The sequence below is a fragment of the Extibacter sp. GGCC_0201 genome (assembly GCF_017566055.1).
Lineage (GTDB): Bacteria > Bacillota > Clostridia > Lachnospirales > Lachnospiraceae > Extibacter.
Map to the genome: position 1 here is coordinate 1 of NZ_JABFCH010000019.1, position 57671 is coordinate 57671.

General features: G+C 49.3%; 54 protein-coding genes (1 of these 54 running past the window's edge). 51 read left to right on the top strand and 3 right to left on the bottom strand.

Annotation, left to right across the window (positions count from 1 at the left end):
• Positions 1-90: 90 nt before the first annotated feature.
• A complete protein-coding gene (locus HJV72_RS12850; RefSeq protein ID WP_208071457.1) occupies positions 91-2010 on the bottom strand; it encodes an ABC-F family ATP-binding cassette domain-containing protein in 1920 nt (639 codons plus the stop codon).
• Between the two features lie 154 nt (positions 2011-2164).
• On the opposite strand from HJV72_RS12850, the gene HJV72_RS12855 reads away from it, so the two are divergent.
• The 19 genes from HJV72_RS12855 to HJV72_RS12945 all read left to right on the top strand — a co-directional run bounded on the left by HJV72_RS12855 (position 2165) and on the right by HJV72_RS12945 (position 23001).
• Positions 2165-2815: a redox-sensing transcriptional repressor Rex gene (locus HJV72_RS12855; protein ID WP_208071459.1), complete on the top strand. Its 651-nt coding sequence runs from the start codon at positions 2165-2167 to the stop codon at positions 2813-2815.
• Positions 2816-2937: 122 nt separating this feature from the next.
• Complete coding sequence (locus tag HJV72_RS12860; protein ID WP_208071461.1) at positions 2938-4437, top strand: NAD(P)H-hydrate dehydratase; 1500 nt, start codon at positions 2938-2940, stop codon at positions 4435-4437.
• Positions 4438-5604 carry an alanine racemase gene (gene alr / locus HJV72_RS12865; RefSeq protein ID WP_208071463.1) on the top strand — a complete coding sequence of 389 codons (1167 nt, stop codon included), beginning with the start codon at positions 4438-4440 and terminating at the stop codon, positions 5602-5604. It abuts the gene before it with no gap.
• 87 nt (positions 5605-5691) lie between these two features.
• Positions 5692-6039, top strand: coding sequence for a type II toxin-antitoxin system PemK/MazF family toxin (locus HJV72_RS12870; RefSeq protein WP_049728041.1), 348 nt, complete (start codon positions 5692-5694; stop codon positions 6037-6039).
• A gap of 24 nt (positions 6040-6063) precedes the next feature.
• Positions 6064-6864, top strand: a complete 801-nt coding sequence (locus HJV72_RS12875; protein WP_208071465.1) for a hemolysin family protein — start codon at positions 6064-6066, stop codon at positions 6862-6864.
• Between the two features lie 56 nt (positions 6865-6920).
• Entirely contained in the window at positions 6921-7652 is a 732-nt protein-coding gene (locus HJV72_RS12880; RefSeq protein WP_208071467.1) for a YebC/PmpR family DNA-binding transcriptional regulator, read from the top strand.
• Between the two features lie 57 nt (positions 7653-7709).
• Entirely contained in the window at positions 7710-8474 is a 765-nt protein-coding gene (locus HJV72_RS12885) for a CFI-box-CTERM domain-containing protein (RefSeq protein WP_243765629.1), read from the top strand.
• A 10-nt stretch (positions 8475-8484) separates the two neighbouring features.
• Positions 8485-9765: an O-acetylhomoserine aminocarboxypropyltransferase/cysteine synthase family protein gene (locus tag HJV72_RS12890; RefSeq protein ID WP_208071472.1), complete on the top strand. Its 1281-nt coding sequence runs from the start codon at positions 8485-8487 to the stop codon at positions 9763-9765.
• 52 nt (positions 9766-9817) lie between these two features.
• Complete coding sequence (locus HJV72_RS12895; protein ID WP_208071474.1) at positions 9818-10516, top strand: ClpP family protease; 699 nt, start codon at positions 9818-9820, stop codon at positions 10514-10516.
• A gap of 65 nt (positions 10517-10581) precedes the next feature.
• A complete protein-coding gene (locus tag HJV72_RS12900; protein WP_208071476.1) occupies positions 10582-12963 on the top strand; it encodes an FtsK/SpoIIIE family DNA translocase in 2382 nt (793 codons plus the stop codon).
• Between the two features lie 36 nt (positions 12964-12999).
• On the top strand, positions 13000-14670 hold the full coding sequence (locus tag HJV72_RS12905) for a formate--tetrahydrofolate ligase (protein ID WP_208071478.1): 1671 nt from the start codon (positions 13000-13002) through the stop codon (positions 14668-14670).
• Between the two features lie 14 nt (positions 14671-14684).
• Positions 14685-15524 (top strand): bifunctional methylenetetrahydrofolate dehydrogenase/methenyltetrahydrofolate cyclohydrolase FolD, encoded by an 840-nt coding sequence (gene folD / locus HJV72_RS12910; protein ID WP_208071479.1) that lies wholly within the window; start codon positions 14685-14687, stop codon positions 15522-15524.
• A gap of 15 nt (positions 15525-15539) precedes the next feature.
• On the top strand, positions 15540-16829 hold the full coding sequence (locus HJV72_RS12915) for a chitobiase/beta-hexosaminidase C-terminal domain-containing protein (protein ID WP_208071480.1): 1290 nt from the start codon (positions 15540-15542) through the stop codon (positions 16827-16829).
• A gap of 200 nt (positions 16830-17029) precedes the next feature.
• Entirely contained in the window at positions 17030-18211 is a 1182-nt protein-coding gene (locus HJV72_RS12920) for an iron-containing alcohol dehydrogenase (RefSeq protein WP_208071481.1), read from the top strand.
• Positions 18212-18350: 139 nt separating this feature from the next.
• On the top strand, positions 18351-19238 hold the full coding sequence (locus tag HJV72_RS12925) for a sulfide/dihydroorotate dehydrogenase-like FAD/NAD-binding protein (RefSeq protein WP_208071482.1): 888 nt from the start codon (positions 18351-18353) through the stop codon (positions 19236-19238).
• Positions 19238-20626, top strand: coding sequence for an NADPH-dependent glutamate synthase (gene gltA / locus HJV72_RS12930; RefSeq protein WP_208071483.1), 1389 nt, complete (start codon positions 19238-19240; stop codon positions 20624-20626). The genes HJV72_RS12925 and gltA overlap by 1 nt, the downstream gene beginning before the upstream one ends.
• Positions 20627-20764: 138 nt before the next feature.
• Entirely contained in the window at positions 20765-21541 is a 777-nt protein-coding gene (locus tag HJV72_RS12935) for a ZIP family metal transporter (RefSeq protein WP_208071484.1), read from the top strand.
• Positions 21542-21600: 59 nt separating this feature from the next.
• Positions 21601-22080, top strand: a complete 480-nt coding sequence (rlmH, locus tag HJV72_RS12940) for a 23S rRNA (pseudouridine(1915)-N(3))-methyltransferase RlmH (protein ID WP_208071486.1) — start codon at positions 21601-21603, stop codon at positions 22078-22080.
• A 156-nt stretch (positions 22081-22236) separates the two neighbouring features.
• A complete protein-coding gene (locus tag HJV72_RS12945; RefSeq protein WP_208071488.1) occupies positions 22237-23001 on the top strand; it encodes an SDR family NAD(P)-dependent oxidoreductase in 765 nt (254 codons plus the stop codon).
• Positions 23002-23076: 75 nt separating this feature from the next.
• Here HJV72_RS12945 and HJV72_RS12950 read toward each other — a convergent pair whose 3' ends face one another.
• On the bottom strand, positions 23077-25149 hold the full coding sequence (locus tag HJV72_RS12950) for a sensor domain-containing diguanylate cyclase (RefSeq protein WP_208071491.1): 2073 nt from the start codon (positions 25147-25149) through the stop codon (positions 23077-23079).
• A gap of 263 nt (positions 25150-25412) precedes the next feature.
• On the opposite strand from HJV72_RS12950, the gene HJV72_RS12955 reads away from it, so the two are divergent.
• The 7 genes from HJV72_RS12955 (at position 25413) to HJV72_RS19845 (ending at position 32698) form a co-directional block, all read left to right on the top strand.
• The gene (locus HJV72_RS12955; protein WP_208071493.1) at positions 25413-26525 is read left to right on the top strand and encodes a GGDEF domain-containing protein; all 1113 of its coding nucleotides are present in this window, start codon (positions 25413-25415) and stop codon (positions 26523-26525) included.
• A gap of 189 nt (positions 26526-26714) precedes the next feature.
• Positions 26715-29093: an ABC transporter permease gene (locus HJV72_RS12960; RefSeq protein WP_208071494.1), complete on the top strand. Its 2379-nt coding sequence runs from the start codon at positions 26715-26717 to the stop codon at positions 29091-29093.
• A 13-nt stretch (positions 29094-29106) separates the two neighbouring features.
• Positions 29107-29877, top strand: coding sequence for an ABC transporter ATP-binding protein (locus tag HJV72_RS12965; RefSeq protein ID WP_208071496.1), 771 nt, complete (start codon positions 29107-29109; stop codon positions 29875-29877).
• Positions 29878-29884: 7 nt separating this feature from the next.
• The gene (locus HJV72_RS12970) at positions 29885-30562 is read left to right on the top strand and encodes a response regulator transcription factor (protein WP_208071499.1); all 678 of its coding nucleotides are present in this window, start codon (positions 29885-29887) and stop codon (positions 30560-30562) included.
• On the top strand, positions 30549-31823 hold the full coding sequence (locus HJV72_RS12975; RefSeq protein WP_208071501.1) for a sensor histidine kinase: 1275 nt from the start codon (positions 30549-30551) through the stop codon (positions 31821-31823). The genes HJV72_RS12970 and HJV72_RS12975 overlap by 14 nt, the downstream gene beginning before the upstream one ends.
• A 128-nt stretch (positions 31824-31951) precedes the next feature.
• The gene (locus HJV72_RS19840) at positions 31952-32290 is read left to right on the top strand and encodes a hypothetical protein (protein ID WP_243765630.1); all 339 of its coding nucleotides are present in this window, start codon (positions 31952-31954) and stop codon (positions 32288-32290) included.
• 54 nt (positions 32291-32344) lie between these two features.
• Entirely contained in the window at positions 32345-32698 is a 354-nt protein-coding gene (locus HJV72_RS19845; RefSeq protein WP_330618986.1) for a CAP domain-containing protein, read from the top strand.
• Positions 32699-32792: 94 nt separating this feature from the next.
• On the opposite strand, the gene HJV72_RS12985 is transcribed toward HJV72_RS19845, so the two are convergent.
• On the bottom strand, positions 32793-33359 hold the full coding sequence (locus tag HJV72_RS12985; RefSeq protein ID WP_208071503.1) for a ferritin-like domain-containing protein: 567 nt from the start codon (positions 33357-33359) through the stop codon (positions 32793-32795).
• Positions 33360-33534: 175 nt separating this feature from the next.
• Between HJV72_RS12985 and HJV72_RS12990 the strand changes: the two genes are divergently transcribed.
• The 25 genes from HJV72_RS12990 to mreC form a co-directional block, all read left to right on the top strand.
• A complete protein-coding gene (locus tag HJV72_RS12990) occupies positions 33535-34980 on the top strand; it encodes a phospholipase D family protein (RefSeq protein ID WP_208071506.1) in 1446 nt (481 codons plus the stop codon).
• A 196-nt stretch (positions 34981-35176) separates the two neighbouring features.
• Positions 35177-35722: a DUF6323 family protein gene (locus HJV72_RS12995; protein ID WP_208071508.1), complete on the top strand. Its 546-nt coding sequence runs from the start codon at positions 35177-35179 to the stop codon at positions 35720-35722.
• An 18-nt stretch (positions 35723-35740) separates the two neighbouring features.
• Positions 35741-36574: a DUF6179 domain-containing protein gene (locus HJV72_RS13000; RefSeq protein WP_208071509.1), complete on the top strand. Its 834-nt coding sequence runs from the start codon at positions 35741-35743 to the stop codon at positions 36572-36574.
• A gap of 89 nt (positions 36575-36663) precedes the next feature.
• Positions 36664-36969 carry a sporulation protein YqfC gene (gene yqfC / locus HJV72_RS13005; protein WP_208071510.1) on the top strand — a complete coding sequence of 102 codons (306 nt, stop codon included), beginning with the start codon at positions 36664-36666 and terminating at the stop codon, positions 36967-36969.
• A gap of 13 nt (positions 36970-36982) precedes the next feature.
• Positions 36983-38299, top strand: coding sequence for a sporulation protein YqfD (locus HJV72_RS13010; protein WP_243765631.1), 1317 nt, complete (start codon positions 36983-36985; stop codon positions 38297-38299).
• Positions 38274-39263: a PhoH family protein gene (locus HJV72_RS13015; RefSeq protein WP_208071511.1), complete on the top strand. Its 990-nt coding sequence runs from the start codon at positions 38274-38276 to the stop codon at positions 39261-39263. Before HJV72_RS13010 ends, HJV72_RS13015 begins: the two co-directional genes overlap by 26 nt.
• Positions 39264-39267: 4 nt before the next feature.
• Positions 39268-39762 (top strand): rRNA maturation RNase YbeY, encoded by a 495-nt coding sequence (ybeY, locus tag HJV72_RS13020; protein WP_208071512.1) that lies wholly within the window; start codon positions 39268-39270, stop codon positions 39760-39762.
• A 14-nt stretch (positions 39763-39776) separates the two neighbouring features.
• On the top strand, positions 39777-41447 hold the full coding sequence (locus HJV72_RS13025) for a putative polysaccharide biosynthesis protein (RefSeq protein WP_208071513.1): 1671 nt from the start codon (positions 39777-39779) through the stop codon (positions 41445-41447).
• Positions 41448-41517: 70 nt separating this feature from the next.
• Entirely contained in the window at positions 41518-41901 is a 384-nt protein-coding gene (locus tag HJV72_RS13030) for a hypothetical protein (protein ID WP_208071514.1), read from the top strand.
• A gap of 112 nt (positions 41902-42013) precedes the next feature.
• The gene (locus tag HJV72_RS13035; protein WP_208071517.1) at positions 42014-42235 is read left to right on the top strand and encodes a DUF896 domain-containing protein; all 222 of its coding nucleotides are present in this window, start codon (positions 42014-42016) and stop codon (positions 42233-42235) included.
• Positions 42204-42758, top strand: coding sequence for a 5-formyltetrahydrofolate cyclo-ligase (locus HJV72_RS13040; RefSeq protein ID WP_334299341.1), 555 nt, complete (start codon positions 42204-42206; stop codon positions 42756-42758). Before HJV72_RS13035 ends, HJV72_RS13040 begins: the two co-directional genes overlap by 32 nt.
• A 21-nt stretch (positions 42759-42779) precedes the next feature.
• Positions 42780-42962 (top strand): DUF4250 domain-containing protein, encoded by a 183-nt coding sequence (locus HJV72_RS13045; RefSeq protein ID WP_208071523.1) that lies wholly within the window; start codon positions 42780-42782, stop codon positions 42960-42962.
• A complete protein-coding gene (gene miaB, locus HJV72_RS13050) occupies positions 42928-44376 on the top strand; it encodes a tRNA (N6-isopentenyl adenosine(37)-C2)-methylthiotransferase MiaB (protein ID WP_208071525.1) in 1449 nt (482 codons plus the stop codon). Before HJV72_RS13045 ends, miaB begins: the two co-directional genes overlap by 35 nt.
• Positions 44377-44466: 90 nt before the next feature.
• Positions 44467-44883, top strand: a complete 417-nt coding sequence (locus tag HJV72_RS13055; RefSeq protein WP_208071528.1) for a putative ABC transporter permease — start codon at positions 44467-44469, stop codon at positions 44881-44883.
• 79 nt (positions 44884-44962) lie between these two features.
• Entirely contained in the window at positions 44963-47608 is a 2646-nt protein-coding gene (mutS, locus tag HJV72_RS13060) for a DNA mismatch repair protein MutS (protein ID WP_330618987.1), read from the top strand.
• Position 47609: 1 nt separating this feature from the next.
• Positions 47610-49637, top strand: a complete 2028-nt coding sequence (gene mutL / locus HJV72_RS13065; protein WP_208071530.1) for a DNA mismatch repair endonuclease MutL — start codon at positions 47610-47612, stop codon at positions 49635-49637.
• A 3-nt stretch (positions 49638-49640) separates the two neighbouring features.
• The gene (gene miaA, locus HJV72_RS13070; protein ID WP_208071532.1) at positions 49641-50612 is read left to right on the top strand and encodes a tRNA (adenosine(37)-N6)-dimethylallyltransferase MiaA; all 972 of its coding nucleotides are present in this window, start codon (positions 49641-49643) and stop codon (positions 50610-50612) included.
• A complete protein-coding gene (locus HJV72_RS13075; RefSeq protein WP_208071534.1) occupies positions 50576-50887 on the top strand; it encodes a hypothetical protein in 312 nt (103 codons plus the stop codon). Before miaA ends, HJV72_RS13075 begins: the two co-directional genes overlap by 37 nt.
• Position 50888: 1 nt before the next feature.
• Positions 50889-52172 (top strand): methionine gamma-lyase family protein, encoded by a 1284-nt coding sequence (locus tag HJV72_RS13080; protein WP_208071536.1) that lies wholly within the window; start codon positions 50889-50891, stop codon positions 52170-52172.
• 23 nt (positions 52173-52195) lie between these two features.
• Positions 52196-53425: an aminoacetone oxidase family FAD-binding enzyme gene (locus tag HJV72_RS13085; RefSeq protein ID WP_208071538.1), complete on the top strand. Its 1230-nt coding sequence runs from the start codon at positions 52196-52198 to the stop codon at positions 53423-53425.
• Between the two features lie 99 nt (positions 53426-53524).
• The gene (locus HJV72_RS13090) at positions 53525-55174 is read left to right on the top strand and encodes an NAD(P)/FAD-dependent oxidoreductase (RefSeq protein WP_208071540.1); all 1650 of its coding nucleotides are present in this window, start codon (positions 53525-53527) and stop codon (positions 55172-55174) included.
• 80 nt (positions 55175-55254) lie between these two features.
• The gene (locus HJV72_RS13095) at positions 55255-55515 is read left to right on the top strand and encodes a DUF4321 domain-containing protein (protein ID WP_049728004.1); all 261 of its coding nucleotides are present in this window, start codon (positions 55255-55257) and stop codon (positions 55513-55515) included.
• Between the two features lie 37 nt (positions 55516-55552).
• Entirely contained in the window at positions 55553-56245 is a 693-nt protein-coding gene (gene radC, locus HJV72_RS13100) for a RadC family protein (protein WP_049728003.1), read from the top strand.
• 16 nt (positions 56246-56261) lie between these two features.
• Positions 56262-57284 (top strand): rod shape-determining protein, encoded by a 1023-nt coding sequence (locus HJV72_RS13105; protein WP_208071542.1) that lies wholly within the window; start codon positions 56262-56264, stop codon positions 57282-57284.
• Between the two features lies 1 nt (position 57285).
• Positions 57286-57671 carry the beginning of a rod shape-determining protein MreC gene (mreC, locus tag HJV72_RS13110; protein ID WP_208071544.1) on the top strand. Its footprint extends 496 nt past the window's final position, so 386 of the gene's 882 nt are visible here — the first part of the coding sequence; its start codon is at positions 57286-57288; its stop codon lies beyond the right edge, outside the window.

Below are 57671 nucleotides of genomic sequence, written 5' to 3' on the forward strand. Positions count from 1 at the left end.
AGATTCAGCTGCCAAAATAAAATATAAAATTTACACACTTAACTTGACAAAGTCGACCCCTGTGTTAACAGGGGTCTGACCCCTATGAAATTAATCGGCCAATTCTTCCCATTTTATATACAATTCTTCGAGTTCTGTCTGAATGGAAGCTTTTTCTGCTGCCAGTTCCTGGCAGCGTACCGAATTGGTGTATACCTCTTCTTGTGTCATGAGCGTGTCTATCTCGGCGTCCCGTCCTTCCAGACTGCTGATGCGTTCCTCGGTCTTCTTGAGGTCATTCTGGCGTTTGCGCTCTTTTGCCTGGGCTTCTTTCTGCTCCTGCCAGCTCAGTTTAGATTCGGACACCTCTTCCGGTGCTGCCGATGGATCATCCGACTGCCCGGTTCTTGCATATACCGCGGTCAGTTCCTCTTTCTTCTCCAGATAATAATCATAATTGCCTATATAGTTGACGAAAGTCTGGTTGACCAGATCCAGAATCCTGGTGGCAGTCTCGTTGATGAAGTAACGGTCGTGTGACACATACAGCACAGTGCCGGTGTAATCGTTCAGAGCCTTTTCCAGGATTTCCTTGGAAGTGATGTCCAGATGGTTGGTCGGCTCGTCAAGGATGAGGAAATTCGCTTCCGAGAGCATGAGCTTGGCAAGCGATACGCGCCCCCTCTCACCGCCGCTCAGGTCGCCGATCAGCTTGAACACGTCGTCACCTGTGAACAGGAATGCTGCCAGCATATTGCGTATCTGCGTATTGGTGAGTTTCGGATAATCGTCGGAGATCTCAGCAAAAATGGTCTTCTCCATATGAAGCACATGGTGCTCCTGGTCATAATAGCCAATCTGTACATTCGTTCCAAGCGTAAAGGTTCCGCTGTCCGCGCCAATTACGTTGTTAAGTATCTTAAGCAGCGTCGTCTTGCCTGTACCATTATCACCTATGACAGCGACATGCTCCCCGCGCTTGATATCAAAGCTTATGTCGGAAAAAAGGTGCTGGGGAGGGAAAGATTTGCTCAGATGCTCAACGCTCAGCACGTCATTTCCGCTCACGCAGGAAGGCTCGAGGGAAAGATGTATCTCTGTGACGGCCTCCTGAGGCTTTTCCGCCGGCTGCATCTTGGCAAGCATCTTTTCCCTGCTTTCTGCCCGTTTGATGGATTTTTCCCGGTTGAAAGAGCGCAGCTTCTCGATGACCGCCTCCTGGTGCTTGATTTCCTGCTGCTGGTTCAGGTACTCTTTCAGCTTCGCGTCACGAATCATCTTCTTCTTTTCGGCATACTGGCTGTAATTGCCAAGGAAGACGGACAACGTCCCCAGTTCAATCTCAAGGACCTTCGTGACGACCCTGTTCAGGAAATACCGGTCATGGGAGACGATGAGTACCGCACCCTGGTAGTTTAAAAGATATGTTTCCAGCCACGCGATGGAATTGAGGTCAAGATGATTGGTAGGCTCATCCAGAAGAAGGATGTCGGGCTTCGTCAGCAGGAGCTTGCCAAGAGAAACCCTCGTTTTCTGCCCTCCGGATAGTGTGTCGACCTTTTTTGCAAAATCCGTCTCGTCAAATCCAAGCCCTTTGAGGACCCCGGTTATCTCGCTTTCGTAGGCATAGCCGTTGGCGCGCTCGAAGACGGCGGTGAGACGGTTATATGTATCCAGGCGCGCTTTTAAAGCATCTCCTTCGAGATGCTTCAATTCCAGCTCTATCGCGCGTATCTGGCGTTCCGTCTCTATGACGTCCGCCTTGGCTGTCTTTACTTCTTCGTAGATAGTGCTGCCGCCCGACATATCCTGATGCTGCGCGAGATAGCCGATCGTCCTGCCTTTCGTGAGGATGACGTCCCCGGAATCCGCCGGAAGTTCCCCCACTATCATCTTCAGTATGGTGGATTTCCCTGCGCCGTTCGGTCCCACGAGGGCGGCTTTTTCATAGTCCTCTATATGAAAAGAAGCGTCTTTTACGATGACATCTTCTCCAAATGCTTTATTCATTCCATGGCATGCTAGTATCATAACGTCCTCCTGCATCGTCCTGCATTGCTTTAAAAGCAGGCTCTGCTAACATTCATTATATCGAAAATAGGACAAAATACAACTAAAAGTTTGACTTTGAAGTGACAATTCTATATAATATTTTTTAGAACGTAACAGGAAGGTGAGTGGGCTAGTGGAAGAAAGAGAAATCTCTCAGGCAGTGATTCGGAGGCTGCCAAGATATTACAGATATTTGGGGGAACTGCTGGAAAACGGAGTTGAAAGAATATCATCCAATGATTTGAGCAAGAGAATGAAAGTTACAGCATCCCAGATTCGTCAGGACCTCAACAATTTTGGCGGGTTCGGACAACAGGGATATGGCTATAATGTAAAGTATCTATATACAGAAATCGGCAAGATTCTCGGCCTGGAAGAAAATCACAATATCGTCATCATCGGAGCCGGTAATCTGGGACAGGCGCTTGCGAATTACGCTGCATTCGAAAAACGGGGCTTTATCTTAAAAGGAATCTTTGATGTGAATCCCAGGTTAAACGGAGTATCAATCAGAGGCGTGCCGATTCGTATGATGGATGAGCTGAAAGATTTTGTCCAGAATAACAATGTCGAGATTGCCGTATTGACCATCCCGAAAGACAAGGCGATTGAAGTCGCGAATCTCCTGGTAGATAATGGGGTAAGGGCAATCTGGAATTTTGCACATACGGATCTGAACCTGCCGGACCATATTATCGTCGAAAATGTTCACCTTATCGAGAGTCTTATGAGGCTCTCCTATAACATAGGCCGTTATAACGAAGAACATAGCGATAAAAAATAAAGAAGTATAAAAACGTGTAATGATGGGCATGTGCAGAACAGGCTTGTCTTTACACGTTCTTTTATATACCGGAACTTTTCGCAGGCTAGAAAAGACCGGCAAAATAACAGGAGGTGAGAGGTATGAAATATCTGCTGAATGCATCCCAGATGAAGCGCGCAGATCAATATACGATTGAGCAGCTTCAGATTCCTCCATCAGATCTGATGGAACGTGCCGCGGCGGCATGCGTGGCCTACATGGAAGACAGCAGGTTGGACCTGTCGGAGGCATGTGTCGTATGCGGAACCGGCAATAACGGAGGAGACGGCTTTGCTATCGCAAGGATGCTTACGGAAAAAGGGCATACGGTCACAGCTGTCCTCGCAGGGGACGAAGGACAGTGTTCCCGGGAGACGAAGGAACAGATAAAGCGTCTGCGGCAGACGGGAACTGAGATTGCCACAGATTATGCAGAAGGCCGGTACAGCATCATCGTGGACGCATTGTTTGGCGTCGGACTAAACCGTACTCTCGAAGGGAGGTACAGGGAACTTGTTGAAGCCATGAACCGCTCAGAGGGATACCGGCTGGCGGTAGACATTCCGTCCGGCGTGTGTGCGGACAACGGCTCTGTCATGGGGACGGCTTTTAGGGCCGACGCTACAGTGACGTTCCAGGAGAGGAAGCTTGGACTTGAATTATATCCGGGAAAGGAATACGCGGGGCAAGTAGTGACTGCAGATATCGGTATAGATGCATCAGAGGTCAAAAAAGAGAGCGGTACGGCCTTTACATATGAAGAAAGCGATTACAAGCGCCTCCTTCCTAAGCGCAGGGCCGATTCCAACAAGGGGACATATGGGAAGGTGCTGATCATCGCAGGGAGCAAGGGCATGTCCGGGGCCGCTTTCCTGAACGCCAAGGCGGCCTATACAGTGGGAGCCGGACTGGTACAGATATATACGTCGGAGGATAACCGCGTCATACTGCAGACGCTTCTGCCGGAAGCGGTTATCAAGACATATGACTTTTACGATGAAGTCGAACTGCTCAAGCTGCTGAACCGGGCAGATGTAGTGAGCGTAGGTTCTGGAATCGGGACGAGTGACAAGTCGAGGAAGATACTCAGGACAGTGATGGAAAATGTAGAAGTGCCATGCGTGATAGATGCAGACGGGCTGAATCTGATTGCAGACCACAAGAAATATCTTGACCGGCTGCGCCATGAGAACTTTATCTTTACGCCGCATATGAAAGAAATGTCCCGTATGACAGGGAAGGACATCCCGGAGCTCAGATCACAGAGAATGCAGATTCTGCGGGACTTTGCAGAAGAGTACAGCGTCACCTGCGTGCTGAAAGACGCACGGACAGTCACCATGTCGGCGGGCAGGCAGCCGTACGTGAACCTGTCAGGCAATGCATCCATGGCGAAGGCAGGCTCCGGCGATGTGCTCGCAGGTGTGATAGCAGGCCTGCTGTCACAGGGGCTGGGACTCAGAGAAGCAGCGGAGCTTGGAACGTATCTGCACGGCCGGGCAGGGGAACTTGCATGTCTGGATAAAGGATGCTACAGCGTCATGGCATCTGATCTGATCGAGTATGCCGGCCGGGCAATGAAAGAACAGGAGGACAGATAGATGAAAGCATATAACAGAGTGTGTGCCAGGATAGACCTGGATGCGGTGGAATATAATATAGAGATGATGAGACGAAATGTCAGAGAAGGGGTTAAGATGCTCGGTGTCGTGAAGACGGACGGCTATGGACACGGAGCGGTGCAGATAGCAAAAATGCTCTCTCCGAAAGAGTATATGTGGGGATTCGCGGTCGCGACGCTTGACGAAGCTTTAGTACTGCGCCGCGCAGGAATTGAAAAGCCATTGCTCGTACTGGGCTGCATCTTTCCGGATCAACGGGAGGAAATGATAAAACACGACATCCGCATGACATTGTATACGGAAGAAATGGCCCGTGAGGTATCTGAACTTGCGGTCAAAATGGGAAAACAGGCATATATTCATATTAAGCTGGATACAGGGATGTCAAGACTTGGATTTATGATTGAAGAAGAGACGGCGGAAATAATCGAGCGTATAAGCAAGATGCCGAACCTGGCTTTGGAAGGAATGTACACACATTTTGCGAAAGCAGATGAGATAGATAAGTCTTTTACCGAAAAACAGATTAAAAACTACGTATGGATGAAAGAGACCCTTGCACAAAGAGGGGTAACATTCCAGTATTACCACTGTTCGAACAGTGCGGGAATCATCGATGTGCCGGAGGCGAACATGGATCTGGTCCGTGCCGGCATCTCTACCTATGGCCTGTATCCGTCTGAGGAAGTACACAAGGAAAATGTCCCGCTGAAACCGGCCATGGAGCTTATCAGCCATGTGGCACACGTGAAGTGGGTAGAGGCAGGTACCCCGGTGAGCTACGGCGGCACATATATTACAGACAGGAAGACTAGGATAGCAACGATACCGGTAGGGTATGGAGACGGATATCCAAGAAGCCTCTCCAATAAGGGATATGTCCTGATTCATGGGAAGAAGGCACCTATTCTCGGCCGCATATGCATGGACCAGTTCATGGTTGATGTGACGGAGATAGATGATGTGAAGTATGCAGACAAAGTGACACTGGTAGGAAATGACGGTGATGAGAAGCTTCCGGTAGAAGCCTTGAGCAGGCTTTCCGGAAGATTCAACTATGAATTCGTATGTGACCTTGGAAAGAGGATTCCAAGAGAATTCATCCGTCATGGCGATATCGTAGAACAGATGGATTATTTCGCATAATTCCCGGTATTACTGCAGCTCTATAGAATACATTTGAAAAAGATGGAAATACTAATCTTATCTTAAGAAAATGGAGTGTGAAATAGAGTGCAGGTTAGACGAGGAGATATATATTATGCGGACCTTAGCCCGGTGGTCGGTTCAGAGCAGGGTGGCATCAGGCCGGTATTGATCATACAGAACGACGTAGGGAACAAACACAGCCCGACCGTCATCTGTGCCGCTATAACATCTAAGATGAACAAGGCGAAGTTGCCTACGCACGTAGAGATTGATGCAAAGAAATACCAGATTGTGAAGAATTCGGTCATATTGCTGGAACAGGTGAGAACCATCGACAAGCAGAGGCTCAAGGATCTGGTATGCCACCTTGACAAACAGATAATGAACAAAGTAGATGAGGCGCTGAAGATCAGCTTCGAGCTTCATACATAGTAGAAGGAGTATAGAAAAGCAGTTATGGAAGAAGGCAGTTTGTTTCAGAGGATGAAACAGATATTTCAGATCAAAGAGGACGTCGAGGATGAAGGAGTCTGGAAGGAAGCGGCGGAATTGATCCGCAATATATTCCGCTATATGGATAAAGATGCAAAGGACATCATGACGCACCGGAAGAATATCGTGGCGATTGACGGGAATGAGAAGCTTGCGGATGCGCTTCAGTTCATGCTGGATGAAAGCTATTCCCGATTCCCGATATATGAAGAAGGTATCGACGAGATTATCGGTACGATACACCTCCGGGAAGCGATGACATGCTATTTCAATGAGGACCTGCGCCTGGTACCGGTGAGGCAGCTTGGCGATTACATAAGGCCGGTGGCATTTATCCCGGAGACAAAGAGTATAGATACGCTGTTCAAGGAGATGCAGGCCGAGAAGAACCACATTGCAGTCGTGCTGGATGAATATGGACAGACATCAGGCCTCGTAGCGATGGAAGATATACTGGAAGAGATTGTCGGCAATATCCTTGACGAATATGACGAGGAAGAGGAGCTGATCGAGATAGCCCCGGATGGAAGCTGCACCGCCAGCGGCATGACGGATCTGGAGGATCTGGAGGATATGCTGCCACTGACCTTTGAAAAGGAAGAGTACGAGACGCTCAATGGTTTTCTTGTGGATCAGCTTGACAGGATACCGTCAGAAGAGGAGACATGTATCATCGAATACGGCGGATATCGCTTTACTGTTCTTTCCGTAGATAATAATACAATCGAAAGAGTTAAGATTGAAAAACTGAACGAAGAGTGCTAGAATAGAAAAAGTGCGGGAAACAGCGAAAAGATAAGGTATAAGGAGAGATTTAGAACATGTCAGGACATTCAAAATTTGCCAATATTAAACATAAGAAAGAAAAAAATGATGCCGCCAAAGGCAAGATTTTCACGAAGATCGGGAAGGAACTTGCCGTGGCGGTTAAAGAAGGCGGAAGTGCCGATCCGGCCAACAACAGCCGCCTGCGCGATGTCATAGCCAAGGCGAAGGCCAACAACATGCCGAATGACACGATTGACCGGAATATCAAGAAGGCGGACGGTGACGCGAATGCCGCCAACTATGAATATATTACATATGAAGGCTACGGGCCGAACGGAACAGCCATTATCGTCGAAGCTCTGACGGATAACCGGAACAGGACCGCAACGAACGTAAAGAACGCATTTACAAAAGGAAGCGGCAATGTCGGGACTCCGGGCTGCGTGTCCTTCATGTTCGACAAAAAGGGACAGATCATCGTATCCAAGGAAGAATATGAAGGTGATGCGGACGATCTTATGATGCAGGCGCTTGACGCGGGGGCAGAAGATTTTTCTGAAGAAGAAGACAGCTACGAAATAGTCACTTCCCCGGAAGACTTCAGCACGGTGCGCCTGGCACTGGAAGAGGCCGGTATCCCTATGGCGGCGGCAGAAGTGACGATGATTCCACAGACATACGTAGAGCTCACGGATGCAAAAGACATCCAGAACATCCAGAAGACACTGGACATGCTGGACGATGACGACGACGTACAAGACGTTTACCACAACTGGGACGAATAACGGTGCGGGGACGAATAACAATGCTTGCTTGCAAGGGCATTGCCAGAGAGGAGACTTATGGAACAGACAAAGCAGGAACTAATCCAGCTCTTTGAAGAGATGCTGACGCAGATCAAACATTTTAAACGCAAGACATATGAAGGCATTTTCAAGGATGGCTATGACAAGTTCAGAGGCACGGTTGCAGATATCGCCCGCCTGTGCGAGGAAGCTCCGGAGGAGGAGAAAGAATCCGTAGCTGAGGAACTTGCCCGCGTCATCCCTGACTACGCAATCGTTAAGATGCAGGGCCTGTCAAAGGGCAGAAAAGAGAGGAATTCCGTAGACTACAATATGAATATGGCAGTCTATGTGGTACCGATGATTACATATACCCACAACGAACATTGCGAAAAGGTGGCGTCGCGTATGGTGGAAGTGTGGAATGAAAAGCACGTCACGACGCTGACTCTTGGCCATTCAAGCTACGATGACATTGCCGGGGGCTTCAAGAAAGGCTTCTGCTTCATCACGACGGCAGTCTGCGAACGGCAGGGCAAGCCGGACGACTGTTATGAGCTGATGACGCTGCGTGCATACAGGGACGGATACCTGTTGGGCACAGAGGATGGACGGGCACTCGTGGAGGAGTATTATGACATCGCGCCGGGAATCGTCCAGATTATCAATATGCAGAACGACGCTGACGAAATATATGAGGAACTGTACAAGAACTGTCTCGCCCCGTGTATCAGCTGCATCGAGGCTGGAGAAGAGGAGCGGTGCAAAGAGTTGTATAAGCGCATGGTCCGAAATCTGCAGAAAAAATACTTATATTCATAGGAGGACTTGTATGAGCAATTACAAAATAGAAACAAAATGTATCCAGTCAGGATATCAGCCTGGAAACGGGGAGCCCAGGATTCTTCCGATATACCAGAGCACCACATTTAAGTATGACAATAGTGAACAGATGGGACGTCTGTTCGATCTGGAGGAGTCGGGCTATTTCTATACAAGACTTCAGAATCCGACCAACGATGCCGTAGCTGCTAAAATATGCGATATGGAGGGCGGCGTGGCTGCGATGCTTACGTCCTCGGGACAGGCGGCCAGCTTTTACGCTATCATGAATATAGTAGAAGCGGGAGACCATATCGTATGTGCATCGGCACTCTACGGAGGTACATATAACCTGTACGCCCACACGATTAAGAAGATGGGGGTGGAAGCCACATTCGTGGATCCGGACTGTACGGAGGAAGAGCTTGACGCGGCTTTTACGGACAGCACGAAAGCAGTATTCGGAGAGACGATAGCCAATCCCGCGCTGGTAGTGCTGGACTTTGAGAAGTTTGCCAAAGCCGCACATGCGCATGGAGTACCGTTCATCGTAGACAATACATTCGCAACGCCGGTCAACTGCCGTCCCTTCGAATGGGGAGCGGATATCGTCACCCATTCCACGACCAAATATATGGACGGACATGCCACAAGCGTGGGCGGCGCCATCGTGGACAGCGGCAATTTTGACTGGGCGGCGCATGCTGACAAGTTTCCGGGACTTACAACTCCGGATGAGACCTATCATGGCATCGTGTATACGGAACGGTTCGGCAAAGGTGCATATATTACAAAGGCTACCGCACAACTCATGAGAGATCTTGGCTCCATACAGGCGCCGCAGAATGCATTTCTGCTCAATATCGGCCTGGAGACGCTGGCTCTTCGCATGGAACGGCACTGCCAGAACGCGCTCGCCGCAGCAAAGTATCTGCAAAATCATGAAAAGGTCGCCTGGGTGAGCTGTCCTGCGCTGCCAGGAGATAAGTATCATGAGCTTGCGCAGAAGTATATGCCGGGCGGAACATGCGGCGTCATAACCTTTGGACTGAAAGAAGGGAGAGATGCGGCGGTGAGGATGATGGACAGCCTTCATATGATTGCTATCGTGACACATGTCGCAGACGCAAGGAGCTGCGTGCTTCATCCGGCCAGTCATACGCACCGTCAGATGAACGAACAGGAGCTTATGGAAGCGGGCGTTCAGCCGGATCTGATTCGTTTCAGCGTAGGCATAGAGAACATCGATGACATCATCGCCGATCTTGAACAGGCATTAATGCAAGTATAAAATAAGCAAAACACCTCCATACTATTAAAAATGGTATGGAGGTGTTATTTTTATGGCAGATCAAGAAAAAGAAGAACAGAAAAATGATCAAATCAAAGAGATGGGAACCATTAACCTGGATGAAAATAAGAGCAGTCATCACATCAAGCTGCTGACCATCATCGGCGAGATAGAAGGACATGAGGCCGTATCGGGCAATACGAAGGCGACGAAGTATGAGCATCTGCTGCCGATGCTGGCAGAAGTAGAAGACAGCGAAGAGATAGAAGGAATGCTCATACTGCTCAATACGCTTGGCGGTGATGTAGAGGCAGGCCTATCCATCGCAGAGATGATTGCCTCATTGAGCAAACCGACCGTGTCACTCGTCCTTGGCGGAAGCCATTCCATCGGGGGCCCTCTGGCAGTGTCGGCACAGTATTCGTTCATCGTGCCGAGCGGGACGATGATTATACATCCGGTCCGCTCCAGCGGCATGTTCATAGGAGTGGAGCAGAGCCTTCGGAACATGCTCCGCACACAGGACAGGATAACCCGGTTTCTATCAGATCATTCCAATATGACCCAGGAACGAATTGAGAAGCTGATGCTCAATCCGACAGAGCTTGTAAAAGATGTCGGCACGCTGCTCGAGGGAGAGGACGCCGTGAAAGAAGGGCTCATAGACGAGGTCGGCGGCATGAGCCAGGCGTTGCATAAATTGCACGAAATGATAGACGAAGAGCGAAAGAAAAAGCACGAAAATATGTAATGACAGCCCTTTTTAAAGATGCTATACTATAAATAGTATGTGCCAATAAATAAGGGGGAACTATCATGGCTGCAAAGTCAAAGAAGAGGAAGAATACGCGGCAGACAAAGAAAAAAAACAAAGAACAGAGTTTTGTGAGGGATGAAATCATCATCTGGTCTACACTAGCCGTCAGCATCCTGATTCTGATCAGTAATTTTGGAATGGGCGGATTTGTGGGAGCGGCCATTTCATCATTTCTAATAGATGTATTTGGATGGGCAGCATATGTGATTCCGTTTGTGCTGTTTGGATTTGTTGCCTTTATTGTATCCAATAAAGGCAATTTTGCCGCTTACATGAAGGCGGTTACGGGACTGGTACTGCTTGTCCTCGTATGTGTGCTGCTTCACCTGATAGACGGCAGAGGCGGAGATCTTGGGGAAGTGCTTGCGGGAGCGCTCGTGCCGGCCATAGGAACAGCAGGTACATATGTTGTCGATATCATATTGATGATAATCTGCATCGTTATCATAACCGGAAAGTCAGCCCTTAAAGGAGTCAAGAAGCAGGGAGACAGAGCCTATGACAAGGCCCGGAGAGATGCGCAGAAAAGGCGGGAGCAGGCGGAAGAAAGAAGAGCGGAGAGAGATTTGAAGCGCAGCGGGCGCCAGGCGGAGAAAAAGCGGACGGCACATCATGTGGAAGGAGTATCTTTTGATACTACGATTGCCAAAAAGTCACCGGAAGTCAAAGAGCTGACAGCACCGCCGTCTGATAATCCGCTGCAGGGACATGAGGAAGAGCCGCAGTTCGTCATTAACCGCGGCGAGATGCCGAAGCCGGCAGAACTGCTGGAAGAGCCGGTGCCTGAGACAGAAGAAGAGGCTTTGGTTATGGACAGGCCTGCACATACGGCTGAGAAAAGGAATGACAAAGCCGGTATAGCCGCTGCGGCTGCCGGAGTAGCCGCCAGCGTTGCAGCTGCCGAGTCCAGACCGAAGAAGGCATATAAGTACCCGCCAATCTCTCTTCTGACGAAGGGAAAGAAGAACGCGGGAGAGACGGATGCAGCGCTGCGTGAGACGGCGATGAAGCTGCAGCAGACGCTCCAGAACTTTGGTGTCAATGTGACGGTTACAAATGTAAGCTGCGGACCTGCTGTTACCCGGTATGAGCTTCAGCCGGAGATGGGAGTCAAGGTGAGCAAAATCGTAGGGCTGGCTGACGACATCAAGCTGAACCTGGCTGCCGCGGACATCAGAATTGAAGCGCCGATACCAGGGAAAGCCGCCGTGGGAATCGAGGTTCCGAACAAGGAGAACGCCGCTGTCATGCTGAGAGATCTGCTGGAGACGGCGGAATTTAAAAACAGCGCGTCGAAGCTTTCTTTTGCAGCCGGTAAAGACATCGGCGGCAAAGCGGTCGTCACAGACATCGCAAGGATGCCCCATCTCCTCGTGGCCGGTGCCACTGGTTCCGGAAAGTCGGTGTGTATCAATACGCTCATCATGAGCATCTTATACAAAGCTTCACCGGATGAAGTGAAGCTTATCATGGTGGATCCTAAGGTTGTTGAACTCAGTGTATATAACGGCATTCCCCACCTCATGATTCCGGTGGTCACAGATCCGAAGAAAGCGGCGGGTGCACTGAACTGGGCTGTTGCTGAGATGGAGCGCCGGTATAAGGCATTTGCCGAATATAATGTGAGAGATATCAGGGGGTACAACGGCAAGGTTCCTGATATGCCGGAGATAGACGGCAGGAAGCCGGAGAAAATGCCGCAGATAGTAATCATCGTGGACGAGCTGGCCGACCTGATGATGGTCGCGCCGGGAGAGGTAGAGGAAGCCATCTGCCGTCTCGCACAGCTTGCGAGGGCGGCGGGTATCCATCTTGTCATCGCGACCCAGAGACCGTCTGTCAACGTTATTACAGGTCTTATAAAGGCTAATATGCCCTCTAGGATTGCATTTTCGGTGTCTTCCGGCGTAGACTCCCGGACAATCATAGATATGAATGGAGCGGAGAAGCTGCTTGGAAAAGGAGACATGCTCTTTTATCCTTCCGGTTACCAGAAGCCGGCCAGAGTACAGGGGGCTTTCGTGTCAGATAAGGAAGTGCAGAGCGTCGTAGATTATCTGAAGGACCATAATGGAGACGCCGCATACAGCGAAGAGATAGAGAACCATGTCAATACGAGCGCGGCCGGAGGCTATGCCGGAGCCGGCGCACCGGAAGGAGAGGAACGCGACACGTATTTTGTGGAGGCAGGCCGCCTCATTATAGAAAAGGAAAAAGCATCCATCGGTATGCTGCAGCGGACATTTAAAATCGGTTTTAACAGGGCCGCACGCATTATGGACCAGCTGTGCGAGGCAGGCGTCGTAGGCGGAGAGGAAGGCACCAAGCCGAGGAAGATTCTTATGACGGCCGATGAATTCGAACGCTATATGGAAGAGTAAGCTTACATAATCAAATGGAAAGGAAATGGTTGACAAATGAAGACAGATATTCAGATTGCACAGGAAGCGAACATGGCACATATCAAAGATGTGGCCGCAAAAGTGGGAATTACAGAGGATGAGCTGGAGTTTTACGGCAAGTATAAAGCGAAGCTGTCCGACGACGTGTGGGAAAGAGTGAAGGACAGACCGGATGGAAAGCTTGTGCTTGTCACTGCGATAAATCCTACGCCGGCCGGAGAAGGGAAGACGACGACGACGGTAGGCCTTGGCGAGGCGATGGCCAGGCTTGATAAGAAGGCGGTTATCGCGCTTCGCGAACCATCCCTTGGCCCTTGCTTTGGCATCAAAGGCGGGGCAGCCGGTGGAGGGTATGCCCAGGTCGTGCCAATGGAAGACCTGAACCTGCATTTTACAGGAGATTTTCATGCGATAACTTCCGCCAACAATCTGCTGGCAGCACTTCTGGACAACCATATACAGCAGGGGAATACGCTCCAGATCGATCCACGGCAGGTAGTGTGGAAGAGATGTCTTGATATGAATGACAGGAGCCTTCGCAATATCGTCGTCGGGCTTGGAAGCAAGATGGACGGCATGGTGAGGGAAGACCATTTTGTAATAACCGTCGCTTCTGAAATCATGGCGATTCTCTGTCTGGCGGATGATATTCACGATTTGAAGGACAGGCTTGGACGAATTATCGTGGCTTACAATTTTGCCGGCGAACCCGTGACCGCCGATGACCTGGAGGCTACCGGTGCCATGACCGCGCTTTTGAAAGATGCCATCAAGCCAAATCTGATTCAGACGCTGGAACATACGCCTGCACTTGTCCATGGAGGACCTTTTGCGAATATCGCGCACGGCTGCAACAGCGTGCGGGCGACGAAGATGGCTCTGAAGCTGAGCGACATCACCATAACGGAGGCAGGCTTCGGGGCTGATCTCGGAGCAGAGAAATTCCTCGATATCAAGTGCAGAAAAGCAGGTTTTAAACCAGATGTGGTTGTTTTGGTTGCAACTGTGCGTGCTTTGAAGTATAATGGTGGAGTTGCGAAAAATGATTTGGCGAAAGAGAATATAGAAGCCCTGAAAAAGGGAATCGTAAATCTTGAGAAGCATATTGAAAACATTCAGAAATATGAGATTCCTGTTGTTGTCACCTTAAACTCATTTGTGTCAGATACAGATGCTGAAAATGAGTTTATCCGGAATTTCTGCGAACAGAAGGGATGCGAGTTCGCTTTGTCGGAAGTATGGGAAAAAGGCGGGGAAGGCGGCATCGCGCTTGCCGAAAAGGTAATCGATACGCTGGAGAACAAGAAGAGCCGGTTCCATACGCTGTACGAGGATGCGCTGTCTCTGGAAGAGAAGATTGAGACGATATCGAAAGAAATCTACGGGGCAAGAGGCGTCGTATATGAGCCGGCCGCACAGAAGCAGCTTGCGAAGATTGCGTCCATGGGATTCGGTGAGCTGCCTGTCTGTATGGCGAAGAACCAGTATTCCCTGTCCGATGATGCAAAGAAGCTAGGCCGTCCGACTGATTTTGACATACATATCAGAGAAGTGTATGTCAGTGCAGGGGCAGGATTTGTCGTAGCGCTGACAGGAGCAGTCATGACGATGCCCGGACTTCCAAAGGTACCGGCGGCAAACGGTATCGATGTGTCGGAGGAAGGCAGTATAACAGGATTATTTTAAGGAGTTAAGAAGATATGGCCATGTTAATTGACGGGAAAGCGATTTCCGCACAGATAAAGGATGAATTAAGAGAGGAAGCGGCGCATCTGGCTGCAGAGGGCAGGCATGTCTGTCTTGCGGTCATCCAGGTCGGCAGCGACCCGGCATCCTCTATATATGTCGGAAATAAGAAAAAGGCATGTGACTATGTAGGAATCGATTCGTTGTCATATGAATTAGAAGAGCATACCTCAGAGCAGGAGCTGCTCTCCCTGATTGACAGGCTGAACAGGGATGATAAGGTAGATGGAATCCTGGTACAGCTGCCTTTACCGGAGCATATCGACGAAAATGCGGTTATCCGCGCCATCCATCCTGATAAAGATGTGGACGGCTTTCATCCTGAGAGCGCAGGACGGCTATGTATCGGCGAAAAAGGGTTTGTACCTTGTACGCCGGCGGGGATTATTCAGATGCTGAAGCGTTCCGGCATAGAGATAGAAGGAAAGGAGTGCGTCGTTGTCGGCAGGAGCAATATCGTGGGTAAGCCTATGGCTTTGCTGCTGCTGAGGGAAAACGGGACCGTGACGGTGGCGCATTCCAGGACGAGAGATTTGAGGGAAGTGACAAAGAGGGCAGATATACTGGTAGCTGCGGTTGGAAAACCAAAGTTTATAACAGCGGAGTATATAAAAGAAGGGGCAGTCGTCATTGATGTCGGAATACACAGGAACGAAGACAATAAGCTGTGTGGAGATGTCGATTTTGACGACGTAAAAGAGAAAGCGGCGGCAATCACACCAGTTCCAGGAGGAGTTGGGCCGATGACAATTGCCATGTTGATGAGCAATTGTGTTGAGGCTGCAAGGAAGTAGGAGGTTAACGTAGAGATGAAATGTAGGTATTGCGGGCATGAAATACCGGAAGGTATGTTATATTGTGAAGCATGTGGAAAGGAAGTCCGCATTGTTCCCGACTATAATCCTTTAGATGATATGCTTACGGCACAGATCAAGGTGTCTATCAATGATGAAGAAGGTGTCTTGTCCGACAGTGATTATGACATGTTTACAGGAGATATGAATGCCAGAGGCAGGAATACGGGCACCGGCCGGAACACAGGCGCAAGAAGGAACACCAATGCAGGGAGGAATACCGGACGAAATACCGCAGGGCGGAACACCGGACGGAATACGGGCAGGAATACGACAGGCAGGATGATGTCAGAAAAAGAGCAGCGCAGAAGGCAGATAGAGCGGCGGAAAGCCATGAAACGCAAAAAGCGCAGGAAAGCTCTCATCATCCTGGCTGTGCTTGTCGTTGCCGCTGTCGTGATTGGAATCGTGTGCTATCAGAATTCTTACAATGGCATCGTGAATAAAGGCTACAGTGCACAAAAAGAAAAGGCATACGAGAAGGCGGAGACCTATTTTAAAAAGGCCATTTCCAAGAAGCCGGAAAAAGCGGATGCTTATACGGGCCTTTCCAAAGTATATATAGCACAGGATGAACTGGACAAGGCAGAAGACGTATTTTTGAATGCCATCGACAAGCAGACGAAGAATCCAGATCTCTACGAAGCCTGTGTGGGCTTCTACATGGATACAGACCAGAAGATGCAGATTCCCGTACTTCTCGAAGATGTAGCAGACAACGTGGCAGAAAGGCTGGGCGGATATATCATAGACGGACCATCTTTCAGCCTGGACGACAAAGAGACGTTTGAAGAAGTGCAGGAACTTACGCTCAAGTCCGATGAAGCGGCGGTTTACTATACGACAGACGGAAGCGAGCCTGATACGGAGAGCGAAAAGTATAAAGAGCCGATACATCTGGAAGAAGGCGAGAACATCATCACGGCTATCGCTGTAAACAAAGAAGGCGTGCCGAGCCTGCCGGTGAAGAAGACATTTACCGTAGAGCTGCCGATAGAGGATGCCCCCGCCGTATCGCCGTCCACAGGGCAATACGGCACGGCCACACAGATAGAGATCAAAGTCCCCGATGGCTACGAGGCCTATTATACGATGGACAGAAGCGAGCCGACGACCGCATCCACAAAGTACGAAGGTCCGATAGACATGCCCGAGGGTGAGACCATATTCAAGGCAATCCTCGTAAACGGCAAGGGACGCACGAGCGGAGTCACGACGAGAAACTATATGTACGAACCCGATTAAATTGTCAGATAATATATTAAATTTCGAAAGGGGTCAGACCCCCGGCACGCCGGGGGTCTGACCCCTTTCGAAATTTATCAAATTGTATGAGAATAAATACAAGAATTTCCATTTATCCTATTGCGTTAATTATTTAACAGGACTATAATATGTATATATTGATAAATTATTAACGAATCATTTAAAAGGAGATGCGGACAATGAGCAGATTTACATTACCAAGAGACGTATATCACGGAAAGGGCTGTCTGGAAGAATTGAAGAACCTGAAGGGAAAGAAGGCAATTCTTGTCGTGGGCGGTGGCTCTATGAAGCGCCAGGGATTTCTGGACAAAGCGGTTGGATATCTGAAGGAAGCAGGGATGGAGGTTGAGCTGTTCGAGGGCGTAGAACCAGATCCGTCCGTAGAGACTGTCATGAAAGGCGCGGAGGCTATGCGTAAGTTCGAACCTGACTGGATCGTATCCATGGGCGGCGGCTCCCCGATTGACGCGGCAAAGGCCATGTGGGCATTCTACGAATATCCTGACACGACCTTTGAGGACCTCTGTATTCCATTTAATTTCCCTGAACTGAGGCAGAAAGCGAAATTCGCAGCGATTCCGTCCACGTCAGGAACCGCAACGGAAGTTACGGCTTTTTCCGTAATTACAAACTATGAGACCGGAGTCAAATATCCGCTTGCCGACTTTAATATAACACCTGACGTGGCAATCGTTGACCCTGAACTGGTGGAAGGCCTCCCGGTGAAGCAGGTGGCATATACGGGAATGGACGCTCTGACCCATGCGATTGAAGCCTATGTATCCACATTGAACTGTGCATTCACAGATCCGCTTGCACTGCAGGCAATTGAGATGGTGCTTGATTATCTGCCTGCTTCTTATCATGGAAATATGACCGCCAGGGAACAGATGCACTATGCACAGTGTCTCGCGGGCATGGCATTTTCAAATGCGCTGCTGGGTATCGTACACTCTATGGCTCATAAGACGGGTGCGGCATTTTCAACCGGCCATATCACCCATGGTTGTGCCAATGCCATGTATCTGCCATACGTAATCAAATATAATGCAAAAGATGCCAAAGCCGCATCCCGCTATGCCGAAATCGCGCGTCGTATGGGACTTGACGGGACATCCGAACAGGCGCTTATCAACAGTCTGTGTAAGAAGATAGATGCCATGAATGCAGAATTCGACATACCTAAGACACTCAGAGAGTTTGGCATCATTGAAGACGAGTTTAAGGATAAGATAGCAAACATATCAGAGCTTGCTGTCGGTGACGCATGCACAGGTTCTAACCCACGTTCCATTGATCCGGCCGCCATGGAAAAATTATTTACGTGTATATATTACGGAACAGAAGTTGATTTTTAAGAGAAGTACATAAAAAGCAGGTGCCGTAAAGCACCTGTTTTTTAGTGAGAATATTTGACTTCTAAGCAAATAAGCCACTTGATATTTCGTAATATATGCATTATTATGGAATAAGTATTAAATATTAGGAGGAAATGAGATGTACAAGATATTAAAAGCCGAAAATCCGGCTGATAAGATTTATCTTATGGACGTAGAAGCACCGCGTGTCGCAAGGCATTGCGAGCCTGGCCAGTTTGTCATCGTGAAAATGGATGAAAAAGGGGAAAGAATCCCACTTACGATATGTGACTATGACAGAGAAGCAGGGACAATCACTATCGTATTCCAGACTGTAGGCGCGTCCACAGAAAAGATGGCCGGACTGAAAGCAGGAGATTCTTTCAGAGATTTCACAGGCCCTCTCGGCTGCCCGTCAGAATTCATACATGAGGACATCGAGAGCCTGAAAAATAAAAAGATGCTGTTCGTTGGCGGCGGCGTCGGCGCGGCACCTGTATATCCTCAGGTAAAATGGCTCCATGAGCACGGAGTGGATGTAGATGTCATCGTAGGTTCCAAGACGAAAGACATGCTCATCCTGGAAGACGAGATGGAAGCTGTGGCAGGCAACTACTATCCTTGTACAGATGATGGTACATACGGCCATGCAGGCATGGTTACGACGAAGATTGAGAAGCTGGTAGAAGAAGGGAACAATTATGACGTATGCGTGGCAATCGGCCCGATGATTATGATGAAGTTTGTCTGTCTGCTGACGAAGAAGCTCGGCATTCCGACCATCGTAAGCATGAACCCGATAATGGTAGACGGGACCGGAATGTGCGGAGCATGCCGTCTCCATGTGGGAGAAGATATAAAGTTCGCATGTGTCGACGGTCCGGAATTTGACGGACACCTCGTCAACTTTGATGAGGCGATGAAGAGACAGCAGATGTACAAGACACAGGAAGGACGTGCGCTGCTGAAATTACAAGAAGGCGACACCCATCACGGCGGATGTGGCAACTGCGGAGGTGACAACTAATGGCTGATGTATTGAAGAAAGTTCCTGTCAGAGAACAGGAGGCAAAGGTAAGAGCGACTAACTTTGAAGAAGTCTGCTATGGATATGATAAAGAAGAGGCGATGGAAGAGGCAGTCCGCTGCCTGAACTGTAAGAATGCGAAATGTATCCAGGGCTGTCCAGTTGCAATCGACATTCCCGGATTTATCTCTAAAGTAAAAGAGGGGGATATCGAAGGCGCCTACAAGGTGATTGGAGAGTCCTCAGCGCTTCCGGCTATCTGCGGACGCGTATGTCCTCAGGAGTCCCAATGCGAATGCAGATGTATCCGCGGGATAAAGGGGGAGCCGGTCTCTATCGGCAAGCTGGAACGGTTTGTCGCTGATTATGCGCTGGAACATGATATCAAACCCCGGAAGGCTGAAAAGATGAACGGCCACAAAGTTGCCGTAATCGGTTCCGGCCCTTCAGGTCTTACGTGTGCGGGAGACCTGGCTAAGATGGGATATGACGTGACTGTATTTGAAGCGCTCCATGAGCTTGGAGGAGTTCTCGTATACGGTATACCTGAATTCCGTCTTCCGAAAGAGAAGGTCGTAAAGAAAGAGATTGAAAAGGTAAAAGAGCTTGGAGTCAAGTTTGAGACTAATGTCGTGATTGGCAAGTCTACCACCATCGACCAGCTCATGGAAGAGGAAGAATTTGAAGCTGTGTTTATCGGTTCAGGAGCAGGGCTTCCGATGTTCATGGGAATCCCGGGGGAGACAGCAAATGGAGTCTTCTCAGCCAATGAATATCTCACTAGAAGCAACTTGATGAAAGCCTTCGATGACAACTATGACACGCCGATTGCAGCCGGCAAGAAAGTCGCGGTCGTAGGCGGCGGCAACGTAGCAATGGATGCGGCAAGAACAGCCCTCCGCCTCGGCGCTGAAGTACATATCGTATACAGAAGAAGTGAGGCAGAGCTTCCGGCCAGGGTGGAAGAGGTACATCACGCGATGGAAGAAGGAATCATCTTTAACCTGCTTACAAATCCAAAGGAAATCCTTGTAGATGAAAATGGATGGGTACGCGGCATGAGAGTCATCAAGATGGAACTGGGCGAGCCTGACGCTTCAGGAAGAAGACGTCCCGTGGAGATACCGGGATCCGAGTATGAGATTGAGCTGGACACGGTTATCATGTCACTTGGAACTTCACCGAACCCATTGATTGCATCCACCACGAAAGGTCTGGAGACAAACAGGAGAAAATGTATCGTAGCTGAGGAAGAGAACGGCCAGACCTCCAAGGCATGCGTATATGCCGGAGGAGACGCAGTAACCGGAGCAGCTACAGTAATACTTGCAATGGGAGCAGGAAAAGCAGGCGCAAAGGGAATCCATGAACTGCTGAGCAATAAATAAATACAGGAATCCGTTTTGACGTTAAAAGGACCGCAGCCGCAAGTGCTGCGGTTCTTTTCAATTACACCCTATACCATGTTACATGATTATGGTATGATAATGGGGAAAATCAAAATTCAGAAAGAAGGTTTACTATATATGACTATATTTTGGGGATTGATGATTCCTTTTATCGGCACGACCGTGGGAGCGGCGTGCGTACTGTTCATGCGAAAAGAACTGAAGCCAACGATTCAAAAGGCGCTGCTTGGATTTGCAGCCGGAGTCATGGTCGCGGCATCCGTCTGGTCGCTTCTCATACCTGCCATGGATATGTCTGAGGATATGGGCAGATTTGCATTTGTGCCGGCGGCTGTCGGATTTGTCATCGGTATCGCGTTTCTGCTGCTTCTGGACCGGGCTATCCCCCATCTGCACATCGGATGCGATGAGTCCGAGGGACCAAAGTGTACTCTGAAAAAATCTACCATGCTCGTGCTGGCGGTCACTATACATAATATACCGGAGGGTATATCAAGTGGTGCCGTATTTGCCGGGCTGCTGACCCACAACACCAATGTCACGCTGGCGGGAGCGTTTGCCCTGTCTGTCGGCATCGCAATCCAGAATCTGCCGGAGGGATTCATCGTCTCCCTGCCGATTCGAAGCGAGGGCAACGGAAGGGGAAAGGCGTTCCTGTATGGTACGATGTCAGGAATCGTGGAACCGATAGCAGGGGGAATCACCGTCCTGCTGGCTGCCTATATCACACCGATACTGCCTTATCTGCTGGCATTTGCTGCCGGAGCCATGATATATGTCGTGGTGGAAGAATTGATTCCTGAATCAGCAGAAGGGAGCCACAGCAACATAGGCACTATCGGTTTTGCATTAGGGTTCGTGCTAATGATGATACTGGATGTGGCACTTGGCTAATGCAGCAAAGATAAACGTGCCGCAGACATGGGGTATACGGAAGAAGGGAAAAGAAGTACATGAATATTACGATTCTAGCCGTTGGGAAAGTGAAAGAAACATTTTACCGGCAGGCGGTTGACGAATTCAAGAAGCGGCTTGGCCGTTACTGCAGGCTGAACATCATCGAAGTTCAGGATGAAAAGACGCCGGATAAGGCAGGTGGGACGTTCGAGTGCCAGATTAAAGAGAAGGAAGCTCTGCGCCTGCTGAAGCACATCAAAGAAACAGACTATGTGGTCACGCTGGAAATTGATGGGGAACAGCCGGATTCCGCAGCCCTGTCCCGCAAGCTTGAACGGCTCGGGATTGAAGGTACGAGCAGCATCACATTTGTCATAGGAGGTTCGCTTGGCCTCCATGATACGATTACTAGACGTTCTGATTACAGGCTGAGCTTCTCCAATATGACATACCCGCATCAGCTGATGCGGGTCATACTGCTGGAGCAGATATACCGAAGCTACCGGATTATGAACGGTGAGCCATATCATAAGTAAGTGAGGTTTATTTGAATTTACAGATGTTATGGATTACAAGATTACAAATAAATCGACAAAATAAACAAAAATAATCAGATAAATATGTTTTAAAATTATCTATTATTGAACAATTGGAAGAAGAGAGTTATAATTGCATCATAAGGAGTGATGCAAATGAAAAGATGTAGAGGAAAAGTTGTAATAATTACCGGAGGAGGACGAGGAATCGGACGGGGCATCGCCAGTGCATTCGCAGCGGAAGGTGCCAATCTTGTAATTACAGGCAGAAAAAAAGAGACGCTGGATACTGCGAAGGGAGAGCTGGAAAAGGAGTATGGTATCGAGGTGCTGGCCGCCCCGGCAGATGGATCGGACGAGGCGGCGGTTAAGCAGGTTATAGCAACCACAGTAGAAAAGTTCGGGAAGATAGATGCCGTCATCAATAATGCGCAGACAATACTAGCAGAGACTCCATTGATCGACCACACTACGGAGGACTTTATTACGAACTTCAGGACGGGACCACTTGCGGCATTTTACTATATGAAGGCAGCATTTCCATATCTGAAAGAAAGCGCCGGCGCAATCGTTAACTTCGGTTCCGGCGGGGGACAGAACGGTCTCATAGACTTTGGGGCGTATAATACTTCTAAAGAGGCGATGCGCGGACTGTCGAGGACGGCCGCAAATGAATGGGGACAGTATGGAATCAATGTCAATGTAGTATGCCCGATTGTAGAAACGCCGGGTATGAAAGCATGGGAAGAAAAATATCCGGATATCTATCAGTCTCAGGTGATTGAGAAGACTCCGATGCGCAGAGTCGGTGATGCGGAAAAAGATGTAGGACGGGTATGTGTTTTTCTGACATTGGAAGATGCAAAATACCTGACAGGACAGACGATTAATGTGGATGGAGGCAATATACTGAGGCCGTAAATTGTATGTGCATGCGTATTGCAGAATATGCCGGGGAAGCGGATAGACAAGCATCGTCTATCCGCTTCCCTGCCGTCAGAATGCCCTGTGCCGGATAACAAAGCGGTTGCGGCCGCCTTTTTTGGACTCATACAGGGCGGCGTCCGCCGCAGAGTATAAGGTTTCGAACGTAAGGCTTCCGCAAGGATAGACGGCTCCGATACTGACAGACACGGTAGTATCCGGATTATCATATTCAATATTCAGGGAGCTTATTATTTCAAGCAGTCTTTTTTCTGCGGTATCCGCAGAATGTATTCCGGTCAGGAAGAGGATGAATTCATCCCCGCCCATTCTTCCGTATACATCATGGGAATATGCCATAGAAGACAGAACCTTCCCGATATCACCGAGAACCCGGTCGCCAAACTGATGTCCGTAAGTGTCGTTGATGTCTTTGAAGTGGTCTATATCCAGCATGGCAAGCATAGAGCGGCAGCCGGTTTCCTTATCCGCCAGTCCGGCAGTAATCTTTTTAACGACGGTTCCCCTGTTAAAGAGTGTGGTGAGGGAGTCGACCTCAATCTGATTTTTCATCCGTATTCGCCTCTGCATCTTATCATCTATGTCCTGAACAAGGATAAATGCACGGACGTCTTCGGTATAAGGGTCGGAAATGAGCTGTACCGTTCCTGCCGCCCAGAAAACAACGTTTCCATCTCTTATACGGCGGTATTCGATATAGTCTGTCTTCGTGCCGGAATAATATGCAGACAGAAGTCTGTCGCGGCTGTAGAACTGCAAGTATTTTTTCCAATCTTCTTCATACACGCAGTGTTCAACATAGTAGCCGACAGCTTCCGTAAAACTTTGGATATGGCTGGGAAGCGTATTCAAAAGGCTTTCTTCGCTGCCTGCATACAGGTTCTTAGTCAGATTATATTCATAATAGCCTAGGCTGCTGGCCTTCTGCTGCTCGAAAAAACGGCTCCACTTCTCATAGGCAAGTGACTTTTCCCGCTGGGATGTCACATCTTTATAGGAAAGGATAGCGCGTTCGGGGCTTCCGGATTTATCGAAAATCAAACGGTATTTTATCTCATACCAGCCAAAAGCGCCACCATCTCTGGCGGCCATCTGTATCGTGCACCGGCCCTCGGGATTCCCCTTGCTGATGGAATCGAACAATTGCATATAATCCCTTATGCTGTCTCCTTCTACCTGGCCTGCGGCAATTACGCTGTAAGGTACATTCTCCAGCCGATTTGGCCTTTCATCATCTCCATCGTCATAAGGATGTTCGAGTACATGTGTTTTTACATCATAGATGTCCATATGGTTTTCTGTCGACAGAAATGCAATCCGGTTCTGCTCTTCACTGACTCTCAGCTCCTCCTCCGCCTTCTTGCGGTCGGAGATATCAAGCAGCACACAGTTAAGGAAGCATTCGCCGCCCGCCTTGTCAATATATCCTTTGACGAGCACCCATCCGGTACTTTGGTCTCGCATAATGACCCGGTGCTCTATCTCGAAGGTAGGGCTATCCATAAGCTCCAGGCAGTGCCCTACTTCATGCCGGACCGATTCAAAGTCGTCCGGATGGATAATGAACTTCTCATTCGTAAATCCGGCTGCGGCAGCATCTGCAGACGTATAGCCATATATGTCATAATAGATTTCATTGGCCTGCATTATCGTAAAGACATTATCGACGGCCACACGGCATATTCCGCATGGAAGGAGACGGAATATCCGGTCCCAGATTGTCTCGTCAGTCTTGATAAAAGTTAAGAGTATATGCCCGGTATTTTTCAGATATACGACGGCACCACACAGTGGCACCGGCATGCCGTCTCTGCCGTGGCATCTGAATTCAATAGAAAAGCTGCTGTTTTCGGCAACAGCTTTCTCCATCACTTTGAGTACGGAATCTTTGTCCTCATCAAAGACCAGATCTACAAACAAAACATTATCCTTAAGCAGCGATTCTTCCGTATCATAACCTAGAACAGCAGGAAGGCTTCCTTTAGACGACAGGACGGGATATCCCGGGGCGTTTCTGCAGCACAGAGCCCCTGCGTTATATGTTTCTTCAAATAATTGTATCAGAATATCTTTACTTATCTTTTCCTGTTCGGTCAGTTTTTGCATCATATTTTTTACAACCATTTTATTTCTCCCATAGGTTTTGTTGTTATCAGTTTAACTTACAGCTGCGTCGTGCTGTATCATGTAAAATTATATTGGTATATTATTATATTCCGAAAAGGGCCGTATGACACAGACGGCCCTTAAGGGCTGCCCTGAGCATGACATACGCCTCTGTCAATAAGTGGAAGGTTCCATGTTGATTTAGAACTGGATATATAGGGGGTGCTGATGTATAATGAAGTCATATGTTAACAGGAAAGCAATGAATGGAGCTTAGACGTATGGATTTGATATTTAATATATTGACGGTTTTAGAGATTATCTGTGTGGAATTTATCGCTATCTGGACACTATCACGCAAGAAGCACAGCCTGTTTATATCGTTGGGGCTGTACGTGACCATCACGTTTCTACTGATGCTTTTTATGGTATTTATAGCAGTGAAGCTGCCAAACTACGGCAATGGCAATGGCCGCCTGATGGTTCTGGGCGTGCTTTATTTTATCCCGGCGCTCGTCAATTACGCCGGAGATGTCAAAAGCCGGATAATTATCGCATTTTATTCGTTCTCGTACGGGCTTGCCGGATTTGCCATGGCAGTCAGAATCGGCTACCTGTTTGACGAGAACTATCTATCAGTGACGGTTCTCGTGGCCCAGACACTTTTGTATGCCGTGACGCTTCCGATGTACCTGCGTTTTTCTAAACACCAATTTATCAGCTATATCCAGAAGGCATGTGGGAGACAGAAAAATCTGCTCATACGATATACGATCGTCAGCTTCCTTCTCATAATAGCCTACAATAATACGATGGTTATGGATGTCTCCATGATTAAGAAGCTGTGTGTCTATTTGCTACTCATTTACTTCATTATCCTTTCATACAGCCTGTGTGTTTCTTATCTGAGGGCCGATGACGATAACCAGGAGCTGAGCGAATTGACCAGAAAGGACCGTCTTACGCAGCTTGGTAACCGCATCGCGCTTAGAAGCAGCCTGGATAAGATGGCTTCAGAGAATGAGGCATTCTACCTTATCTTTCTGGATCTGGATCATTTCAAATCTATCAACGACAAATACGGCCATTCATCTGGGGACCGCTATCTGCAGGCATTTTCAGATATGCTGAGGGAGTGCTCTAAGGAAGAGGATCTGTTTTTCAGATATGCGGGGGATGAGTTCATCTGCCTGACCTGTGATGACATGCTTTATAAGAAATTAGAAGAGCTGAATACGAGAAAGATCAGGATAGATGAAATGGATTTTCTGGGAGTATCTGTAGGTATGGCAAGATATCCGGATGAAGCAGAAAGCATCTCCGAACTGCTGGAACTGTCAGATAAGCGTATGTATGACTTCAAGAGGGCTAAGGATATGAGCCTTAAGCCTTAGGACAGAGCTCTTGTACAGTCTGTACAAGGCTCTTTTTTATGGTACCGGAATTCCGTTTATCTGTGGCATGCAGGAGCGGCATATGATATTTTCATATATTTAAGGATTTTTTAATAGTCTGACCGCTATACTGTACCCAACAGGCGGCAAAGGACAGCTGCTGTCAAGTAAACGGAAGGGGAACGGATTATGATACGAAACATACTAAAAAGGGATATGAAACGAAGAAAAAGCGTAAATCTGATACTTTTTCTATTCATAACAATAGCAACCATATTTCTTGCCAGCAGCGTCAACAATATACTCGTCGTGACGTCTTCTGTCGAATATTACATGGATTATGCCAACGTTCCGGATATCAATCTCGTCATAAGCGGTGACAGCGAGAAAGAAAAAATAGCAGAGTGGATCGACAGTCAGGGACCTGGCGTGGAGGAATATGATTATAATACACTGCTATCGCTCATCAAGAAGAATGTCACCTATAGAGAAGACGGAGAAGACAAACAGCTGGACTTCAACGGAGGGGTGTATCTCGGCACGATGGATGCCCGATACTGCTACGTTTATGACCAGGACGGCAGAGAATTTGCACTGGAAGACGATGAAGCTGCATTAAGCACGTCCATCATGGAAGGCAACGGGCTGAAGGAGGGAGATCGCATCACCGTACATGTGGGCGGTGAGAGCAGGGAATACCGGTTAAAAGTGAAGACAAAGGATGCGGCTTTCGGCAGCGATATGGTCGGCATGACAAGGCTTCTAGTCAATCAAGAGGAATATGCACGCTTTGCCGCCAAGAACGACGAGGATATGATTGGTTTATATTATATAGATACATCCGAGGCTGAGCAGTTTGCCAAGGAACTGAATAAGCAGAATTACTCCACGGTTTTAAATACAGTTGAAAAAGATATGTATACGCTCGTATATTCCTTTGATATGATTATGGCGGCTCTGCTCATCCTGATTGGAATCTGCCTGATTCTGATTGCTCTTCTTGTACTGCGCTTTACCATCGTGTTTACCGTAGAAGAGGATTACAGGGAGATAGGAATCATGAAAGCGATCGGCTTGAAAGGACCTGCCATCCAGAAAATATATCTGACAAAATATTTCGTCCTCGTCTGCTGCGGCGCCCTGGCCGGTTTTGCAGCCAGCGTTCCGGTCAGCAGGCAGATGGTAGCCGGTGTAAGTAAAAATATGATTATGGAGGACAGCAGCGCCAACTTAGGTGTCAATCTGCTCTGTACGGCGGCAGTCGTAATCTTCGTACTGTTATTCTGCTATAGCTGTACGAGAAGAATGAATAAGATATCGGCAATCTCGGCCATACGAGACGGCCATACGGGAGAAAGCTTCAACCGGAAAAAAGGGCTCGCACTTCATCTCAGGAAAAGACTCCCTGTACCGATGTACCTCGGCATGAACGATATGGTCCGGCAGACGAGAAGATACTTCATATTGATGGCAGCCTTCTGCCTGAGCTTTATATTGATAACAATACCGCTTAATACGCTCAACACGATGCAAAGCAAGGAAATGGCCGGAAAATTTGCTATCGATCCGGAAAGCGCGGCTTATGTCGCGGATATCGAGCAGCAGGGAGAAGGCAGCATAAAGACCGGCCGCCAGCTTGAAAAAAGCATGGAACGGGTGGAGGATGAACTGGCGGATAAAGGATATAAGGCTTCGCTCACCGGCATTCCCATCTATTTCTTTTCTTATAGAGAGAAAGAGGGCGGGACACAGAGCAAAATCATGACAATACAGACGATTGGTCGGAACACAGACTATATGACGTATCAGGATGGTGAAGCGCCTTTGCTGGAAGACGAGATTGCATTTTCGAAAAAACTGCTGGAGGAAAACGGCTGGGAGATTGGTGACAGGGTAGAGACCGAGATAGAAGGCGAAAGAAGAAACCTTCTCATAACAGGAACATATTCCGATTATATGCAGATTGGAGACAGTGCTAGGTTAAACCCCGAGATAAATCTGAAGGATGAGCCTATGTTCGACTGCTGGAACATAATGGTAGATATGAAGACGGACGGGTCCCAGGAAGAAACGGTCAGAGAACTGGAACGTGAACTTCCCGGGTATGGGTGGTCAACTGCCCAGGAATTCGTCGACGGCAATGTGGGAGGAATCCAGAATTCCCTTCAGAATCTGGTGATACCGATGACAGGAATGCTGTGTGGGGTTATCATGCTGATTACCCTGCTGATGGAGAGGCTCTTTGTCGTGAGGGAAAAGGGGGAAATCGCCATGATGAAAAGCATCGGATTTAGAAACGGCAGCATAAAAATGTGGCAGGTGCTCCGCATGGCGGGGGTCGCGCTTGTCTCTATGGCGGCAGCTGTCCCGCTGTCGCTGATCAGCAACCGGTGGGTACTCAAGCCGATATTCGCCATTATGGGAGCAGATGTAGATATACAGGTGGTACCGTGGCAGATATACGGCGTGTATCCGGGCATACTTCTTGCCGGCATTGTTACAGCAGCTTATCTTGCAGCAGGTAAGATAAAGAAAATAGATATAAGGGAATTAAACAATCTGGAATAGGAGGAGAGATAGAATGAGAGCATTGAACGTCAGTAACTTATGCAAAACATATATCAGCGATAAACGCCACATTAATGTGCTCAGAAACGTGAATCTGAGCATAGAAGAAGGAGAGATGGTCGGCATCATGGGACCGTCAGGCTCAGGGAAGACGACCCTGCTATATACGGTCAGCGGCATGGACAGCGCTACCTCCGGAAAAGTGGAATTCTTCGGCCGGAATCTGTCGGACATGCAGGCCAAAGAGATGAGCGATATCAGGCTTAATGAGATGGGCTTTGTATTTCAGCAGATGTATATGCTGAAAAATCTGTCCATATATGATAATATCGTATTGCCGGCTTACCAGTCGCCGGAAGGACGGAGCAAACAGGGCAGGAAGCTCATCAACGACTATGCTAAGATACTGTTACAGAAGCTCTGCATCAGTGAGATAGCCGGAAACGACATCAATGCGGTGTCGGGAGGACAACTTCAGCGGGCATGCATCTGCCGCAGCCTTATCAATCATCCGAAGATTATATTTGCCGATGAGCCGACCGGTTCACTGAACAAGCAGAATTCCAACGAGGTAATGGAAGAGCTGAACCGTATCCACACAGAAGGAACGAGCATCCTGCTCGTGACGCACGACATGAAAGTCGCGTCCAGATGCAGCAGGGTCTTATACATCGAAGATGGCAATATAAGGGATGAGATAGCGCTCGGCAGCTGGAACGAAGCCGAAGATCCAAGGCAGAGGGAACGGCTGCTGAATGACTGGCTCATAAAACTAGGATGGTAAGCAGGACATGACTGATATATTACTTGTAGAAGATAATGATGAACTGGCCAGGCTGCTTAAGGCGTTTCTCGCAGACAGCGGATATTCCGTCCTGCATGCGGCCAGGGGGGAAGAGGCGGTCCGGTATGCCGTACAGGGGAGCGTGCGCCTCATGATACTGGACATCATGCTTCCCGGCATGGATGGATTTGCCGTATGCCGGGCGGTCAGGGCCGAGCAGAACGTTCCAATCCTTATCATGAGCGCGAAATCAGATAAGGAGGATAAGCTCATGGGCTATGAGCTGGGGGCGGACGATTATATGGAGAAGCCTGTGGATCCGGAAATATTGACCGCCAAGGTAAACGCCATACTGCAGCGCACCGAAGGCCGCAAGGAAGCGGCGGTTATATCATCCGGAGAGATTACGGTCGATCAGGAGGCACGGACGGCATATCTGAAAAGCAGGCCGCTGGAGCTGAATGTAAAGGAATATGAGCTTCTTCTTCTGTTCGTCCAAAATGCCGGCAAGACGCTCCGAAAAGAATATATCTTCGGAAAAGTGTGGGGGGCCGACAGTTTCAGCGAAAGCCAGACACTGACCGTACACGTCAAGATGCTGCGGGCCAAGATTGAGACATGCCCCAGAGAGCCGAGGCGGATTGTGACGGTCTGGGGAGTAGGTTACAGATATGAAGAAATATAATGCTATGATACTGGCAGCCGCCCTGACTTATCTCTTCTTGGCTATTATGGCTTTCACTTGGATCTACGGTGCAGCTGCAGTGCAAAGCGGCGAGTATAAAACGGAAATAAACAGGATATACGATACCCTTAAGGAGGGGGATGCGGCGCAGGATGTCGATCTGTCATCTTTCCAGTATGTGAAAGAAGTCTCATATCTCCCGGAATACAAGCTGAAGGAAGAAAAAGAGACGGCCGCTTTTTATGAGGAGAAGAATCAGACTGGAATTCAGGTGGTTCCGCTGTATATAGAGGGGGCCTTAAAAGGGTTCTTAAGGTTCGATTATGAAAAACCGGCATTTCAGACGAAAAAGATACTTCTGCTGACGGAGTTGTCAATCGGTATCATGGGAGCAGCTCTTCTTGCTACGCTGCTCTACCTGAAGGCACGGGTGATCGGTCCTTTCATACGGCTTAAGAAATTGCCGTATGAACTGGCAAACGGCCATCTGTCCGGGGAAGTGACAGAGGAAAAAAGCAGGTTTTACGGTGATTTCGTGTGTGGCATGAGCCAGCTGAGGGATGCGCTGGCATCTGCTAGAAGAAGGCGCCTGGAGCTTGAGAAGGAGAAGAAGACGATGCTGCTGTCTCTTTCACATGACATCAAGACGCCGCTGCACACGATACGGTTATACGGGAAGGCGCTGGAAGAAAATCTGTACAGCGATTGCGGACAGAAGACACATGCAGTGCATCAGATTGGTGAAAAGGCAGCAGAAATCGAACGATATGTAGAAGAAATCATTAAAAATTCCAGAGAAGATATATTGGACATCCAGGTAAGGGAAGGAGAATTTTACCAGGCGGACCTGATGGGCAGGGTATTGGATACATATAGGGAGAAATGCAGAATCCGCATGGTGGATTTGAAAGTCGGAGAATATGACAATCTTCTGCTGAAAGGAGATTTGGAACGTGCCCTGGAAGTGTTTGGAAATATATTTGAAAATGCGTTCAAATACGGGGACGGGAGGGAGATTGAAATATCTTTTTATGAAGAAGACTATTGCCATCTGATACGGATATACAGCACCGGTCAACCGGTGACGGACAACGAATTCAATCATATCTTCGAAAGCTTTTTCCGTGCAGCCAACAGCAGAGGGCTGGAAGGTAACGGACTGGGACTGTACATATGCCGCGAGATCATGCGTAAGATGGACGGTGAGATATTTGCCCAGAAGGACGAAGAAGGAATGGCGTTCGTACTCGTATTCCGTTAGGTAAAGTCAGAAGCGCCTGCTTGTTCCCAGATATTACATGTTGCCAAATCTTCTTTTTGTGGTAGGATATAAAACGTAACAAATACGTAATATATTTGTAACAATTATAATACCAGAAGGAGGGGAAGATGAAGAACAGAATTTTCATTACATTGGCTGCTGTGGCAGTTGCGGCAAGTATGGCAGCGCCGGTGGTATCTCAGGCAGCAGAAGGGAGCAGACCTGTCAGAAAAGGATATGTGATTGTCGGGAGCGGCAGCGGTGTCAGCGTAAATGAGATTACGGATGACCAGCTGAAGCAGAAGCTTAACATAGAAGAGATTATAAATAAACTCTGTCCTGGCAACAATGGCGGCGGTCAGAATAAGCCGGACAATAAGCCGGACACGGATGTTCCTGAGGCTCCGGATATTCCGGAGACGCCGGATGTACCGGATATAGATAAGCCGGATACAGACAACCCGTAGCCGGATAAGCCGGACCAGGACGATAGCAGCAATCAGACTTTTGCAAAACAAGTGGTGGCGCTTGTCAATGCAGAGCGGGCCAAGGAAGGGCTTCCGGCACTTAAGATGGCCGAAGATATTTCAAGAGCTGCGCTTGTACGCGCAAAAGAAACAGAAATCTCTTTCTCGCACACGAGACCGGACGGCAGAGGCTTCAATACTGCGCTTACAGAACAAGGCGTTCAATTCCGTGGAGCCGGTGAGAATATCGCATGGGGACAGAAGTCTCCGCAAGAGGTTATGAAAGGATGGATGAACAGCCCCGGACACAGAGCTAATATCATGAATTCCAGATATACGACTATCGGCGTGGGACACTATCAGAATCAGAAGGGAACAAATTACTGGACCCAGCTGTTTGCATACTAAGACGTATACAGGCGGATGGAGAAACAGGGAGATGCAGTTGCATCTCCCTGTTTCCCTGTGGTGCGCCCGTCGGCGCACAGACCGTGTATTTGCCCTAGCCACAATATTCTTCCAGCAGTGATTCAAATATCTGGATATGTATCTCCTCATCCCGGATGATGCGTTTCAGGCATTCTACAATATGTGTATCCTTAATCTTCCGGCATTGTTCTTCATATTTCTGGACCGCTTTTTTCTCACCGTTCAACGAGTTGATAAGCAGAGGACGGATTTCTATCGGATAATTGTTGTAGCCCGGTGTCCAGTATATCATCTGGTTCCCCCGGTAAGTCCAGAGGCGCGGGTTCTCACCCATCATCCTTGCAATCTGGCCGAATATTTCCAGATGGTGCATTTCCACGATGCTGATCTTGTGGAAGATCTTAGACAGACGCGCATCTTCATCAATGAGCAGATTATTGTAGAGGTACAGACTCACTGCAGACATTTCTGAGTTCTGGCCGCCCATATTATCGAGCATCATTCTTCCGTAAGCCCTGTTGCGTTCACAGATACGGACCGGAGGATACGGACCGGAAGCGGCGTAAGACGGTTCTTTCGGCGTCTGGGGCTTGGCTTCGTTACATTCGCATTCGCAGTTACGGTTCACATCATTATTCATAACATACACTCCTTTTACTTTAAGGCTCCTGACTAAACAATCTATGAATAAAAAGTAGAATATATACGGATATTTGAAAAATCAGGGGGGCTGTAAGGTGGCAAAAAGCTCCGCTTAGTGGTATGATTAACCGATATAGAGGAACGTAAATGCAAAGGAGGATGAAGTACGATATATGAAGAGAGGCTTACCGGAAGGACCGGCATTCAAGTTCAGAGGGAGATACATATTGGCTGCGATAGCCCTGGCTGCGATATACATCATTGCGGGAACGGTCCTGTCCTATGCGAGGCAGCCTGGTGTAAGCCGGGAATATAAGGACATGTTTGATCCAAAGAACTGCTATTCGGACGATGTATCGTGCGACAGGGCATGTGTGATAGAAGACAATGAGCAGGCACTGGAGGAACGGCTCAGGATGATTGGCCAGGCAAAGGAGCGGGTTATTCTGTCTACGTTTGACTTTCACGCCGACAGAAGCGGCAAAGATATGATAGCCGCACTGATGGATGCGGCAAAACGGGGCGTTGACGTCAAGATACTTGTGGATGGTTTTTCAGCACTGCAGCAGATGGATGGCAACGATTATTTCTATGCCCTATCAACCACAGACAATGTAGAAATCAGGATTTACAACAGAATCAACCTGCTGATGCCATGGAAAAGCATGGGGCGCCTTCATGACAAGTATGTCATAGCAGATGACGGACTGTATCTGCTCGGAGGCCGTAATACGTATGATTATTTTCTGGGTGACAGCGGCTATAGAAATTACGACAGAGACGTACTTGTATACAGCCAATCGCCTCAGGACAAAGGGAGTTCCATCCATCAGCTGGAAGATTATTTTGAGTCCGTGTGGAACTTGGATGAGTGCAGGGCATTCCACGCCAGTCCCGGCGCCGTTTCCAGCGGAAAAGTGTCAGAAGCAGGGAAGGAGCTCGAACAGCGCTACCGCGATATGCTGAGAAAATATCCTGTGATAGGCGAGACAGCGGATTATGAAGGCATGACGTATGAAGTGAACAGGATTACGCTGCTGTCCAATCCTGTCCACGTATATTCTAAGGAGCCCCGGGTGTTCTATTCGCTTATAGAGCTTATGAAGGACACAGAAGAAGATATATCGATCCATACCCCGTATATCATCTGCAACGACTGGATGTATGAGTCTCTGAGGAAGGTTTGTGCCGGCAGCGGAACGTCTGCGCTGATGACGAATTCAGTCGCAAACAACGGAAATCCTTTTGGCGCTTCTGATTATATGAAGAATAAGGAAAAGCTGCTGGAAACAGGCATCACGGTATATGAATATGAAGGCGGCGTGTCCTATCACGGAAAAAGCATCACGATAGGAGATGACATCGCGATTGTCGGTTCCTTCAATATGGATATGAGGAGCGCCTATCTGGACACGGAGCTGATGCTTGTCATTGACAGCAAGGGGGTGAACAGCCAGCTGAAAGGGTATATGAGGGAGTATGAGGCTGAGTCGGTCAAAGTGCTGGATGAAGATACGTACGACATACCGGAAGGGGTCACAAGACAGGATATCAGCAGCAAAAGGGAGTTCAGGGCCAAAGTCCTGACATTGTTCAATTGGCTGCGCTTTCTCATGTGATAGTTTTGACTGTCAGACATGCGGGACTGGACAAATGTTGGAAAGGAGTGACCAATACAGAAAAAAGGAGCAGATTTTAAACTATCTGCTCCTTTTTTCTGTACTTATCATACCACAAAACGGCTGATTTTTCAAGTCTTGTAATCATATGAGCCTGGTCATATAATAGACGACTAAGGTAAAGGAGGTACATGGTATGGATAAAGCATTATATGAGCTTCTTTCGGCCAACAGGGATAAGGCGGAGCTGGCTGCGGTAAATTCCTGCAACGAAATAATCGGAAGGCAGTTCGGCCTCAGCCTTACCCGGGAGGAGACAGCGGCCTTGATTGCAGCAAAACAGGAAAGCCTGAAGAAGCATCAGAGGGTGGAATTTGGCAGAGGTATCCTGGATAAGCTGATGTTCGTGTTCTGTAATTCCCAGTACATCAGCCGGCAGGATTATGCCGAGACGCTGGCCAGGCTTCAGGACATCTTCTATGCGTTCAAGAACGAGGCACAGGACAGGCTGACAGACGAAGAGCTGCTGACCTTTATGAAAGAGCAGTTCGAGACGGTATGTTTTGGAGATGTGGAATATCTGGAAGGAACGTGCCTGACGCGCTTTTCGGCTGCGGTGAGGGCCGGGTACCGGGGATATGAGGCGTTCGGGGGAAAGGGGGAATACGAAGAATTGAGCGAAGAGCAGCGTTGGGACAGTGAACTGTATACGGAAGCCCTCAGAGAATTGTTCTGGGAGTAGTAAAGGAGGAGGGGACATATGGAATATAAGCTGGAAGAACTCGTGCCGGTCACAGCCATGCTGGCAGAAAAGTATACGTCAAAAGAGAGCAGCTCAGTGACCTATGAAACCGCACAGATGCTCATGGGCGCGGTCATCTATTGCATAGAAGAGCAAGAGGCCACATGTGGCAATGTACCGGCCGGCGGCAGGAAGGCGAAGGCGGAGGCCATCTACGAGGCAGGTTACGGACAGGTGCTTGATAAAGTATACCGTGCAAGGGACATCTACAACAGGCTGACGGCAGATTTTGAAGATTACGGCTGCAGGAACTACAAGGATACGATTACTGGAGGAATGCCCGGTTTTTTCCTCTATTATGACGTGAGGTTCCAGCCCCAGAACCATATCATAACTCTGGATTACCCAACAGTCGGAACATATGTAGACCGGTGCGGAATAGACCTCATATATGAATATCTGTGCGATATAGAGACGGAAAGCATGTTATTAAGCTGCTTTCAGACTTCGGCAGTGAGAGAGCTGCTTCGCAGGACGGAGGAACGTTTTGGAGTTCCGTATATGGAGAATCTCTGTTCTCTCGCCCTTCTTAACGCCATAGGATGTATCATTGCAGAACATCCTTTTTCAAGTCTGGTATTGGAGAAAAACGACATTGAGAAGATAGGGATGTACTTCCGTGAGGATAGCCTGCCGGAAGTAGAACGCAAGGCCGGCGCTTATATCCGTATGATTGCGGAGGCGGCCGGGCTTGGCAGCGAGCAGGAATATTTTCAGAAGCTGAGGAGAGAGTACGCGCTTCGGATCTTCCATGGCAAGGAACATCATGTGCTGGAAGCGCTCTTCCTGTAATCTTTCAGAAAGGGAATATTTCCGGGGACAATGTATAAAGGACAGCGGCCACACATAGATTACTATAAAACTATGTGTGGCAGTGTTTTATGAAGGCAAGAAAGAAAGAGCGCAGACAGGATAATGAGAGCCGGTCGTTCAGGAATAAAGTTGCAGAGGCCTCCGAGATGCCGAAAGACGTAGTGCTTGGAATGCCTGTACTCACCATAACCGGGCAGCTGGAGATGAGCCTGGAGAATTACAGGGGCATATTGGAGTATACAGATGCCCTTGTCCGTATACAGACGAAGATCGGGCAGATCAGAATCACCGGCAAGAACCTTCAGGTCGCATATTATACGAATGATGAGATGAAAGTGACCGGGCGGATAGAGTCTATAGAATATCATCACTAAAGGGGGATAAGATTTGCTTTTATCCATGATTCGATATATAAAAGGATACGTTCAGGTTCGTGTAATCGGTTATTCGGCGGAAAGGTTTTTGAATGCCTGCAGCCACAGAGGTATCTACATATGGGGACTGAGACCGTCAAACGGAGCGTATGAGATGTACATGTCTGTTGACGGTTTCCGCAAGTTAAAACCGATTATCAAGAAGACCGGAACAAGAGTAGCGGTAGTAAGGCGGTTCGGTCTTCCTTTTTTTTTACACAGATACCGGAAGAGAAAGCTGTTTTTTATCGGAGCCTTTTCAAGTGTCGCGCTCATATACATATTATCTCTTTTTATATGGGATATTGATATAGAGGGGAATCTGTCGCAGACGGATGAGAACATCCTGGAATTTCTCCAGACGAAGGAAGTTGAACATGGGATGAAGAAGTCCAGCGTGGACTGTGCCAGAATTGTAAAAGATATGCGCAAAGAATATGACGGAATCATCTGGGTATCCGCCTCCATCCAGGGTTCCAGGCTTATCATACAGGTGAAGGAAAACGAGGATTCCCTGCCCGCCGCAGGCGGTGACGAGGAGCTGAAAGAAGAGGATACGGACAGCGACGGCGGGAAAGAGGAAGAGGAGCCGCAGGATATCGTGGCAGACATAGACTGTACGATAACAGAGATGATAACACGCAAAGGAACTCCGGCAGTCAAGGAAGGGGACGCGGTCAAAAAAGGCGATCTGCTCGTATGCGGCAGAGTGCCTGTGAACAATGACGCCGGTGAGACGACCGGATACCACTATAACAAATCTGACGCTGATATCAAAGGAAGGGCAGTCATACCATATGAGCAGGAACAGGACATAACCTATATTGAGAAGAAGCTTCCCGAAGTAAAAAAAGAAGAGCTGTATATCAAGATAGGAAGATACCGGTTCGGGCTCGGGAGCAGGAGCCATGATTATGAACATTATGAGATTATGTCACATGAGAAACGTTGGAAGATAGGGGAGGAGTTCTACCTGCCTGTATCGACGGGAACCCGGACGATTCAGCCGTATACGAGGAAGAAGCACAAGTACACCGACAAACAGCTCCAGACGATTCTGAGTGCCCGGTTTGACAAGTATTGTGAAGATTTAGAGAAAAAGGGGGTAGAAATTATTGAGAATGATGTTAAAATATACACAGGGTCCGAAAAAGCAAAAGCGAAAGGGAACCTTACGGTCATCATGCCAATAGGCACCACGGCACCTACGGAGGTCATAGATGTGCCGCAGCAAGAAGAGGATGGAACGACAGGAGATAATATAGATGGGAATGATGGAGACAGTCATTGACATGCCGGCAGAGCATGAACAGAATGTATTCGGCCAGTTCGACGCATATGCCAAAAAGATTGAACGGACACTGCATGTGACGCTCATAGCAAGAGACGGGAATGTCAAGATAATGGGAGAAGCCTTGCAGACAGAACGGGCCAGGAAAGTGCTGGAACAGCTTGTCGGCCTGTCTATGAGGGGCAATACGATACAAGAGCAGAATGTGGATTATACGCTGTCCCTCGTGATGGAGGACAGTGACGAGAGCGTTGTGGAGATGGATAAGGAATTTATCTGCCATACGCTGCAGGGAAAGCCTATCAGGCCGAAGACGCTCGGACAGAAAAAATATGTAGACGCCATCCGGCGCAAGATGATTGTGTTCGGACTTGGTCCTGCCGGAACGGGAAAGACATATCTGGCCATGGCGATGGCGATTACAGCATTTAAGAATAACGAGGTGGGCAGGATTATACTGACAAGACCTGCCATAGAGGCGGGAGAGAAGCTCGGTTTCCTTCCCGGAGACCTCCAGAGCAAGATAGACCCATACCTAAGGCCGCTTTATGATGCCCTCTATCAGATTATGGGGGCAGAAAGCTTTATGAAGAACTCTGAAAAAGGGCTCATCGAGGTGGCCCCGCTTGCTTATATGAGAGGCCGCACGCTCGACAATGCCTTTATCATACTCGACGAGGCTCAGAACACTACCCCTGCGCAGATGAAGATGTTTTTGACGAGAATAGGATTCGGTTCCAAAGTAGTCGTCACCGGCGACGCGACGCAGAAGGATCTGCCATCCGGGCAGGTGTCCGGGCTTGACGTGGCCGTATCTGTCGTCAGGCATATCGAGGATATCAGCGTCTGCCAGCTGAGCAGCAGGGACGTAGTACGGCATCCGCTCGTACAGAAGGTTGTCAAGGCATACGAAGATTATGAGAACAGAGGCCGGGCAAAAGGAAAAGACCGAAGGAGAAAATAAACGAATGACGCTATATTTTGAGGAAGAAGGGGAGACCCGGCTTCATATACCATGTGAGGATCTGGCACGCGAGGTGGCAGAAGAGGCGCTGGAATATACAGGCTGTCCATACGAGGCGCAGGTGAACGTGCTGCTGACCACGAATGGGCATATAAAGGAGATGAACAAGGAATTCCGGGGAATTGACCGCCCTACGGACGTACTTTCGTTTCCGATGGCCGAATATAGACAGCCCGGGGACTTTGGATGCTTAAAAGGGCAGGACTGCTGCTTTGACCCGGAGTCCGGGGAACTGGTTCTCGGTGATATCGTGATATCCAAGGAGAAGGTGATATCCCAGGCAGAAGAGTTCGGACATTCTGTCAGAAGAGAATACGCTTTTTTAATCGCCCATTCTATGTTACACTTATTTGGGTATGACCATATGGAGGAGGAAGAACGCCTTGATATGGAATCAAGACAGAGAGAAATCTTGGACAGACTAAACATATTACGATAAACGGAGCATGAATCATGGCTGAAAAACGCAGAAAAAGAGAGGCCAATTTCCTCATACAGGGTTCCATTCTTGCCATTGCAGGGGTGGTTACGAAGATAATTGGCGTTATATATCGTATTCCGCTGCGGAATATCGCAGGGCAGGAAGGGATGGGCTACTATGGCGTGGCTTTTTCCATCTATATCGTGGCACTTACCCTGACCTCCTACAGCCTGCCGCTGGCCGTGTCGAAGCTTGTGTCGGCCCGTATCGCGGTGGGGGAATATAAAAATGCATATAAGGTGTTCCGGGGAGCATTGATGTTTGCCGTCATGGCAGGCGGATTCGTCGCCCTCCTCATCTTCTTCGGGGCAGGGTTCATCGCAGACAATATCATGTCCATCGATATGAGCGTATATGCGCTGCGCGTGCTGGCCCCGTGCATACTGATTGCGGCAGTGCTCGGAGTCATGCGGGGATTCTTCCAGGGTATCGGCTCCATGGTGCCTACGGCTATCTCGCAGATCATCGAGCAGATAGTCAATGCGGTCATCTCCGTGACAGGAGCTTATGTACTGTTCAGCGTAGGCAAAGGGATAGCTAAGACGAGAGGCAATGACTCTTACGGCCCTGCCTACAGCGCGGCGGGAGGCACGCTCGGAACCGTGGCGGGTGCGCTGACGGCCCTGCTCTTTATCTTGTTCATCTTCATGGCCTACAAGAAAGTCTACCGGCGGAAGATGCGCAGAGACCGCAGCCGCCACAAGGAGTCATATAACAGGATATATAAAGTGCTGCTGGTCACTATCGCTCCAGTCATACTGAGTGCGACCGTCTACAATATCTGTGATTTTGTAGACAGTGCCATGTTCAGCAATATTATGGCTGCCCAGGGAGAGAAGAAGATCGTATATACGAAGCTGCTCGGCATACTTACCGGTGATTACACGACGCTGATCAACGTGCCATTATCTATCTCAAGCGCGTTTGCGTCTTCTCTGATACCGAGCCTTGTCGCTACCGCACAGACAGGCAGCCGCAAGCAGATACATAGCAAGATCAATATGGTAACCCGGTTCAACATGATGATTGCCATCCCGTGCGCGGTCGGCTTTCTCGTGCTCGCGAAGCCGATACTGGACTTGCTGTTTTATGGCTCGGACAATACGACGTCCGCGTATATGCTACAGCTTGGAGCTGTCTCCGTCGTGTTCTTCTGCCTGTCCACTGTGACGAATTCCGTACTTCAGGGGCTGGATGATATGATGACGCCGGTCAAGAATGCGGCGATATCGCTTGTCATCCATGTGGTATCCCTGTTCTTGTTCATGGTTATCTTCAAATGGAACATCTACGCAGTCATTTTGAGCAAGATCGTATTTTCCGGCGCGATATGCATATTGAATTCACATGCGCTTCGCAGCCGCATCGGCTATGTGCAGGAGCAGAAGAAGACCTTTATCATTCCTGCGATATCTGCGGCCGTCATGGGCGTGGTTACCGTTGTCGTGCATCTGGTGGTGGAACTCTTCATCGGCAGCAAGGCGGCGACGTTACTTGCACTTCTGGCTGCCCTTATCACGTATGGGATTACGCTTATCCTGCTTGGAGGACTGACAGAGGAGGAGATGCTTGGCATGCCGAAAGGAGCTACTATCGTGTCTATATGCAGAAAGCTGCATCTGATTCGCGGGGAATACAGATAGCAGAAATTCAGCAATTTTGTATAAATAAATGAAAAGCAGCCAATACTGTACTAAAAAAGGAGTTGTCCTTATGAAAAATAAGTATGGTATTGGCTTTTTTGCGGCTGCTATTATAACGGTACTCGCGGTATCCAGCGCATACCAGTTGAGCTACCAGAAGGCAAAAGAACGGGCGGAGGCCGAGACGAAGATAGAGAAGGAGCAGGAGACTGCCAAGGCCAAGACCGAACCATCGGTGAGGACGGAAGGTTCTGCTTTGAAAGAAGACTGCTATTACCTTATGGAGGTCAATGGCTATATCGTCGTCTATCTGAGTGATAAGAAGACACCTTACGAGTACACGGATATCCGGTATGATGAACTCCCGGCAGCCGTGCGTGAAGAGATACGCAACGGCAAATATATAGAAGATACGGCGACGCTTTACGGCTTCCTGGAAAATTATTCGAGTTAAAAATAAGAAGTAGACTTTCCCCCTTTTATAGTGTATTATGGATAGCATCAGTTTACAAGGGCACACACGCCTCGCACCATAATTTCTATGATTTAGGAAGGGCATAAGACAAATGGACGATAAAAAGATAGCCAGGATCAATGAACTATATCACAAGTCCAAGGCAGAAGGGCTTACAGCGGCTGAGCAAAAAGAGCAGCAGGTTTTGAGAAGAGAGTATGTGGATGCTTTCAAGCAGAACCTGCGCAGCCAGCTGAATCAGATATCGATAGAAGAGACAGATGGGACGATAACGGATTTAGGTGAGAAATTTGGCAGAAAAAGAGGAAATTAGACAGTCAATTCTTAAAAACAGGCTGGATATCAGTCCGGTAGAATGGCAGAACAGCACAGAAGCCATCACAAGGGAGATCATCTCCCATGCATGGTTCAGAGAGGCCACGGATATCTACTGCTATGTAGACTGCCGAAAAGAGGTCGGGACTAGACAGCTGATGGAAGAGGCTTGGAGGCTTGGCAAGGCAGTATGGGCACCTAAGGTCGACGGGACAGAGATGGACTTCTTTGAAATCCATTCTTTTGAAGAACTGACGAGAGGATGCTTTGGCATCCTGGAACCGGTCGAGGGGAAGGCAGCTGACGGAAAGGACGGTCTGGTAATCATGCCGGGCGTGGCCTTCGATGTCAGACGCTGCCGGATTGGATATGGAAAGGGATACTATGACAGATATCTGGGAAAGCACCCGGGGCTTCATACGATTGCGGCAGCATTCGACCTCCAGATTGTAGCGGAAGTGCCGCAGGAAGAAGAGGATGTCAGGCCGCAGCTTATCATAACAGAGACAAGGAGCATATAGCGGCGGAAAGGATGGATACGGATGCAGTTTGGATTGCCGAAAGACCCCATGCTGCTTTTGAGCGTGGTGAACACGAAGATAAGAGACTATTACCACACGCTTGACGAGCTGTGTGAGGATATGCAGGTAGATAAAAATACGATTGTAGATACATTGAAAGGAATCGATTATGAGTACGATGAATCCAGACATCAGTTTGTCTAGTGAGATACCGGACAGCGAACCTGAGAGGCAATATTATTACATAGAAAAGGCCAGACGGCATGTAGCGGATAAAGCAAAGGAGTTGGGAAGGCCCCTTACTTTTTGCGTGACGACCTTCGGCTGCCAGATGAATGCCCGGGACTCTGAAAAGCTTAAGGGGATACTGGGGCGTATCGGCTATGAAGAGGCGGAAGAGGACAAGGCGGACTTTGTCATCTTTAACACATGTACGGTCCGTGAAAATGCAAATACGAGAGTATACGGAAGGCTTGGACAGCTGAAGCCGATAAAGCAGAAGAATCCTCATATGATGATAGGGCTGTGCGGATGTATGATGCAGGAGACGGAAGTAGTAGAGAAGCTGAAAAAGAGCTATCGTTTCGTAGACCTCATCTTCGGCACACACAATATCTATAAGTTTGCTGAGCTGATTGTCTCATGTTTTGAGTCGGGCGGCATGGTGATAGATATATGGAACGACACGGATAAGATTGTGGAAGACCTGCCGAACGAAAGGAAATACGCCTTTAAATCAGGGGTCAATATCATGTTCGGCTGCAATAATTTCTGCAGCTACTGTATCGTGCCATATGTGCGCGGGAGAGAGCGAAGCCGTGCGCCAAAAGCCATCACACGGGAAATCAGGCAGCTCGTGGCAGATGGAGTGACAGAGGTCATGCTTCTTGGGCAGAATGTCAATTCATACGGAAAGACGCTTGATGCGCCAATCACTTTTGCCGCGCTGCTTGAGGAAATCGAAAAGATAGAGGGGCTGGAACGCATAAGGTTCATGACGTCACATCCAAAGGACCTGTCTGACGAGCTGATCGAAGTGATGGGCAGGTCACGTAAGATATGCAGGCATCTGCACCTGCCCGTACAGTCCGGAAGCACAGACATCCTTAAAAAGATGAACCGGCATTATACGAAGGAACAGTATCTGGAACTGGTCAGAAAGATAAGGCTGGCCGTGCCGGATATCTCTCTTACGACAGATATTATCGTCGGCTTTCCCGGCGAGACCGAGGAAGATTTCCAGGAGACGCTGGATGTCGTGCGCAAGGTACGTTATGACAGCGCGTTTACCTTCCTCTATTCAAAACGTTCGGGCACGCCTGCAGCAGCGATGGAGGATCAGGTGCCGGAGGATGTTGCCAAAGACCGGTTTGACCGGCTGCTCAGCGAGGTCCAGAAGATTGCCCGGGAAGTATGCGCGGTGCATGAAGGAAGCGTACAGCGGGCTCTGGTAGAATCTGTAAGCGAGCACGACAGCACCCTCGTAACAGGGAGGCTCAGCAATAATCTGCTCGTGCATTTTCCGGGTACGGAAGATATGATAGGTACCTATGCGGATGTAAGACTTTCGGAATGCCGGGGATTCTACTATATCGGCAGTCTGAATGCCGGACGGTAATTCATGCCTATTAAGAAATATATACCACCCATATTATAAAGCGAAAACGCTCAAACTATAAGTAAGAACATATAGTGAGGGCGTTTTTACATGAAGAAATTAAGTGAGTATCTGTTTTTTATCAGCCTGGGGGGCTGTATCTATTATACATTAGAGGTCGTATTCCGCGGTTTTTCACATTGGAGCATGTTCCTGCTCGGCGGCATCTGTCTTCTCTTTTTTGAGATACAGGGCAGAGCGGTCAACTGGGAGGATGCGCTCTGGAGGCAGCTTATAAGATGTATTGTGTTTGTTACATCGATGGAATTCATTACCGGTATCATCGTCAACAAGTGGCTGGGCCTTGGCGTATGGGACTATACGAATCAGCCGTTCCATCTGTTTGGGCAGATCTGCCTGCCTTTTGTAGTCTTGTTTTCAGGTCTTTGCGTCATAGGCATCCTATTGAGCGGTTACTTGTCATACTGGCTGTACGATGAGCCGAAACCACATTTTCATGTATTGTGATGAGGATTTTAAGTCTTTCATATTTTAGAGATTAATGATATAATAAAATGTAAAAATTTAGACAAAAGAGGAGAAGACTGTGGCTGAACTAACCCCGATGATGCAGCAGTATGTAGATACGAAAAAAGAGTATCCGGACTGTATCTTATTTTATAGATTAGGCGATTTTTATGAGATGTTTTTTGAAGATGCGCTTACCGCATCGAAAGAACTGGAAATTACCCTGACAGGAAAGAACTGCGGGCTTAAGGAGCGGGCACCGATGTGCGGCATCCCTTACCATGCCGTGGATGGCTATCTGAACCGGCTCGTATCCAAGGGCTACAAGGTAGCTATCTGCGAACAGATGGAAGATCCGGCGACGGCAAAAGGTCTCGTAAAGCGGGAAGTGGTCCGTATCGTTACGCCTGGTACGAACCTGGATACGCAGGCGCTCGATGAGACGAAGAATAATTACATTATGTGCGTCGTATATATTGCGGACCGATACGGTCTGTCGGTGGCGGATGTCACGACAGGCGATTACTTTGTGACAGAACTTGAAACAAGCGGGAAACTGTTTGACGAGATATATAAATTCATGCCCTCAGAGCTTATATGCAATGAGGCTTTTTATATGAGCGGCATGGATATGGACTTGCTGAAAGAACGGCTAGGCATCACCATATATGCGCTGGATACCTGGTATTTTGACGATGCTCTCTGCCAGCGGACGCTGAAGGAGCACTTCGGTGTGAATTCTCTGGACGGCCTCGGGCTGGGGGACTATGACTGCGGTGTCATCGGGGCAGGAGCCCTGCTTACATACCTGAAAGAGACGCAGAAGACGGACCTGGCCCATCTGACGAAGCTCACCGGATATGCAGCCGGCAAGTATATGATGCTGGACAGTTCCACGAGGAGGAACCTGGAGCTCTGTGAGACGCTTCGTGAAAAGCAGAAGAGAGGTTCGCTTCTCTGGGTGCTCGACAAGACGAAGACAGCGATGGGTGCGAGGACACTGCGCAAATATATCGAGCAGCCCCTCATAGATAAAGAAGCGGTAGAACGGCGCCTTGATGCGGTAGAAGAATTCAAGGCGGGTGCGATAGCGAGGGAAGAGATCAGGGAATACCTGAGCCCTGTCTACGATCTGGAACGGCTCGTCTGCAAGATTACATACAAGTCTGCCAATCCGAGGGATCTGACGGCGTTCAGAAGCTCTCTGTCCATGCTGCCCCACATCCGGTGCATAATGGGCGATATGAGCAGTCCCCTTCTGAAGGAGCTCTTCGACAGTCTGGACACGCTCGAAGACCTGTGCCGGCTCATTACGGATGCCATTGATGATGAGCCTCCTATTGCCATGAAGGAAGGCAATATCATACGGGAAGGCTACAACGAGGAAGTGGACCGGCTCCGTGCTGCGAAGTCGGATGGAAAGGAATGGCTTGCTAAGCTGGAAGAACAGGAGCGTCAGAAGACGGGAATCAAGAATCTGCGGATTCGTTTCAATAAAGTATTCGGCTATTATCTGGAAGTGACGAATTCGTTCAAGAATCTCGTTCCGGATTATTATATGAGGAAACAGACGCTAGCCAATGCAGAGCGTTATATCATCCCGGAGCTGAAAGAGCTGGAAGATACGATTCTGGGTGCGGAAGACAAGCTGTACGCGCTGGAGTATGAGCTGTACTGCGAGGTGCGTGACACGATTGCCGGAGAGATCGAGCGTATCCAGACGACAGCCAAGGCAGTGGCGCAGATTGACGTCTTTACCTCCCTCGCGCTCGTGGCGGAACGTAATAATTATGTACGCCCCAGGATAAACGAAAAGGGAGTGATCGACATCAAGGATGGAAGGCATCCCGTCGTAGAGAAGATGATACCGAATGACATGTTTATCGCCAATGACACATACCTGAACGACAGGAAAAACCGCATATCTGTCATCACCGGTCCGAATATGGCCGGAAAATCCACATATATGAGGCAGACGGCACTCATCGTGCTCCTGTCGCAGATTGGCTCCTTCGTACCGGCGTCCTCTGCGGATGTGGGGCTTGTAGACAGAATATTTACCAGAGTGGGAGCCTCAGATGACCTGGCGTCCGGGCAGAGTACCTTTATGGTCGAGATGACGGAGGTCGCCAATATACTCAGGAACGCCACAGGCAGAAGCCTTCTTATATTGGATGAGATCGGGCGGGGTACGAGTACCTTTGACGGGCTCAGCATCGCATGGGCCGTGATTGAACATATCAGCAACAGCAGGCTGCTCGGAGCCAAGACGCTGTTCGCAACCCACTATCACGAGCTGACCGAACTGGAGGGCAAGATTGACAATGTGAATAACTACTGTATCGCAGTCAAGGAAAAGGGCGATGATATCGTATTTCTGCGCAAGATCGTAAAAGGCGGCGCAGACAAGAGCTACGGTATCCAGGTAGCCAAGCTGGCCGGCGTACCGGACACGGTCATCGAGCGGGCGAAAGAGATAGTGGAAGAACTGAGCCATGCAGACATTACCGCCCGTGTTAAGGATATCGCGGTAAACGGCCATGAAGCAAAGATTAAGACAAAGAAGTATGATGAAGTCGATCTGGCTCAGATGTCACTGTTTGACACGGTAAAAGACGATGATGTGATAGATGAGATCAAGAATCTGGATGTGAGCAACCTGACCCCTATAGATGCGCTGAACACGCTGTATCAGCTGCAGAACAAACTGAAAAACAGGTGGTAATATGAATAAGATACAAGTATTGGACCAGGTGACAATAGATAAGATAGCCGCGGGAGAGGTGATTGAGCGTCCGGCCTCTGTCGTGAAGGAGCTGGTGGAGAATGCCATAGACGCGGGCGCTACGTCCGTCACCGTAGAAATCAAAGAAGGAGGCATCTCCTACATACGTATTGCGGACAATGGCTGCGGCATTGCAAGAGAGGAAGTGCCCTCGGCCTTTCTGAGACATTCCACGAGCAAGATCCGTACTGTGGACGATCTGGTACATATCGGTTCCCTCGGATTCCGCGGAGAAGCGCTTTCCAGTATTGCGGCAGTGTCTCAGGTAGAGCTGGTCACGAAGACGAAAGAAGATACTTATGGCACGAGCTACCGCATCGCGGGCGGAAAAGAAGAAGCGCTGGACGATGCAGGCGCACCGGACGGAACGACCTTCCTCATCCGCCAGCTGTTCTATAATACCCCCGCAAGGAGAAAGTTCTTAAAGACGCCGATGACAGAGGCAAGCCATGTAGGAGAGCTGGTGACGAGGATGGCACTGTCCCACCCTGAGATTTCGTTCCAGTTCATCAATAATGGACAGTCGAAGATCCACACATCAGGAAACGGGAATTTAAAAGACGTCATTTATCACGTGTACGGAAGGGAAATCGCGGCAAATCTGCTTGCTGTGGACTATGAGCGTACCGGGATGAAGATTACGGGATATCTGGGAAAGCCTCTTATATCAAGGGGAAACCGCAATTTTGAGAATTATTTTATCAATGGCAGGTATGTAAAAAGCAATATGATAGCCAAGGCCATTGAAGACGCATACAAAGACTTTACGATGCAGCATAAATATCCCTTCGTCGTGCTGCACATGGAGATTGACGGGGAACACATAGATGTCAACGTACATCCGACTAAGATGGAATTACGGTTTAATAATCAGCAGGATGTCTATAATTCTGTATATGAGGCGGTTGACAGGGGACTCCACGCAGAGGAGCTCATTCCCCATGTAGAAATCCCAAATCCGCCTGCGGCGGAGGCTTCGAAGAGTCCTGTAGCGGCAGAGGCGCCGGTGTATCCGAAAAAGAACGATACGGCGCAGCTGCGTCAGGAATCGGATCAGGCACGGCAGGAAGCTCCTGTACGGGAAGAGGCCCCTGCCGGGAAGAATCCGGAGAAGAAAGACGTGGATTACTTTATGGAGGAGATGAAAAAGAGAGTACGCTCCTACCACGACCGGCAATCATCTGCAGAAGTGCAGGATAAAAACGCTATATTCAGGCCGGATGTTCAGGCGGACCGGATATGCGAAGCGGTAGAATACGCAAAGACGGACGTCCCGCAGGAGAAAAACGATCAGACCCGGAATGCGTACGATAAAGTACCGCTGAAGAACGAAGAGGCAGGAACGCAGATAGATATGTTTGAAGAAAAGCTTCTGGAGCGTGAGAGGAAAGCTGAGTATAAGCTTATCGGGCAGGCGTTTGACACATATTGGATCATTGAATTCCATGACAGCCTCTATATCATCGACCAGCATGCGGCCCATGAAAGGGTATTGTATGAGCGTACGCTGAAGAATATGAAGACACGGGAATTTACCTCCCAGTATATCAGTCCGCCGATTATCCTGAATCTTACGATGCAGGAGGCGGAAGTTCTGAATACGTACATGGGACGGTTCACGAAACTGGGATTTGAGATGGAAGAGTTTGGGCAGGAGTCATATGCCGTGAGAGCAGTGCCCGATAACCTGTTCGGAATCGCGAAGAAAGAACTGCTCATGGAGATGATAGACAGCCTGTCCGATGAGATAAGCAGAAACCTGTCGCCGGACCTGATTGATGAAAAGGTGGCATCCATGTCATGCAAAGCCGCGGTAAAAGGCAATATGAAGCTCTCGGCGGCAGAAGTGGACGCGCTGATAGGGGAGCTGCTCTTGCTGGAGAATCCGTACCATTGTCCGCATGGGCGCCCTACTATCATCGCTATGACCAGGCGGGAGCTTGAGAAAAAGTTTAAGAGGATTGTATAGATTATGAAGAGACCGTTAGTGGTACTGACAGGGCCTACTGCCGTCGGCAAGACAAAAGCATCCATCTCACTTGCAAAAGCAATCGGCGGTGAGATCATATCTGCAGATTCTATGCAGGTGTACAAATACATGGATATTGGTTCTGCTAAGATACGCCCTGAGGATATGGACGGCATACCACATCATCTTGTGGATGTGCTTATGCCGTCGGAAGAATTTAATGTTGTCCGTTTTCAGAAGATGGCCCAAGAGGCGGCAGAACACATATACGAAAGAGGCCGGATTCCTGTCGTCGTCGGCGGGACCGGTTTTTATATCCAGGCGCTGCTCTATGGCATCGACTTTACCGAGAACGAAGGCGGCAGCGGCATACGCAGCCGCCTTGCCGGATATGCGCAGAGATACGGCGCGGACAAGCTCCACGAACGCCTGGCAGAGGTGGACGGCAAGTCCGCCGCGCTGATACACCCCAATAACGTCAAACGGGTCATCCGCGCGCTTGAATTCTATGAACAGACAGGTCAGAAGATATCAGACCACAATGAAAGAGAGCGGGCAAAAGAGTCACCATACAACGCGGCATACTTTGTGCTGACGGATGACAGGGAGCATCTTTACGCCCGGATCAACAGCCGGGTGGACAAGATGATAGAGGACGGCCTTGTGGATGAAGTGCGAAGCCTGAAGAAGATGGGGTATACGAAAGAGCTGGTATCCATGCAGGGTCTGGGCTACAAAGAAATACTTGACTATCTTGACGGAAGATGTACACTGGAAGAAGCGGTCTATACGATCAAACGGGACACGAGGCATTTTGCAAAGAGGCAGATTACATGGTTTAAGAGGGAGAGAAATGTAATCTGGATTGACAAAAAGGCGTATGGATATGACGACGAAGAAATTGTGCACGCTATGATAAAACATTTGGAGGGAGTACTATGTTTAGAAGATTATTCGGGGGGAACCAGTTCCTGAAGAAGATGAACACATTGATGGAGCTTTATTCACGCAGCCATAACGCGGCTGCTACATACAAGCAGCTGATGGAGCTTGCACCGCTCATCCGTACGAAGGGGGAAGAAGCGCTGTATGATCTGAACCGGGCGGCACTTCTGTACGATATGAAACACTATCGGGAATCCGCAGATATCGTGCTGGAGATAAAACCGTTGAATCCAGAATTTGACGCCAGATGCGCGTCCCTGAAGACTAAAATCATGAATGCGTGGCAGGGAGGAGACAATAACTAAGATGCCGGACATAACAAAGCTTTATGAAGATATGGGAATAAGAAGGGCGGTTCTCGCTTTCGGCCGTGAGACAGAGGCCGGACTCAAGGAGCGTTTTGACGAGATAGACAGGACAGCGGAATACAACCAGCTGAAGGTGATTCATGCCATGCAGGAGAACCGCGTGTGCGAGGCCTGCTTCAACTATGCGAGCGGATACGGCTACAGCGACCAGGGAAGGGATACTCTTGAGGAAGTATACGCATCCGTATTCCATACAGACAGCGCCCTCGTGCGGCCTCAGATAACGTGCGGAACCCACGCGCTCTCACTGGCGCTTGGGGCCAATCTGCGCCCGGGGGACGAGCTGCTGTCACCGGTAGGGAAGCCTTATGACACGCTGGAGGAAGTCATCGGCATCCGGCCGTCCACCGGCTCTCTTGCCGAATATGGCATAAGTTACAGGCAGGTGGATCTAAAAGAAGACGGCACTTTTGATTATGACAGGATAGAAGAAGCATTGAATGAACGTACGAAAATCGTGACAATCCAGCGCTCCAAGGGCTATCAGACACGGCCGAGCTTTTCCGTCGGGCAGATTGGGGAGCTGATTGCCTTTGTCAAGAAGAGAAGGCCTGGCGTCATCTGTATGGTGGACAACTGCTACGGCGAGTTTGTGGAGACAGTAGAGCCAAGCGATGTGGGCGCGGATATGGTCGTCGGATCGCTCATCAAGAATCCGGGCGGCGGCCTGGCGCCGATAGGCGGCTACATCGCAGGAAGAGAAGATCTGATCGATGCCTGCGGATACCGGCTTACGTCACCTGGACTCGGCAAAGAGGTAGGGGCATCGCTCGGCGTGATGCAGTCTTTCTACCAGGGGCTCTTCCTCGCTCCGACGGTGGCTGCCAGTGCGCTGAAGGGAGCGATATTCGCAGCCTGCATATATGAGAAGCTCGGCTTTGGCGTCATACCAGACAGTAAAGAGAGCAGACATGATATTATTCAGGCGGTACAGCTTGGAACCCCAGAGGGGGTCATTGCTTTCTGCAGAGGAATACAGGCAGCCGCGCCGGTAGATTCCTATGTATCTCCAGAACCTTGGGCGATGCCCGGGTATGACAGCGACGTAATTATGGCGGCAGGGGCATTCGTGCAGGGATCATCCATTGAGCTCAGTGCGGACGGCCCTGTCAAGCCTCCGTATGCGGTCTACTTCCAGGGAGGGCTGACCTGGCCTCACGCAAGACTTGGGATTCTCATGTCTCTTGAATATATCGTAAGGGAAGGGCTGGTCAAAATCTGACGGCGGGAAAGGAGTCAGAAGCAATGGGAAAGATAGGTATCATCGGCGGCGGCGTCTCCGGCATGGCTGCCGCGATTGCGGCCGCACGCACGGACACCAGGGCGGAAGTCTTTATACTTGAACATAATGATATGCTCGGTAAGAAAATACTTTCTACCGGTAACGGGCGCTGCAACCTCACGAACATGCAGATGACGGCAGATTACTACAAAGGCGGCGGAGCGCAGCTGGCAGAGGCCGTACTGCGCCAGTTCGGCCTCAAGCAGACGCTTAAGTTCTTCCACAGCCTCGGACTTCTGACCCGGTCACGGGGAGACTATGTATATCCCCGTTCCGAGCAGGCAGCGGATGTCAGGGAAAGTCTGCAGATGGAACTCGAACGGCTGAGGGTAAGCTGCCATCTGAATGAACATGTGAGGAACATATGCAGGGACGGACGGGGATTTGCTATAGATTGCCGAGACAGGCAGTACCGGGCAGACAAGGTAATCCTTTCCTGCGGGAGCCGAGCTTCCCAGATCGCAGGCGCGGACGGAAGCGGATATGCCCTGGCACAGGGATTGGGGCATACGCTGGAACCGGTCGTTCCGGCTCTTGTCCAGCTGAAGGTACGTGCCAATCCTTTTGCCAAAGCGTCGGGAGTAAGGACGGAGGCAAGGATTGCAGCCAGGATTGACGGCAGAGAGATGGCCGCGGATACAGGTGAACTGCAGATTACGAGTTACGGGATATCAGGCATCCCGGTGTTTCAAATCAGCCGTTTTATCTCAAGAGGGCTCTATGACGGACGCAACGTACAGGTAGAGGCAGATTTTCTGCCGGACATGTCGTATGAGGACGCAGTAAGCCTGTTAACCCGAAGGGCGGAACAATTCAAGGAGCGCAGCGCAGAGGGATACCTCAGAGGAATCTTCAACCGGAAACTTATTCCAAGACTGTTAGAACTTGCGCATATCAGGATAAAGGTGCCGGCAGGAAACCTTACGCCGGCACAGATCAAGTCGCTCGCCGAAGCATGCAAGCATACACTGCTTGACATCGAGGACACGAACGGTTTTGAACAGGCGCAGATCTGTGCAGGCGGGGTGAAGACTTCCGAGATAAGTCCGGACACGATGGAATCATTATGCGTGCCCGGCCTGTATCTGACAGGTGAGATGGTGGATGTGGATGGAATCTGCGGAGGATATAACATCACTTGGGCGGTTGCCAGCGGTCATATTGCCGGGGGCCATGCCGTTGGTTCAGTATGAAAGCAAGAAAACAGAAGACCCGAAGCAGAAGCGATCAATTGCTTTTGTTCTGGGTCTTCTGTGTACATTCTACTCGTTAATTAAGAAAGGGATATTATAATGATACGTATTACACAGCTTAAGCTTTCCACAGCCCATACAAAAGAGGAATTGAAAGAAAAGATACTGAAACTGCTGCGTATCGACAGACATGCGCTGCTTTCTTATACAATCAGAAAACAGTCGCTGGATGCGAGAAAGAAACCGGACCTCTATTACGTCTATACGGTTGACGTACATGTATCAGACGAGCGGTCTGTCAAAAAGCGCGTAAAAAATAAAAACATATCGTTTTGCGGACCGGATCCGGAATATGTGCTGAAGATAGAAGGGGAGCGCCCGATTAGACACCGTCCTGTAATCATCGGTACCGGCCCCGCGGGGCTGTTCTGCGGCTATGAACTTGCACTGCATGGATATCGCCCTATTCTGCTCGAAAGAGGAGCGGATGTAGAGAAGCGGATGGAAGATGTGAAGCGGTTCTGGGAAGGCGGGAGACTGGATCTGCAGTCCAATGTCCAGTTCGGAGAAGGCGGTGCGGGAACATTTTCAGACGGCAAGCTGAATACCCTTGTCAGAGACCCGCAGCTTCGCAACGCCAGGGTGCTCAAGGTATTTGCAGAGCACGGGGCGCCGGGAGAGATTCTGTACAAGAACAAGCCTCATCTTGGTACCGATATGCTGACAGGCATCATAAAAAATATGCGCAGGACAATAGAGAAGATGGGAGGGGAATTCCGATTCCATTCCCTCGTAAAAGATATCCGGACAGCCGGAACGGGTCTGGAGAAACGGATAGCAGACCTGACCGTTGAAGATACGCGGACAGGAGAGCAGTACCGGCTTGAGACAGGGATTGCAGTATTCGCCATCGGGCACAGCGCACGTGACACGTTCGAGATGCTCTACAGACACGGGCTATCCATGGAGGCGAAGTCATTTGCGGTAGGAGTGCGCATCGAACATCCCCAGTCCATGGTAGATATGAATCAGTACGGAAACGGTCATCCGGACGTGCTGCCGCCGGCATCTTATAAGCTCACCGCTAAAGCATCTGACGGCAGAGGAGTGTATACGTTCTGCATGTGTCCGGGCGGTTATGTGGTTAACGCTTCTTCCGAAGAGGGACGTCTTGCGGTTAACGGCATGAGCTACCATGACCGCGGCGGCCGGAATGCCAACAGTGCAGTGATCGTGACCGTGTCGCCTGAAGATTACGGTGCCGTCGGACCGCTTGCCGGCGTGGAATTCCAACGGAGGCTTGAAGAGGCCGCGTTCCGCGCAGGAGGAGGGAAAGTACCGGTCCAGCTGTTGAAAGACTACCGGGAGGACAGGCCGTCTGCGGGAACGGGAACCGTTGCCCCGCAGATAAAAGGCGCCTGCTGCTGGACGAATGTCCGAAGCATATTTCCGGCATTCCTTGCGCGTGATATTGAAGAAGGAATCCTCGCTTTTGAGCGGAAGCTTCCAGGCTATTCCGGGGACGACTCTGTGGTGTCCGCGGTGGAGAGCCGTACGTCGTCCCCGATACGGCTTATGCGCGGCGCGGACATGCAGGGCAGCATCCGGGGCCTCTATCCTTGCGGCGAAGGAGCAGGGTATGCGGGCGGCATTACGTCCGCGGCAATGGACGGCATGAAGGCGGCAGAGGCAATCGCCAAATTATACCGGCCATTCGACAAACATGACGAAGCCTTAAGAAATTTTTAATGGGATAAGTATATACACTGATTCTTAAATATGATAAAATATACTGAGTTTTCTATTGAGATAAATGAGGAGGAGTACATATGAAGGGAACTGGAAGCAAGAATGCCTGGGCGCTTTTTCTGCTCATTCTTACAGGAATCGTGCTCGGTGGCTTTATCGGAATGCTGGCGGACAAAGTACCGGCTCTTTCCTGGCTCGGGTACGGGCAGTCTTTTGGACTGGATGAACCGGTCGTCCTGAATCTGGGACTGCTGGTAATTACGTTCGGGCTGACGATAAAGATTACGATTGCAAGCATCATAGGCGTAATCATATCAATCATCATTTACCGCTTCTTGTAAGTTTCTCTATGAAGTGTCGTACGAATCTGCTGATAATATGAATCAGGCAAATACCATTCGAGAAATTCCAGAGATGGAACGCCCATACGAAAAGTGTGAGCAAAGGGGGGCTGGCAGTTTGAGCGATGTGGAACTGCTGGCTGTATTGTTACGTACCGGCACAAGAGGTGAAAATGCATTGACGCTGGCACAAAAGATTCTGTATCATACCGGCGAGCCGGGGATACTGAGCATCCACCAGTTCAGCATCGAGAGGCTGAAGCAGATCAAGGGGATAGGGAAGGTGAAGGCAATTCAGATATCGTGCATCTCGGAGCTGGCCAAAAGGCTGGCGAAAGCCTGCGCGGGGGAGTCGCTGTGTTTCACACGCCCCGAGTCCATAGCCGGTTATTATATGGAAGACTTAAGGCATGAGAAGCAGGAACAGATGAAGCTTCTGATGTTGAATTCAAAATCAAAGCTCATCGGTGAGACAGACATATCCAAAGGGACGGTCAACGCGTCCCTCATAACGCCGAGAGAGCTGTTCATAGAAGCGCTGCAGAAGAATGCGGTCGCAATCGTTGTTCTGCACAACCACCCGAGCGGTGACCCCTCGCCCAGCAGGGAAGACAGACTGCTGACACAGAGAATCCGGGAGGCAGGAGCCTTGATCGGAATTGATCTGTTAGATCACGTCATCATTGGCAATAATTGTTATATGAGTTTCCGGGAGGAGGGCATACTATAAGAAAGGGCAGTGTCAAATGGCTAGGAATATATACGGATTAGACCTCGGGTCTTATGAGATCAAGGTCTACGATAAAAAGAAAGATGAGATATGGAAAGAGAAAAACGTGATTGCGATTGCAAACAAAAAGGAAATCTTTGCAGTCGGAGATGATGCGTATGAGATGTATGAGAAAGCGCCGGATAATATCGAGGTCATCTTTCCGATGCAGGAAGGCGTCATATCCCATTTCAACAATATGCAGTTCCTGCTCCAGAACCTGCTGAAGAAAGAGCGGCAGTTTGCCAGGGGCTCTGAATATGTTATCGCGGTACCTACCGATGTGACGGAGGTGGAGAAGAAGGCTTTCTTCGACCTTGTCATACATTCCACCGCCAAAGCGAGGGAGGTCAATATCGTAGAACGGTCCATAGCCGATGCCGTAGGGCTCAATCTGGATGTGAAGAATACGAAAGGCCTGTTTATCGCCAATTTCGGCGGGGAGACGACAGAACTGTCTGTTCTGGCCGGCGGCGGTATGGTGCTGAACCGGCTTGTGAAGGTCGGCGGAGTCACCTTCGACCAGTCTGTCGCCAATCTGGTACGCCATAGCCATGACTTTCTTATCGGCAGGCTGACGGCGGAGATGCTGAGGAAAAAGTTCGGCGTCTTTACAGAAGACACTTCTTCGACCATGAGGGTCGCGGGAAGAGATATGATCATGGGCGTGCCGATTCAGAAAGACATCTCTGTCAGCCTCGTGCGCGCTGCTTTGAAGGAACCGCTGCAGGAATGCATACGGGCGGTCTACTCACTGCTGGACCGTACGCCCCCCGAAGTGAGGAGGGCGATATATAAGAACGGCATCTTTCTGACAGGGGGGATTGCCAATACGCCAGGCCTCGAGAATTATATTGAGAAAGCTGTGGGGATACCGGTCAGGACTGCAGTTGAACCGGACATCTGCGCAGTTACAGGTTTAAAGAAGATTATTATGTCAAAAGATTTGAGGAAACTTGCATATTCAATGTTAGATGAAAATTATAGGTGGATGAGATAATATGAAAATCAAAAATCAATCTTCACTTTCAAGTAAATACTGGCTGCTCATCGCGGCTGCCGTCTGTGTCATACTTATGGGCGTCGGCAGTCTGCCCGGCGTGAAAGGGCCGCTGCGCATCGTGGCGAACTATACCGTGATACCCATGCAGAAGGGAATCAGCTATGTAGGGATGTGGATGAGCGATTTTTCCAAGAATTTCGAGACTTTGAAGGACATGAAGAAAGAGAACAGCGAGCTCCAGACAAAGGTGGATGAGCTGACAATCGACAATACGCGGCTCCGGCAGGACCAGTACGAGCTGGAACGCCTCAGAGAGCTGTACAAGCTGGATGAGAACTATTCGGATTATAATAAGATTGGTGCTCATGTCATCGCCAACAACGG

Excerpts from the sequence above, each read along its gene's own strand:
- HJV72_RS13035 (WP_208071517.1), top strand. The coding sequence starts at position 42,014 with ATGGACGATAAAAAGATAGCCAGGATCAATGAACTATATCACAAGTCC.
- HJV72_RS13075 (WP_208071534.1), top strand. The coding sequence starts at position 50,576 with ATGTTTAGAAGATTATTCGGGGGGAACCAGTTCCTGAAGAAGATGAAC.
- HJV72_RS12890 (WP_208071472.1), top strand. The coding sequence starts at position 8,485 with ATGAGCAATTACAAAATAGAAACAAAATGTATCCAGTCAGGATATCAG.
- gltA (WP_208071483.1), top strand. The coding sequence starts at position 19,238 with ATGGCTGATGTATTGAAGAAAGTTCCTGTCAGAGAACAGGAGGCAAAG.
- HJV72_RS13085 (WP_208071538.1), top strand. The coding sequence starts at position 52,196 with ATGGGAAAGATAGGTATCATCGGCGGCGGCGTCTCCGGCATGGCTGCC.
- HJV72_RS12900 (WP_208071476.1), top strand. The coding sequence starts at position 10,582 with ATGGCTGCAAAGTCAAAGAAGAGGAAGAATACGCGGCAGACAAAGAAA.
- HJV72_RS13045 (WP_208071523.1), top strand. The coding sequence starts at position 42,780 with ATGCAGTTTGGATTGCCGAAAGACCCCATGCTGCTTTTGAGCGTGGTG.
- HJV72_RS12860 (WP_208071461.1), top strand. The coding sequence starts at position 2,938 with ATGAAATATCTGCTGAATGCATCCCAGATGAAGCGCGCAGATCAATAT.
- HJV72_RS13105 (WP_208071542.1), top strand. The coding sequence starts at position 56,262 with ATGGCTAGGAATATATACGGATTAGACCTCGGGTCTTATGAGATCAAG.
- rlmH (WP_208071486.1), top strand. The coding sequence starts at position 21,601 with ATGAATATTACGATTCTAGCCGTTGGGAAAGTGAAAGAAACATTTTAC.
- HJV72_RS12885 (WP_243765629.1), top strand. The coding sequence starts at position 7,710 with ATGGAACAGACAAAGCAGGAACTAATCCAGCTCTTTGAAGAGATGCTG.
- HJV72_RS13030 (WP_208071514.1), top strand. The coding sequence starts at position 41,518 with ATGAAAAATAAGTATGGTATTGGCTTTTTTGCGGCTGCTATTATAACG.
- miaA (WP_208071532.1), top strand. The coding sequence starts at position 49,641 with ATGAAGAGACCGTTAGTGGTACTGACAGGGCCTACTGCCGTCGGCAAG.
- radC (WP_049728003.1), top strand. The coding sequence starts at position 55,553 with ATGAATCAGGCAAATACCATTCGAGAAATTCCAGAGATGGAACGCCCA.
- HJV72_RS12895 (WP_208071474.1), top strand. The coding sequence starts at position 9,818 with ATGGCAGATCAAGAAAAAGAAGAACAGAAAAATGATCAAATCAAAGAG.
- mutL (WP_208071530.1), top strand. The coding sequence starts at position 47,610 with ATGAATAAGATACAAGTATTGGACCAGGTGACAATAGATAAGATAGCC.
- HJV72_RS12965 (WP_208071496.1), top strand. The coding sequence starts at position 29,107 with ATGAGAGCATTGAACGTCAGTAACTTATGCAAAACATATATCAGCGAT.
- HJV72_RS12990 (WP_208071506.1), top strand. The coding sequence starts at position 33,535 with ATGAAGAGAGGCTTACCGGAAGGACCGGCATTCAAGTTCAGAGGGAGA.
- HJV72_RS12970 (WP_208071499.1), top strand. The coding sequence starts at position 29,885 with ATGACTGATATATTACTTGTAGAAGATAATGATGAACTGGCCAGGCTG.
- HJV72_RS12950 (WP_208071491.1), bottom strand. The coding sequence starts at position 25,149 with ATGGTTGTAAAAAATATGATGCAAAAACTGACCGAACAGGAAAAGATA.
- HJV72_RS12920 (WP_208071481.1), top strand. The coding sequence starts at position 17,030 with ATGAGCAGATTTACATTACCAAGAGACGTATATCACGGAAAGGGCTGT.
- HJV72_RS12905 (WP_208071478.1), top strand. The coding sequence starts at position 13,000 with ATGAAGACAGATATTCAGATTGCACAGGAAGCGAACATGGCACATATC.
- HJV72_RS12945 (WP_208071488.1), top strand. The coding sequence starts at position 22,237 with ATGAAAAGATGTAGAGGAAAAGTTGTAATAATTACCGGAGGAGGACGA.
- HJV72_RS12955 (WP_208071493.1), top strand. The coding sequence starts at position 25,413 with ATGGATTTGATATTTAATATATTGACGGTTTTAGAGATTATCTGTGTG.
- folD (WP_208071479.1), top strand. The coding sequence starts at position 14,685 with ATGGCCATGTTAATTGACGGGAAAGCGATTTCCGCACAGATAAAGGAT.
- HJV72_RS13000 (WP_208071509.1), top strand. The coding sequence starts at position 35,741 with ATGGAATATAAGCTGGAAGAACTCGTGCCGGTCACAGCCATGCTGGCA.
- HJV72_RS12975 (WP_208071501.1), top strand. The coding sequence starts at position 30,549 with ATGAAGAAATATAATGCTATGATACTGGCAGCCGCCCTGACTTATCTC.
- HJV72_RS13025 (WP_208071513.1), top strand. The coding sequence starts at position 39,777 with ATGGCTGAAAAACGCAGAAAAAGAGAGGCCAATTTCCTCATACAGGGT.
- HJV72_RS12935 (WP_208071484.1), top strand. The coding sequence starts at position 20,765 with ATGACTATATTTTGGGGATTGATGATTCCTTTTATCGGCACGACCGTG.
- HJV72_RS12850 (WP_208071457.1), bottom strand. The coding sequence starts at position 2,010 with ATGATACTAGCATGCCATGGAATGAATAAAGCATTTGGAGAAGATGTC.
- HJV72_RS13015 (WP_208071511.1), top strand. The coding sequence starts at position 38,274 with ATGGGAATGATGGAGACAGTCATTGACATGCCGGCAGAGCATGAACAG.
- miaB (WP_208071525.1), top strand. The coding sequence starts at position 42,928 with ATGAGTACGATGAATCCAGACATCAGTTTGTCTAGTGAGATACCGGAC.
- HJV72_RS13055 (WP_208071528.1), top strand. The coding sequence starts at position 44,467 with ATGAAGAAATTAAGTGAGTATCTGTTTTTTATCAGCCTGGGGGGCTGT.
- HJV72_RS12880 (WP_208071467.1), top strand. The coding sequence starts at position 6,921 with ATGTCAGGACATTCAAAATTTGCCAATATTAAACATAAGAAAGAAAAA.
- HJV72_RS13095 (WP_049728004.1), top strand. The coding sequence starts at position 55,255 with ATGAAGGGAACTGGAAGCAAGAATGCCTGGGCGCTTTTTCTGCTCATT.
- HJV72_RS12915 (WP_208071480.1), top strand. The coding sequence starts at position 15,540 with ATGAAATGTAGGTATTGCGGGCATGAAATACCGGAAGGTATGTTATAT.
- HJV72_RS12985 (WP_208071503.1), bottom strand. The coding sequence starts at position 33,359 with ATGAATAATGATGTGAACCGTAACTGCGAATGCGAATGTAACGAAGCC.
- HJV72_RS12995 (WP_208071508.1), top strand. The coding sequence starts at position 35,177 with ATGGATAAAGCATTATATGAGCTTCTTTCGGCCAACAGGGATAAGGCG.
- HJV72_RS12960 (WP_208071494.1), top strand. The coding sequence starts at position 26,715 with ATGATACGAAACATACTAAAAAGGGATATGAAACGAAGAAAAAGCGTA.
- HJV72_RS12875 (WP_208071465.1), top strand. The coding sequence starts at position 6,064 with ATGGAAGAAGGCAGTTTGTTTCAGAGGATGAAACAGATATTTCAGATC.
- ybeY (WP_208071512.1), top strand. The coding sequence starts at position 39,268 with ATGACGCTATATTTTGAGGAAGAAGGGGAGACCCGGCTTCATATACCA.
- yqfC (WP_208071510.1), top strand. The coding sequence starts at position 36,664 with ATGAAGGCAAGAAAGAAAGAGCGCAGACAGGATAATGAGAGCCGGTCG.
- HJV72_RS19840 (WP_243765630.1), top strand. The coding sequence starts at position 31,952 with ATGAAGAACAGAATTTTCATTACATTGGCTGCTGTGGCAGTTGCGGCA.
- HJV72_RS13090 (WP_208071540.1), top strand. The coding sequence starts at position 53,525 with ATGATACGTATTACACAGCTTAAGCTTTCCACAGCCCATACAAAAGAG.
- HJV72_RS13080 (WP_208071536.1), top strand. The coding sequence starts at position 50,889 with ATGCCGGACATAACAAAGCTTTATGAAGATATGGGAATAAGAAGGGCG.
- HJV72_RS12925 (WP_208071482.1), top strand. The coding sequence starts at position 18,351 with ATGTACAAGATATTAAAAGCCGAAAATCCGGCTGATAAGATTTATCTT.
- alr (WP_208071463.1), top strand. The coding sequence starts at position 4,438 with ATGAAAGCATATAACAGAGTGTGTGCCAGGATAGACCTGGATGCGGTG.